We start from the raw sequence: 57671 nt of genomic DNA, 5'->3' as shown, positions 1-57671 counted from the left end.
GGAGCGCCGGATCAACGACCGCAACGGAAACGGGGGCGACCTGGCCCCGATGCAGGAAGCTGCCGAGTAATGCCAAAGGTCAAAGTCGACGGAGTCGAGATCGAGGTGCCGCAGGGTGCCACCGTGCTGCAGGCGTGCGAGCTGGCCGGCAAGGAGATCCCGCGCTTCTGTTACCACGAGCGGCTGTCGATCGCGGGCAACTGCCGGATGTGCCTCGTCGAGGTGAAGCCGGGGCCGCCCAAGCCGCAGGCCTCGTGCGCGCTGCCCGCCGCGGAGAACCAGGAGATCTTCACCACCACGCCGATGGTGAAGCATGCCCGCGAGGGCATCATGGAATTCCTGCTGATCAACCACCCGCTCGACTGCCCGATCTGCGATCAGGGCGGCGAGTGCGACCTGCAGGACCAGTCGGTCGCCTACGGCCGCGGCCACTCGCGCTACGCCGAGAACAAGCGCGCGGTGACCGAGAAGTACATGGGCCCGATCGTCAAGACGATCATGACCCGCTGCATCCAGTGCACGCGCTGCGTCCGCTTCGCCGAGGAGGTCGCCGGGGTCGAGGAGATCGGCGCGATCTACCGCGGCGAGAACATGCAGATCACCTCCTATCTCGAGGAGGCGGTGTCGAGCGAGCTGTCGGGCAATGTCGTCGATTTGTGCCCGGTCGGCGCGCTGACCAGCAAGCCCTACGCCTTCGAGGCGCGCCCGTGGGAGCTGCGCAAGACGCTGACGATCGACGTGATGGACGCGGTCGGCACCAACATCCGGCTCGACAGCCGCGGGCGGCAGGTGCTGCGCTGCGTCCCGCGCGTCAACGACGAGGTCAACGAGGAGTGGGCGACCGACAAGACGCGCCACGCCGTCGACGGCCTGGTGCGCAAGCGGCTCGATCGCCCCTATGTGCGGCGCGACGGCAAGCTCCATCCGGTGACCTGGGACGAGGCGTTCGCCGCGATCGCTTCGGTCGACCACGGCGGCTCGGTCGCGGCGGTAGCGGGTGACCTGGTCGACTGCGAGACGATGTTCGCGGCCAAGGCGCTGCTCAAGGAGCTCGGCTCGTCGCTGCTCGAGGGGCGGCAGACCGGCATGGACTATGACACGTCGAGCCTCGCCGCGGTGAACTTCAACACCACGATCGCGGGCACCGAGGAGGCGGACGCGATCCTGCTGATCGGCACCAACCTGCGCTGGGAGGCGCCGCTGGTGAACACGCGCATCCGCAAGGCGATCAAGAAGGGCGCCAAGGTCTTCGCGATCGGCCCCGAGACCGAGCTGACCTACAAGGTCGAGTGGCTCGGCGCGGATCTGGCGGTGCTCGGCAGCCTGCCGGAGCGCGTCACCGAGGCGTTCGCCGGCGCGGCCAAGCCGATGGTGATCGTCGGCGGCGCCGCGCTCAAGGGCGCGCACGGCGCGGCGCTCGCGCTGGTCGACAAGCTGGGCCTGGTGAAGGACGGGTGGAACGGCTTCAACGTCGTCCACATGGCCGCTAGCCGGATGGGCGGGCTGATGCTCGGCTTTGCGCAGAAGGCCGGGATCGCGGCGCTGTATGACGCCAAGCTCAGCTTCTTCCTCGGCGCCGACGAGTGCGACCACGCGCGCTTCACCGGCTTCAAGGTCTATGTCGGCCACCACGGCGATCGCGGCGCGCACCACGCCGACGTGATCCTGCCGGCGGCGAGCTATGCCGAGAAGTCGGGCACCTACGTCAACCTCGAGGGGCGCGTGCAGCGCGGCGAGCGCGCGGTGTTCCCGCCGGGCGACGCGCGCGAGGACTGGACGATCTTCCGCGCGCTCAGCGAGAAGCTCGGCTGCACTTTGGCGTTCGACACGATCGACGAGCTGCGCGCGGCGATGGCGCTCGACTGCCCCGAGCTGTCGACGCTGGGTCTGAAGACCTTCGCGTGGAACCCGCCGGCGCTCGGCGGCACCGCCGAGGGCGTGCTCGACGGCTATCCGATCAAGGACTTCTACCTCACCAACGCGATCTGCCGCGCGTCGCCGACGATGCAGCGCTGCTCGGCCGAACTGGTCCATGGTGAGAGTTTCGCGGAGGCGGCGGAGTGACCAGCTTCTTCAACACTTCGCTGGGCCTGCCTTATGGCTGGGCGTGGTTCCTGGCGACGATCGTGGGCATCCTCGCGATCGCGCTGCCGTTGATGCTGTCGGTGGCGATGATCATCTACGCCGACCGCAAGATCTGGGCGGCGATGGCGCTGCGCCGCGGCCCCAACGTGGTCGGGCCGTTCGGGCTGCTCCAGTCGTTCGCGGACGGGCTCAAGGTATTCCTGCAGGAGACGATCGTCCCCTCGGCGGCGAACCGCGGGCTGTTCCTGCTCGCGCCGATCATCACCTTCACGGTGGCGCTGATCGTCTGGGCGGTGGTCCCGTTCCAGCCGAGCGTGGTGCTCGCCGACATCAACGTCGGGCTGCTCTACGTGCTCGCGGCCTCGTCGCTCGGCGTGTACGGCATCATCCTCGCCGGCTGGTCGTCCAACTCGAAATACCCGTTCTTCTCGGCGATCCGCGCCGCGGCGCAGATGGTGAGCTACGAGGTCGCGATCGGCTTCGTGCTGATCTCGGTGGTGATGTGGGCGGGGACGTTCAACCTGACCGGCATCGTCCAGGCTCAGCGTGGGTTGTACGGTTTCATCAACGGTTTCGGGTTCAATCCCCTGCTGTTCCCGATGAGCGTCGTGTTCCTGATCTCGTCGCTGGCGGAGACGCAGCGCGCGCCGTTCGACCTCACCGAGGCGGAGAGCGAGCTCGTCGCGGGCTACCAGACCGAGTACAGCTCGATGGCGTTCGCGCTCTACTGGCTCGGCGAGTACGCGAACGTGCTGCTAATGTGCACGCTCAACGCCACGCTGTTCTGGGGTGGCTACCTGCCGCCGCTCGACTGGGCACCGCTCTACGCGGTGCCAGGGATCATCTGGCTGTTCGCCAAGATCCTGTTCTTCTTCTTCGTGTTCTCGTGGATCAAGGCGACGGTGCCGCGCTACCGCTACGACCAGCTGATGCGGCTGGGGTGGAAGGTGTTCCTGCCGCTGTCGCTGTTCTGGGTGTTCCTGGTGTCGGGCGTGCTGATGTTCATGCGCGTGGGAGTTTGAAGATGGGTATCGCGCAGACGATCAAGGCGTTCACGCTCTACGAGTTCGTGAAGGCGCACGCGCTGACGCTGAAGTATTTCTTCAAGCCGAAGGCGACGATCAACTATCCGTTCGAGAAGAATCCGATCAGCCCGCGCTTCCGCGGCGAGCACGCGCTGCGCCGCTATCCCAACGGCGAGGAGCGCTGCATCGCGTGCAAACTGTGCGAGGCGGTGTGCCCGGCGCAGGCGATCACGATCGAGGCCGAGCCGCGCGACGACGGCAGCCGCCGCACGACGCGCTACGACATCGACATGACCAAGTGCATCTACTGCGGCCTGTGCGCCGAGGCGTGCCCGGTCGACGCGGTGGTCGAGGGGCCGAACTTCGAGTTCGCCACCGAGACGCGCGAGGAGCTGATCTACGACAAGGCCAAGCTGCTCGACAACGGCGACCGCTGGGAGCGCGCGATCGCGGCCAACCTTGCCGCCGACGCGCCGTACCGGTAGGCGCTCGCGTGATTTCAGGGGTCGACATGATTCTGACGGACATCACCGCGGCCACGGCCGCGGTTTTCTCGACCGCGCGCCGCCGCGGTGCCGAATTGGGGGCAGCGTGAGATGATCCAGGCCATCGCCTTCTATCTCTTCGCGCTCGTCGTGCTGGTCTCGGGCGCGATGACGATCTCGTCGCGGAACCCGGTCCACTCGGTGCTGTGGCTGATCCTCGCCTTCTTCAACGCCGCGGGGCTGATGGTGCTGGTCGGCGCCGAGTTCATCGCGATGCTGCTGGTGATCGTCTATGTCGGGGCGGTCGCGGTGCTGTTCCTGTTCGTCGTGATGATGCTCGACATCGACTTCGCCGAGCTGCGCGCGGGCTTCGTGCGCTATTTCGGCATCGGCCTGGTGCTGGCGGTGGCGCTGGTGGCGGAGATCCTGATCGGAGTCGGCGCGTGGAGCGCGGGCGGGATCGATCTGGCGCGGCGCGCGGCGCCGACCGTCGCGGCCAAGTCGAACATCGTCCAGATCGGCGAGCTGCTGTACACGCGCTACCTCTTCATCTTCGAAGGGGCGGGGCTGGTGCTGCTGGTGGCGATGATCGGCGCGATCGTGCTGACCCACCGCGAGCGCTCGGGTTCGCGCTACCAGAATATCGCGCGGCAGAACGCGCGGCGTCCGCAGGACGCGACGCGCAACATGCGGCCGGAGATCGGCCAGGGGGTACAGCTGTGAGCGGAGCCATGTCGGGCGGGGTCGGCCTGGTCCATTACCTGGTGGTGGCGGCGCTGCTGTTCACCATGGGGGTGCTGGGCATATTCCTGAACCGCAAGAACATCATCGTCATCCTGATGGCGATCGAGCTGATCCTGCTGGCGGTGAACATCAACCTCGTCGCCTTCTCGGCGGCGCTCAACGACCTGGTCGGCCAGGTCTTCGCGATGTTCGTGCTGACCGTCGCGGCCGGCGAGGCCGCGATCGGGCTCGCCATCCTCGTGATCTTCTTCCGCGGTCGCGGCTCGATCTCGGTCGACGATCCCAGCCGGATGAAGGGGTAATCCGCCCGTGACGTCGATCCTCTTCATCGTCTTCGTGCCGCTGGTCGCGGCGATCGTCGCCGGCTTCGCCAACAAGTCGTTCGGCGCGACGCTGCCCAAGGCGATCACCACCGGCGGGCTGTTCCTCGCGAGCGCGCTCTCGTGGCCGATCTTCATCGGCTTCCTCACGGGCGCGAACGAGGCGACGGTGACTCCCGTGCTGCACTTCATCCACTCGGGCACGTTCGACGTGTCCTGGGCGCTCCGCGTCGACGCGCTGACCGCGGTGATGCTGGTGGTGATCACCAGCGTCTCGGCGCTGGTCCACCTCTATAGCTGGGGCTATATGAGCGAGGACCCGGACCAGCCGCGCTTCTTCGCCTATCTGTCGCTGTTCACCTTCGCGATGCTGATGCTGGTGACCGCGGACAATCTCATCCAAATGTTCTTCGGCTGGGAGGGCGTCGGTCTCGCGAGCTACCTGCTGATCGGCTTCTGGTTCCGCAAGCCGAGCGCCAACGCCGCGGCGATCAAGGCCTTCGTGGTCAACCGCGTCGGCGACCTCGGCTTCATGCTCGGCATCTTCGGCACCTATCTGGTCTTCAACACCGTCTCGATCCCGGCGATCCTGGCCGCGGCGCCGTCGATGGCGGGCTCGACGATCGGCTTCCTGTGGTTCCGCGCCGACACGATGACGGTGCTGTGCCTGCTGCTGTTCGTCGGCGCGATGGGCAAGTCCGCGCAGCTCGGCCTGCACACCTGGCTGCCCGACGCGATGGAGGGGCCGACCCCGGTGTCGGCGCTGATCCACGCCGCGACGATGGTGACCGCGGGCGTCTTCATGGTGTGCCGCCTGTCGCCGATGTTCCAGACCTCGCCGACCGCGATGGGCTTCGTGACCTTCATCGGCGCCGCGACCTGCCTGTTCGCCGCGACCGTCGGCACGACGCAGACCGACATCAAGCGCGTGATCGCTTACTCGACCTGCTCGCAGCTCGGCTACATGTTCTTCGCCGCGGGCGTCGGCGCCTATGGCGCGGCGATGTTCCACCTGTTCACGCACGCCTTCTTCAAGGCGCTGCTGTTCCTCGGCGCGGGCTCGGTGATCCACGCGATGCATCACGAGCAGGACATGCGCTATTACGGCGGGCTGCGGAAGGCGATCCCGATCACCTTCTGGGGCATGCTGCTGGGCACGCTGGCGATCACCGGCGTCGGTATCTACGGCATCGGCGGCTTCGCGGGCTATCACTCGAAGGACGCGATCATCGAGGTGGCCTGGGCGGCCGGCTCGCCGGTGGCCTCGATGGTGGGCGTGTTCGCCGCGCTGCTGACGAGCTTCTATTCCTGGCGCCTCATGTTCCTGACCTTCTGGGGCGAGCCGCGCTGGGCCGCCTCGGAGCACATCCAGCACGCGCTGCACGACGCGCACGGCCACGATCACGCGCATGACACGCATCACGACCATGCGCACGCAGCGGAGCACGGCAGCGCGCACGCGCACGGCCATGACGACGCGCATCATCCCGATCCCGCGGGCGAGGACTCCGGCCACGCACCCGCGGTGGAGTCGCGCGGGTTCAACGAGATCCCCAAGGGTACCGGCGGCTATCACCCGCACGAGAGCCCGCTGCCGATGCTGATCCCGCTGATCGTGCTGTCGATCGGCGCGGTCGCTGCGGGCTTCGTCTTCCATCACTGGTTCATCGATCCGGAGACGGCAGGCGGCTTCTGGAAGGGCGCGCTCTACTTCAACGAGCATCTCATGCACGCGATGCACCAGGTGCCGCTGCTGGTGCAGCTGGCCGCGACGATCGTGATGCTCAGCGGGTTCGTGATCGCCTACCTGACCTACATCCGCTCGCCCGAGCTGCCGGCCAAGTTCGCCGACACCTTCCAGCCGCTCTACCAGTTCCTGCTGCGGAAATGGTATTTCGACGAGTTGTACCACTTCCTGTTCGTCCGCCCCGCCTTCGCGATCGGTCGCCTGCTGTGGCACCGCGGCGATGAGGGGGCGATCGACCGCTTCGGGCCGAACGGCTCCGCCTGGGTGGTGCAGGTCGGCAGCCGCGTCGCCGGCCGCCTGCAGACCGGCTATGTCTATACCTACGCGTTCGTCATGCTGATCGGGCTCACCGCCGCGGTCACCTGGGCGATCGCGGGCTGAGGGGCTCCATCACGTGTCGTTCCCGATCCTCTCGCTGATGCTCGCGATCCCGGCCGCCGCGGCGGTCGCGTGCCTCTTCCTCTCGCCCTCGACCGCGCGCTGGACCGCGCTGGCCGCGACGCTGGTGAACCTCGCGCTCGGCGTCGTGCTGTGGCTGTCGTACGACATCGGCGGCGCGCAGTGGCAGTTCGTCGAATATGCGCCCTTGTTCGGCCGCTTCGGCTGGGCGCTCGGCATCGACGGCTACGCGCTGCTGCTGATCGTGCTGTCGGTCTTCCTGATGCCGATCTGCATCGGTGCCAGCTGGCAGGCGATCGAGAAGCGCGTGCCGGAATATATGAGCGCGTTCCTGTTCACCGAGGTGCTGATGATCGGCACCTTCGCGGCGCAGGACCTGTTCCTCTTCTACATCTTCTTCGAGGCCGGCCTGATCCCGATGTTCTTGATCATCGGCATCTGGGGCGGCGCGAACCGGATCTACGCCTCGTACAAGTTCTTCCTGTACACGTTGCTCGGCTCGCTGCTGATGTTCATCGCGATGCTTTACATGAGCATCACCGCCGCGACGACCAGCATCCCGGCGCTGATGAACTACGACTTCCCGCCGCAGGTGCAGACCTGGCTGTGGCTCGCCTTCTTCGCCTCGTTCGCGGTGAAGATGCCGATGTGGCCGGTCCATACCTGGCTGCCCGACGCGCACGTGCAGGCGCCGACCGCCGGCTCGGTGATCCTGGCGGGCGTGCTGCTCAAGCTAGGCGGCTACGGCTTCCTGCGCTTCAGCCTGCCGATGTTCCCCGAGGCCTCGGCGCAGCTGGTGTGGCTGGTGTTCGGGTTGAGCGCGGTGGCGGTGATCTACACCAGCCTGGTCGCGCTGGTGCAGTCGGACATGAAGAAGCTGATCGCTTATTCCTCGGTCGCGCACATGGCGATCGTCACGATCGGCCTGTTCGCGTTCAACGCGCAGGGGATCGAGGGCGCGATGATGGTGATGCTGGGCCACGGCTTGGTGTCGGGCGCGCTGTTCCTGTGCGTCGGCGTGATCTACGACCGGCTCCACACCCGCGAGATCAGCCGTTACGGCGGTCTGGCGATCAACATGCCGCGCTACGCTCTGCTGTTCCTGCTGTTCACCATGGCCTCCATCGGCCTCCCGGGGACGAGCAACTTCGTCGGCGAGATCCTGAGCCTGATGGGCACCTACCAGGTGTCGACCACGGTCGCGTTGCTGTGCACCACCGGCATCATCCTGGGCGCGGCGTACATGCTGTACCTGTATCGCCGCGTCGTGTTCGGCGAGATCAAGTCGGCGGAGGTCGCGGCCATGTCGGACCTCAGCCCGCGCGAATTGTGGCTGCTCGCGCCGATCGCCGCCGCGGTGCTGTGGATGGGTGTCTATCCGGAGAGCTTCCTCGCGCCGATGCGCAAGGACACGCAGATCCTGCTCGCGCGGATCGATCGCGCGCGGCCGGCGGGTGACTCGCTGCCGACGAGAGGCAGCGGCATCGTACCCGCCGCCCACGCCGAAACTCACGCGCAGGGGAGCGCGCACTAATGGACTATGCCGCTAATCTCGCGATGACGCTGCCCGAGGTGGTGCTCGGGCTGGGCGCGATCGCGCTGATGCTGGTCGCCGCCTGGGGCGGACCGGCCTCGACCAAGGCGGTGTCCTGGACCGCCGTGGCGGTGCTCGCCGGCGCCTGTGTCGCTTTGATCGGACCGGCCTCCTCGGGCGGGCAGGCCTTCTATGGCCTGTACCGCGCCGACAGCTTCGCCGCTTTCTCCAAGGTGCTGATCTACGTCGCCGCCGCGGTGGCGATCGTGATGGCGCCCGATTTCTTCCGCCGCACCGCGGGTGACAACCTGCGCCCGGAATATCCCGTGCTCATCCTGCTCTCCGCGGCGGGCATGGGGATGATGGTGTCCGCGGCCGACCTGCTGACGCTGTACGTCGGGCTGGAGCTGCAGAGCCTCGCCGCTTATGTGTTGGCGAGCTTCATGCGGCAGGACCAGCGCTCGGCCGAAGCGGGGCTGAAGTATTTCGTACTGGGCGCGCTGGCGAGCGGGATCCTGCTCTACGGCATCAGCCTCGTCTACGGCTTCACCGGCTCGACCTTGTTCGACGAGATCGCGGGCGCCTATGCCGCCGCGCCGCTGACCGGCGACGCCAAGTCGACCGGGCTGCTCTTCGGGCTGGTCTTCGTGTTCGCGGGCATCGCCTTCAAGATCTCGGCGGTGCCGTTCCACATGTGGACGCCCGACGTGTACGAGGGCGCGCCGACACCGGTCACCGCCTTCTTCGCCTCGGCGCCCAAGGTGGCGGCGATCGGGCTGGGCGTGCGCGTCGCGGTCGAGGCGATGGGCCCGGCCGAGGGGCAGTGGCGCCAGATCGTGATCTTCGCCGCGCTGGCCTCGATCCTGCTCGGCGCGGTCGCCGCGATCGGCCAGCAGAACATCAAGCGGCTGCTCGCTTACTCGTCGATCAACAATGTCGGCTTCGCGCTGATCGGTCTCGCGGCGGGCACGCCGGAAGGCGTCGCGGCGGTGCTGACCTATATGACGATCTACGTCGCGATGACGCTCGGCAGCTTCCTCGTCGTGTTGCAGATGCGCGACGCGGATGGCCAGCCGATCGAGACGATCGACAGCCTCGCCGGCCTGTCGCGCACGCGGCCGGGCCTCGCCGCGGCGCTGGCGATCTTCATGTTCTCGCTCGCCGGGATCCCGCCGCTGTTCGGCTTCTACGCCAAGTTCGCGGTGTTCTATGCCGCGGTGCAGGCGGGGCTGTTCCCGCTGGCGGTGGTCGGCGTCGTGTTCAGCGTCATCGGCGCTTATTATTATCTGCGCCTGGTCAAGACGATGTACTTCGACGAGCCCACGGGCGTGTTCGGCGAGGGTGACCGGCTCGAAGGCGGGCTGATCGCCGCGGCGGCGGTGATCGTCTCGCCGCTGGGCTATCTCGCCATCCCGGCGCTGTCGGCCTGGACGCTGGCGGCGGCCGCGAGTCTGTTCTGACGCGGACGCTCCACGTACCCGAGACCGGTTCGACCAACGCCGACCTGCGCTCCTTCGCGCGCGACGGCTATGGCGAGCACGGCCTCTGGCTCCGCGCCGACCGCCAGACCGCGGGGCGCGGGCGCGAGGGCAGGGCGTGGGAGTCGCCGGTCGGCAACCTCTACGCCAGCACGCTCGTCCGGCTCGCCGCGGGTGACCCGCCCGCGCCGACGCTCGCGCTGGTGGCCGCGGTGGCGCTGGAAGCGACGGTGCGCGCGGCGCTGCCCGATGCGGGGGCGCTCCGGATCAAATGGCCCAACGACCTGCTGCTGGGCGGGGCGAAGCTCTCGGGGATCCTGCTCGAGCGCATCGAGGAGTGGGTCGTCATCGGCTTCGGCGTCAATGTGACCAACCACCCGGACCTCGCCGACCGCGCCGCGACCAGCCTCCACGCCGCGGGCGCGACGATCGACGCCGCGGCGCTCCAGGGTGAACTCGCGGCGACGCTGGCGCACTGGCACGCGCGCTGGCGCGAGGAGGGGCTCGGTCCCGTCGCCGAGCGCTGGCGCGAGCGCGCGCACGCGCCCGGCAGCGAGCTGCGCGCCCGCCTGCCCGACGGCAGCGAGTGGCACGGGCGCTTCGAGACGCTCGACCGCGGCGGGGCGCTTGTCCTACGCTTGGCGGACGGGAGCCGGCGTGTCATGCACGCGGGCGATATATTCCTGCTGTGAGAGAGGGTGCGATGCTGCTCGCGGTCGACGCCGGCAACACCAATGTGGTCTTCGCTCTGGTTGAGACCGCGACCCGCACGATCCGCGCGCGCTGGCGCATCGCCACCGACCCGCGCCGCACCGCCGACGAATATGCGGTGTGGCTGAGCCAGCTGCTCGCGCTCGAGGGCTATAGCCGCGACGACGTCGCCGCGGTGATCGTCTCGACCGTCGTGCCGCGCGCGCTCCATAATCTGGAAGTGCTCGCCGCGAAGTATTTCCGCACGGACGCGCTGATCGCCGGCCGCGCCCCGCTCGACTGGGGAATCGCGATCGATGTCGACGAGCCGAAAAGCCTCGGCGCCGACCGCGCGGTCAACACGATCGCGGCGCACGCGCTCCACGCCGGCGACCTGATCGTGATCGACTTCGGCACCGCCACGACCTTCGACCATTCCGATTACACGGGTGCCTACAAAGGCGGGATCATCGCGCCGGGGATCAATCTCTCGCTCGACGCCCTCGTCATGGCGGCGGCCAAGTTGCCGCGTATCGCGATCGAGGCGCCCGCGAGCGACAGCGTGATCGGCCGCAACACGGTCGATCAGATGAACATCGGCATCTATTGGGGCTATATCGCGATGATCGAGGGGCTGGTCGCGCGCATGAAGCGCGAGATCGCGCGACCGGTCAAGGTGATCGCCACGGGCGGGCTCGCGACTTTGTTCGAGCGCGATACCGACGCATTCGACGCGATCGAGCCCGATCTCACCATCCAAGGGCTGGCGATCATGTACGAACGCGCCCATATATCAAGGTGAACGCCCGGCCGGCGCGCAGTTCGGCCCTTCTCTCTCCCTCCCGCTCCATCGGCGCATTCGGCGCCTGCGGGACGATAAAGGACTTCGATGACTCCCACTAACAAGGAACTGCTCTTCTGCGCCCTCGGCGGCTCGGGCGAGATCGGGATGAACGTCACGCTCTACGGCCATGCCGGCAAGTGGCTGATGGTCGACTGCGGCGTGACCTTCGCTGACTCGCATTATCCCGGGATCGACGTGATCCTGCCCGACCTGCGCTTCATCGAGGAGCGGCTCGACTCGCTCGTCGGCATCGTGCTGACGCACGGGCACGAGGATCATATCGGCTCGCTGCCTTATCTCGCCGAGGATCTCGGCGTGCCGATCTACGCGACCGCCTTCACCGCCGGGCTCGTGCGCGGCAAGCTGGAGGAGGAACGGATCGAGGAGCGCGTCAAGGTGCGCCTGGTCCATGCGCGCAAGCCCTTCAAGGTCGGCCCCTTCTCGGTCGAGGTCGTGCCACTGTCGCACTCCATCCCCGAGGCCAATGCGCTGCTGATCGACACGCCGGCCGGGCGCGTCTTCCACACCGGCGACTGGAAGCTCGACCCCACCCCCGTGATCGGCAAGCCCTCGACCCCCGACGAGCTCGCCGCGATCGGCGAGCAGGGCGTCGACGTGCTGGTATGTGACTCGACCAACGTCTTCAACAGCGAGGCCTCGGGCAGCGAGGCGAGCGTGCGCCAGGGTCTCACCGAGAGCGTCGCGCGCGCGCGCGGTCGCGTGGTGGTCACCACCTTCGCCTCGAACGCGGCGCGGCTGCACACGCTGGCCGAGGTCGCGAAGGAGAGCGGGCGCCGGCTGTGCGTCACCGGCCGCTCGCTCGACCGGATCATCCGCGTCGCCAAGGCCACCGGTTATCTAAAGGACTTTCCGGAGACGATCGACGTCGACGCGGCGATGCGCATGCCGCGCAACAAGGTGCTGATCATCGCCACCGGCGGTCAGGGTGAGCCGCGCGCCGCGCTGGCGCGCATCGCCGACGGGTCGCACCCCGTCCGCCTCGACATGGGCGACATGGTGATCTTCTCCGCCAAGCAGATCCCCGGCAACGAGGTGGCGGTGGGCCGCATCCAGAACCAGCTCGCCGGCAAGGGCGTCGAGATGGTGACCGAGAAGCAGGCGCACGTCCACGTCTCGGGCCACCCGGGGCGGCCCGAGCTGGCCAAGATGTACGGCTGGATCCGCCCGAACGCGCTGCTGCCGGTGCACGGTGAGATGCGCCACCTGATGGAGCATGCGCGCTACGGCCAGACGCAGGGCATCCGCGACGTGCTGGTGCAGACCAACGGTGACCTCGTCCGGCTCGCGCCCGGTGCGCCCAGAAAGATCGGCGACGTGCCGGTCGGGCGGCTCGTGCTCGACGGCGACGTGATCCTGCCCGCCGACGGCGGCACGATCAACGACCGGCGCCGCATCGCGGTCAACGGCCAGGTCTCGGTCGGCATCGCGGTGGACCGCAACGGGCGCGCCGGCGGCACCCCCGAGGTCCGCATCCAGGGCGTGCCGGTGGAGGAGGAGCGCGAGCCCTTCCTCCTTGAGGCGGCCGAGGCGGCGGCCGAGGCGATGAAGGGCCGCGTGCGCGACCGCGAGCGGCTGCGCGAGGACGTGCGGCTGGCGGTGCGCAAGGTCGCCACGCGCTGGACCGGCAAGAAGCCGGTCATCGACGTGGTGATCGTCCAGGTCTGAGCGGGGAGGGCAGGCGATGCGCTGGACGTCGCTGCTGGCGATCTACATCCTGTTCTGGGCCTTCTCGGTCTTCCTGGTGCTGCCCTGGGGCGTGCGCACCTCGGCCGAGATGGGCGCAGATCACGTGCCCGGCACCGCGGAGAGCTCGCCGCATAGCTTCTCGCTCAAGCGGGTGCTGGTGCGCACCACGATCGTCGCGACGGTGCTGTTCGGGCTGTTCGTGGCCAATTACGAGTTCGGCTGGGTGACGGCGGGAATGCTCGACTTCGCCGATCCGGCCAACGCGGTGTAGAGGACCGGAGGCGGAGGCGGAGGCGGAGGCGCGGATGCGCGCCGCTGTCGTTCCAATTGCCATCTTCTCATCCGTGGTCCCGGACTTGTTCCGGGATCCACTGTTCCGCCAACCCGGCGCTTGCTGTACCAGCGGCGCGGTGGTTCACAGGCCAAGTCCGGGATGACGGAAAAGGAAAGGTCGGGATGGCGAAAGCCTGATCCACCTTTGCCGACCCGGGCTCCCGCGCCCGCGGGAGCCCAGAGCGGCAGGTGTGACGTTGGTCGCCTTAGGCTCCGGCGTTCGCCGCAGCACGCTGACGATCCGGACCAAGCGGATCAGACGTCAGCGCAGCCGCTCGATCGCCTGTGCCAATGCCACGTACAGCTTGCCCATGTCGGACGAGAGCAGGGTCACGCCAAGCGGCGAGCCGTCGCGCTGCGCCAGGATCGTGCGCAGCATCGACTCGAAATCGTGGATGTAGCGGTTGACCTGCTCGCGGAAGGCGCCGTCCTCGTCGTACAGTCGTGCCACGTCGCGCTGCTCGCCGCCGTCGAGCAGCCGCACCGCCCGCCGCGTGAACACGCCGCGATCGCCCTTGAGATAGGCGGCCCAGGCGCTGTCCGAGATCTCGGGCGCGAAGGTGCGGGTGAGATCGATCGAGGCCGAGTTGAGCGACTCGATCAGCAGCGAGGCGCGCCGCGCGAAGCTGTCGCGCTCGTTCTCCTCGCCCGCCGCGCGCGCTTCCTCCAGCCGCTGGTCGATCAGGGCGATCGTCGCCTCGATCCCGTCCAGCTGCTGCTGCAGCCGCTCGCCCGCCTGGTTGGTCGCCGCGACCGCCGCCTCGGCGACCTGCGCGACCTGACGGATCTGGCCCTGCACACCGCTCTCCACCGCGCGGCTCAGCGCGGCCGCGCCCGCGCTCTCCAGGGCGTCGGCGGCCTCGGGGATGACTCGTGCGATCGCCTCGCGCGCGTGGTCGGCCGCGGCCGAGGCGGTCTCGCGCACGCGCAGCAGCGCCTCGACCAGCCGCGGCGCGGCCTGTTCGGTGAGATCGTCGATCTGGCGCGAGGCGTCGCCCATCGCCTCGCCGATCTCGTCGGCCTGGCTGCGGCCGCGCGCAAGCCCGTCGTGGAGCCGGCTGGTGAGCGACTCCACCGTCTGGCGCTGCTCGGCGACGACCTGTGCCACCGCCTCGATCGCGTCGTGCGTGCTCTCGGCGGCGGTGACGAGCGCGAGCAGCTCGGGCTTGGCCGCGGTGATCACCTGCTTGGTCGAGGCGACGCGGCTCTCCAGCCGCGAGATCGCCTCGGGCATGGTCTCGTCCATCTCGCGCGCGGCGGCGTCGAGCGCGACCAGCAGGTGCTCGGTGGTCGAGATCGTGTGCTGCGCCGAGGCGTGGCCCGCGTCCATCGCGCGCCCGAGCGCCTCGGCCGAGGCGTGGAGCGCGCTCACCGAGGCGGCGAGCTGCTGGGTGCGCTCGCCGCCGTCTCGGTGGAGCGCGACGAAGCGCTGGTCGACGCGCAGGATCGCGTCGTCGAGCGAGTCGAACAGCTGGCGGCCGGCGTCCTGCTGCGCGTCGAGCCGCGCCGCGATCCGCTCGATCACCACCTCAATCAGCCCAATCCGCTCGGCCAGCGCCTCGGCACTCTCGCGCGCGGCATGGTCGAGCGCGGTCTGGTTGGTGCTGACCATCGCCAGCATCGCGTCGCCCTGCGCCGCGATCGCCTTGCGCGACTCGTCGATCGCGCGCGCGGTGCGGTCGAGCAGCGCGTCGACCGCACCCGCCGCCTGCGAGGTGACCGCCTCCAGCCGCGCCCCAGCGGTGTGGCTGGTCGACTCCATCCGCTGCATGTAGGCGGCGAGCTTCTCCGCCGCGCCGCCCGCGATCGCCTCGGCATCGCGCCCGCGCGCGACCAGCGCCGCCACCTGCGCGTCGAGCCCGGCGCTGTGCTCGTAGGCGACCAGCCCGGCCTGGTCGATCGTCTCGGTCAGCGAGCGGGTCTCGTCCGCGGCGCGCGGCAGCGCGGCGAGCAGCGCATCGAGCCGCTCATGCGCCGCGCCCGCGGTCGCGAGGAGCGTGCCGGTCTGCGCGTCGACGCGCTGCACCTCGGCGGAGAGCGTGCCGGCGATATCGGCGAGCCGCGCGGTTGCGGCGTCGCCGAGCGCGGTGAGCAGGCGCACCTGCTCGGCCATCTGGGTGCGCTGGTCCTCGATCGTGGTGCCCAGCACCGCCACGGTATTCTCCAGCGCGACCGCCTCGCCGCGCATCGCGCGCGCGGTCGCGCCGAAGCGCTGCGCCTCGGCGGTGGAGGTGCGCAGCGCGGCGAGCCACACCACCCCCGCGAGCGCCGGCACGGTCGCCAGCGCGGCGCCGAACTGCGCCAGCGCGAGCGGAGTCATCGCCGCGAGCGAGTCACGCGCCAGCCACAGCAGTGCCGCGACCCACGCGGCCGCGAGCGCGGTCGCGACCCAGCCGAGCACCGGCCGCGGGCCGCCCAGCGCGGGGCGGTCGGGGGCGTCGTCGGAGAAGAACGGGTCGGTCACGGTCGGGGCAGGCTCCGGAGACGGGAGGGTGGCGGGATCGGGCCAGCTCTCCGGCCAGTGTTCGGGCCAGCGGGCGCCAGGATCGGCCGCACGCGTGTCGGATAGTGATGTCGGCCCCCCGTTCATCCGCTCCATCTAACACGTTTGCCCGCATCGGGAAGCCGTCTCGGAGGGGCACAAACGCTCGACCCGGCGCGTCGCTGCGCCGCGTCACGGATATTGCCGCGGTGCACGCCACCCCGTAACAGCCATGTGATGCTGGCCGGGCTCCTGTTCGCGATCCATGAGGCAGAGGACCGACCGGGGACGCTCGCGGCCACGCTGCCCTTCGCCGCGGCCTCGCTGATCGAGTATCAGGCACGGCTGCTAGTGGCGTGCGACGCGGCACAGATCGTCGTCGTGGTGGCGCGCGAGACGCCCGAGCTGACAGGCGCGCTGGCGCGGATCGGGCGGCGCGGCGTGGCGGTCGACGTGGTGCGCACCGCCGCGGAGGCGCTGGCCAAGCTGCACCCGCTCGCGCGCGTGGTGATGATGGCGGACGGGCTGGTCACCACCGAGGGGGTCGTGCACGCGCTGGCGGGTGAGGGCGGCGACGCGCTGCTGGTGGTCCCCGGCGCGCAGGCCTCGCCGCTGTTCGAGCGCGTCGGCGCGGGCGCGGCCTGGGCGGGCGTGGCCCGGCTCGACGCGCGGCGCATCGCCGAGGCGGCGCGGCTGCCCGACGACTACGATCTCCAGTCGACGCTGCTGCGTGCCGCCGACCAGGCGGGCGCGCGGCACCTCTCGCTGCGACTCGACGACATGGAGCTGGGACACGGCATCGAGCGTCGCGCCAGCGCGCTGGAGGAGCGCGGCCGCGCGGTGCTGTCGGCCTCGATGGCGGTGCGGCCGAGCTGGTTCGAGCGGCTGGTGCTGCGCCCGCTCGCGCGCGCGGTGATCCCGGTGATCGCGCGCCGCGCGATCGGCACCGGCACCTGCACCGCCGCGGCAGGGACGGCGGGGCTGCTCGGCTGTGCCGCGATCGCGCTGGGGGCGCCGGGGGTGGGCATGGTAATCGCGCTCGCGGCCGTGCTGCTCGCCGAGATCGCGGGGGCGCTGGCGCTGTTCCGCGACGAGCCCGGGCTGCTGCGCGCCAGCCGCGCGCTGATCATGGCGGTGCCCGCGCTCGCGGCGCTGCTGCTGGCGCATGTCGTAGACCGCGACGCCGCGACCGCGAGCGCGCGGTTGCTCGCGCTCGGCGCTCTGGTGGCGGCGGGCGTGGGCGAGCGCGCCGCCGGCGCCGCGCCGCGCCGCGCCTGGTGGGGCACCGCGCCGGGCTATCTCGCGATCCTGGCGGTGGCAACGCTGTCGGGCTGGCCGACTTTGGGGCTCGGCGTGGTCGCCCTCTATGCCGCGCTCACGCTGGTGGCAGCGGTCGAGTGGCTGCGACGAGTGACTTAGAGCGTGGTTAAGGATCGCTCGCTAAGAGGTGGAGAGATGCCCGCCCAACCCTCCCAGGCGATCGATTCGGACCTGGCCGCGCGAGTCGCGGCGCAGGCGGCGTCGGCCGACGGCCGCGCGGGGGCGCGGCTGAGCGCGGCGATCGCGGACGTCTTCGCCGACGAGCGCGACCGGCTCGACGAGCGCAGCCGGGTCGCGATCAATCGCCTCGTGGAGACGACCGTGGCAGCGATCGAGCGCGACGTCGCCGGTCACGCCGCGCGGCTGCTGGAGGCGCGGGGACTACCGGACGCCGCGGCGCTGCTCGCCGGCAATCGCGCGATGACACTGCCGCGATTGATCGAGTCGGGGCTGATGCGCGATCCCGAGCTGATGGCCGAGCTGATCGCGCAGGCGCGCGTCGACCTGATCGACGAGGCACTGGCGGCGCAGCGCGCGCCCGGTAACACCACCGCGCTGCTCACCGCGCTCGCCGACAGCGCGGACGGCGTCGTGCGCGGCCGCACGGTGACCTATCTGGTGGCGGACAGCCGGCGACGCCTGGCGCATGCCGATCGTCGCGCGGAACTGCCCCATGGGCTGAACGAGCGGCTCGTCTGGTGGGTAGCGGCGGCGTTGCGCGAGCGGCTCGGCCACGGCGTCCCGCCCGAGGTCGACCGCGCCCTGTCCGAGGCGAGCCAGCGCAGTATCGCGGCGCACGACGACGGCGAGCGGGTCGAGGCCGCCGCCGCGCAACTCGCCGCCGCGCTCGACCCGGGCTCCGGTGCGCTGCCGCAGCTGATGATCGACTCGCTCGGCGAGGCGCGCACCAGCCTGTTCGCGGCGCTGCTGTCGCACGCGCTCGGGATCGAGTTCGCCGAGGCGCGCGGGCTCACGCTCGACGCCGACAGCGACCGGCTGTGGCTGGCGCTGCGCGCGCTCGGGCTTGAGCGTCACCTCATCGCGCAGATCGGTTTCGTCCTGTGCGAGGCCGATCGCGAGCGCGACGTCGAGACCTTGCCCGACTCGCTCGACCGAGTCGCCACGCTCGCGCCCGAGACCGCCGCGCGCGCGGTGGCGCCGCTGACCTTGCACCGTGACTTCCGCGCCGCGGTGCGCGCGCTCGCCCGCAGCCCGCGCGCGTGACCGCGCTGGCCACGCTGCACGCGGCGGTCGACCGCCACGACCGGCTCGCCCGCGCCGACGACGCGTTCGCGGCGCTCAACGCGCGGGCGGGCGGCCGCCACGGCGCGCTGCTCGCCATTCCACAGGTCGCGGTGCTGGTGCGGCTGGCCCGTCGGCTACGGATCCTGGTGTCGCGCGCGGTGACGATCGCCGACGGCGATCGCGACCTCGACTGCTGGGTCAAGGCCATGCCCGACGAGAGCGGGGTAGCGCTGACCGTCTCGCTGCTGCGCGAGCGCGCCGCCGGCTTCGCCCGCGCCGGCGCCGCGACTCTGGCCGAGGTGAGCGCGCCGGAGGGCGCTGACTGGACCTGGGAGGTCGACTCGGAGTTGCGCGTGACCAGACTGTCGCCCGACGCGGCGGCACGGCTCGGGCTCGATCCCGCCGCCGCGCTCGGCCGGCCGCTGAGCCGGCTGTTCGTGCTCGAACCCGGCAGTGACGGCACGATGCCGCTGCTCGACGCGCTCACCGAGCGCCGCGACTTCGCCGACCAGCCCGCGCGGCTGCACGCCGGCGGGCCGCGCCTGACACTCGCGGGGCACGTCCGGTTCGACACGGGTGGTGGGTTCGGCGGCTTCGTCGGGGGCGCCTATGCCGCCGCGCCGCCTCCCGCCGCGCCGCAGCTCCGCCCGTTCGATCACCGGCTCGACTCCCTGCTGCGCGGCGCGCTGGCGCGGATCATCGCCAACGCCGACGGGATCAGCGCCGCGGCGGACGGGCCACTCGACAGCCACTACGCCGATTATGCCGCCGACATCGCCGGCGCCGGGCGTCACCTGCTCGGGCTGATCGACGATCTCGTCGATCTCGAGGCGATCGAGCGCGAGGATTTCACCACCGCGCGCGTGGCTGTCGACCTCGCCGACGTCGCGCGCCGCGCCGCTGCGCTGCTCGCCGCGCGCGCGACGGACGCGGGCGTGACGATCGACCGCGCGGGCTGCGGGGGCGAGCTGATCGCGCTCGGCGAGTTCCGGCGGATGCTGCAGGTGGCGGTCAACCTGATCGCCAACGCGGTCCGCTACGCGCCCCGCGACAGCGCGATCGTGCTCTCGCTGCGGCGCGAGGGCGGGCGCGCGCTGCTGACCGTCGCCGACGCCGGGCAGGGCATCGCCGCCTTCGACCAGGCGCGGATCTTCGGCAAGTTCGAGCGCGTCGATCCGGGCGAGCCGGGGGGCAGCGGGCTCGGCCTGTATATCGCGCGGCGGCTCGCCGAGGCGATGGGCGGTACGCTCACGGTCGACAGCGCGCCCGGCGAAGGCGCTCGCTTCACGCTGGCGCTGGCCGCGGGCTGAACCGCGCTCAGCGCTGGCGCGGGTCCAGCGCAGGGACCTGCCTCGCGGCACCGGCGGGTTCGATCCCGGGCCGCGCGCCAGTGGGCAGCCGCTCCTCGCCGCGGATCGCGCGACCGGCACGCTGGATCGCGGCGGTGAGCCGCGGGTAGATGCCGCAGCGGCAGACGTTGCCGATCGCCGCCGCGATCGCCTCCTCCGAGGGCATCGGGTCGCGCTTCAGCAGCACCGCCGCGGCCATGACGATGCCGGGAAGGCAGAAGCCGCACTGCGACACGTTCTCGGCGAGCAAGGCGAGCTGGACGGGATGGGTGCGGTCGCGCGACAGGCCCTCGATCGTCGTCACGAACGTCCCCTCCGCCGCGGCGAGCGTGATCTGACACGATCGCACCGCGCGCCCGTCGACGTCGACCGTGCAGGCGCCGCAGCTGCCCGTGCCGCAGCCATATTTCGTACCGGTCAGGTTGGAGGCGTCGCGCAGCGCCCAGAGCAGAGGCGTGTCGGGCGGCAGGCGGTACTCGACCGCCTCGTTATTGACCGTCAGCCGGGTCATCCGCGCTCGCGATAGGCGTCGCGGATGTGCTGCATCCAGCCGGCGCTGGGCTGGACGCTGGTGTTGCGCGCGCGCGGGCGGCGCGCCGCGGCGATGTCGACCTGCGCCTCGAAGTGCAGTCCCGCCAAGGTCGCTTTGACCCACATCACGCGCGCGACCAGCTGCTCGAGCGTGCCCATCGTGACGCGAACCTCATCGCCCTGCGTCAGTCCGGCGCTGTTGTCGACACAGGCGCCGGTGACGGAGAGGTTGCGGACGCGGCACTCGACCGCCTCGGTGCCGGTGTCGACCAGGGCGTAGAGGATCACGCTGCTGCGCGGTTCGCGGGGAGGAGTCGACATGCGGGCAGCTCTAGGTCCGGTATCCTAACGGGTTGCTACCCGATTCCATTGTCTCGCCGCCGGGGCAAGTCCTGTGTGTCGACTGTCTCGGCATCGCGCAGAAACGCCATGAAATAGTGTCCGATCAGTTGCCTGGAACGCGAATACTGCCATAAGCGCGCGATGGCAGGTCCTACCGTGCAACGCGACCCGACCGCGGAGTCGCTTAACCTGTCGGCCTGCGACCGCGAGCCGATCCACGTCCCCGGCGCCGTGATGCCGCACGGCCTGCTGCTCGTCGCCGACGCGCTCTCGCTCGAGGTGGTCGCCGGCGCGGGCGCAGTCGAGGCGCTGTTCGGCGACGATTGGCTCGGCGCGCGGCTCGGCGACCTGCTCGTGCAGGACATCGGCGCCCTCGCCGAGGCGGTGCCGATCGGCCCGGGCGGGACGATCCTGGCGGCGCCGGTGCACGGCCACGACGTCGCGCTTCACCGCACCGGACAGTGGCTGCTCGCTGAGCTCGAGCCGATCGGTGAGGCCGCCGGCGGCAGCGTCGCCGAGACGCTCGGCTGGCTCGACGCGATGGCCGCGGGGTTCGAGCGCACCACCACCTTCTCGGCCCTCTGCGAGCGTGCCGCGGTCGCGTTCCGCGCGCTGACCGGCTTCGACCGGGTGATGATCTATCGCTTCCTCGACGACGAGTCGGGCTGTGTCGTCGCCGAGGACCGTGCGCCCGAACTCGACACCTTCCTCCACCACCATTTCCCCGCGAGCGACATCCCGCGCCAGGCGCGCGCGCTGTACGTGCGCAATCGTACGCGCGTGATCCCCGACATCGACTATGTCCCCGCGCCGCTGCGTCCCGCCGGCTTCGAGCTGACCGACCTCAGCGACGTAGCGGTCCGCAGCGTCTCGCCGATCCATCTCGAGTATCTGCGCAACATGGGCGTGTCCGCCTCGGCGTCGATCTCGATCGTCAAGGACGGGCTGCTCTGGGGCTTGGTGGCCTGCCACCACGCGACGCCGCGACTGCTGCCGCGCGCCACCCGCGCCGCCGCTGCCGCGCTCGCCGGCGGGCTGGCGCGCCAGCTCCGCGCCAAGGAGGAGGCCGAGGCCTATCGCGAACGACTGGCGCTTCGCGGCGAGGAGGACTCGCTGCGCGCGCTGCTGCTCACCAGCGACTCGCCCGTCGACGTGGTGCAGGCGCGCGCCGAGGACGTTCGCCACGCCTTCGGCGCCGACGGGCTGGCGCTGGTGCGGGGCGGTCGCGCGACGACGGTCGGAGTCGCTCCCGACGAGGCGGCGGTCGTGGCGCTGGCGCGCTGGTTGGGCGCGCGCGACGACACCGCGCCGCTCGCGACCCGCGAGCTGGGCAAGGACTGGGCCGAGGCCGCCCGGGTCGCGCCCATCGCCGGCGTGCTCGGCTTCGCGCTCGGCGACGGCGACGCGCTACTGTGGCTGCGCGCCGAGCGGATCGAGGAGATCGAATGGGCCGGCAACCCGCACAAGGCGGTGCCGCACGATCCGCAGGCGACGCTGCGCCCGCGCGCCTCGTTCGAGTCGTGGAGCGAGCAGGTGCGCGGGCGCGCGCGACGCTGGACGCTGGAGCAGGTCGACGGCGCGGCGCGGCTGCGCCGGCTGCTCGCCGAGGCGCGCGCCGCCGCCGAGCTGCGGCGGCTCAACCGCGAGCTGGAGCGCGCCGGCGCGGAGAAGGACTCGCTGCTCGCGCAGAAGGACCTGCTGATGCGCGAGGTCGACCATCGCGTGCAGAACAGCCTGCAGCTGGTCTCGTCCTTCCTGGCGATCCAGGCGCGCGACGCCGGCGCGGGCGCGGTGGCCGACCAGCTGCTCGAGGCGCGCTCGCGGCTCTCGGCGGTGGCGCTGGTGCACCGGCGCCTCTACCGCGACGACCAGATCGAGGTGATCGACCTCAGCCGCTACATCGGCGAGCTGATGCAGGACCTGCGCTCCTCGCTGGGCGAGGAATGGGGCCGGCACCTCACGCTCGACCTCGCGCCGGTGCTGATCCCGACCGACCGCGCGGTCAGCGTCGGGCTGATCGCCGCCGAGCTCGTGATCAACGCGACCAAATATGCCTATCCGCGACAGAACGGCGGCGCGATCGACGTGATTTTGGAGCAGCACGGCCATCTGCTGCGGCTGATCGTGGCGGATCGTGGCGTCGGCAAGGTCGCCGGCGGCGACGGCGGCTTCGGCAGCCGGATGATGGCGGCGGTGGTGCAGCGCATCGGCGGTACGGTCGAGTTCCAGGACAATGATCCCGGCACGCGCGCGCTGCTCACCGCACCGATCGAGGGCGACTGAGCGCGCCGGCGCGCGCGTTGTGCGTCCGAACCTGCTCCCGGCTTGAGCCTGATCCACTGGCGGGGCCGTCAGCGTGCTCCGGCGAACGCCGGAGCTCAGGGCCAAGAGGATGACGCTCGTGACCCTGGGCTCCTGCGTGCGCAGGAGCCCCGTACCGCGTCGGACCATCCGGACCGGGACTAGTCGAAGCCGCGCTCCAGGAACCGCTCCGCCAGCGCGCAATGCATCGCCACGCCGGTGGCGAAGACCTGCTCGTCGATCGTCATCCGCGGGTTGTGGAGCGGCGGGTTGGTCTCGGGCGTGGAGCCCGGCGCCGCGGCGCCGATGAAGGCGATCGCGCCGGGCAGCTCGCGCAGCACATAGCTGAAGTCCTCGCCCCCCATGATCGGCGCGGGCATCGTCGCCCAACCCTGCGCGCCGCCGATCTCCTGCGCCAGCGCGCGCATCAGCCGCGTGGCGCGGGTGTCGTTCATCGTCACTGGATAGCCCTCGTCGATGCTGGACTCGACGGTGCAGCCGTGCGCTTCCGCCACGCCGCGCGCGACCTGGTGAAAGGCGGCGCGCATCGCCTCGCGCGTGCCAGGCGACAGCGTCCGCAGCGTGCCGGCGAGCTGGACCTCGTCGGGGATGATGTTGTGCGAGGCGCCGGCGTGGATCTGCGTGATCGTCAGCACCGCGGGGTCGGCGACCGGCACGCGGCGCGCGACATGCTGCTGGAGCGCGGTGACGATCGCGCAGGCGACCGGGATCGGGTCGATCGCGTCGTGCGGCATGGCGGCGTGACCGCCGCGGCCGCGGACGGTGGCGCGCACTGTGTCGGTGGAGGCGAGCAGCGCGCCCTCGCGCCCGAGGAACACGCCCGCCGGCGCGTTGGGCAGGACGTGGAGCGCGAAGGCGGCGTCCGGCCGGGCGCGATCGAGCAGGCCGTCGGCGATCATCTCGCGCGCGCCGTGATGCCCTTCCTCGCCGGGCTGGAACATGAAGACGACGGTGCCGGCGAGCTGCTCGCGTCGCGCCGCCAGCGCCTTGGCGGCGCCGACGAGCATCGCGGTGTGCGCGTCATGGCCGCAGGCGTGCATCGTGCCCGGTAGCGTCGAGGCGAAGGGCAGGCCGGTCTCCTCGACGATCGGCAGCGCGTCCATGTCGCCGCGCAGCAGCACCGTGCGCGCGTTCGAGCCCTCGCCGCCGTCACTGCGGCCACCGCGCAGGATCGCGACGAAGCCGGTCGTCCGCGTGCCGTCGTGGATCTCCAGCGGGAGACCGGCGAGCGCCGCTTTCGCCTTGGCGGTGGTGCGCGGGCAGTGCAGCCCCATCTCGGGCTCGGCGTGGATCGCGCGGCGCAGCGCGATCACGTCGGCGAGCTGCTCGGCGCCGAGCGCGCTCCAGTCGGTGGGCGAGTCGAGCGGTGGGGACATCGGGGACACTCCTTCGCGGCCCGGTGTAGACCCTCGCGCGGCGCTAGTCGACGCGCCGCGCCGCGGTGATCGTGATCACGGGCGCGAGCATCTGTCCTTTCATCACGCCCTCGCCGAGCGTCGGCGAGGTCGGCGCGGTGAGGATGCGGCGCACCACGTCCATGCCCTCGAGCACGCGGCCGAAGGCGGCGAAGCCGGGATTGTCGGCGGTGGCGTCCATCGAGCTCAGGTCGCCGACCGTGATGAAAAAGTCACCCGCGGCGGTGTCGGGCCTGGCCATCGCCATCGAGAGCGTGCCGTCGCGGTGGCTCAGCCCGGTGAGCGTGGTCGGTTCGTGCTTGATCGGCGGCAGCGTGCGCTTCGGATCGTTGCGCGTGCCGAACTGCGCGAGGCCGTAGCCCTCGGCGACCTTGACCGCGCGGTAGAAGCCGATGCCGTCGAGCCTGTGCTGGTCGACGTAGCGCAGGAAATTACCCGCGGTGATCGGCGCGGCCTTGGTGTCGACGCCGACGAGAATGTCACCCGCCGCGGTGCTGAGGCGGACAAGGGTGAGCGCGGCGGTGTCCGGGCTGGGTACGGCCGCCGGGGCAGGCGACGGGGTCGCGGGCGCGGCCACGGGCGCCTGCGGCGGAGCGCCGGCCGACGTGGCGGGCGCGGCCTGCGCGACGAGCAGCAGCGCGAGCGCGGCGATCATGCCGCCACCCGCGGCGCGCGCGCGATCATCACCGGCAAGGACGCTGCTTTGGTCCCGCTCAGTTGGAGCACGTAGCGACCCGGCTCGAGCCGGAAATCGACCATCTTGCGGATGCCCGTGCACGCGGGGCCGTGGCTGTGCGCGCTCGCCGTCAACGCGCGGCCCGCGCGCACCACGTCGATCCATGCGGCGTCGCCCAGCGCGACGCGATAGGTGCCGGGGTGGGCGACCTGGAACAGCGCCAGGCCGGCCGTCTCGCCGGTATCAGGCTCGCGCTGCGGCGTGACTGCGGGCGTGACCTGATCCGCCGGGGCGAGCCGCAGATCGGCGCCGTGGCCGACCACGATCACCGGCGCGCTGCGCGTGCTGGTCCCAGCGGCGAGCGGTGCGCGGCGGGACCAGCCGGTCAGCCCGGCGGGCAACGGGGGGCGCGACACGGCGCAGCGCTGGTCCGTCGTCGGCTCGGCTTCCGGTGCCTGCGCGATCGGCGCCGCGGCGACCAGCAGAGGAAACAGCAGCGAGAGAGTGAACATCCTGGGCTCCATGGGAACCCTCTCTCTACGCTCACGCGGCGCGCGCATCCAGCCCGCGAGTTCGGCGTTGATCCCGTCAGGCGACCCGGGACGGTGCGATCGCGCGCGTCGGAGCCCGCCGGCAAGGAGAGCGAGCATGAGCGACCACGGTGCGGACAAGGGCGGCGAGGGTGGCCTCGGCGGAGCGGGCGCGGCGGATCAGGCGCGGCACGGCGCCGAGCAGATACGCGACGCGTTCAACGAGCATGTGGTCGACCCGGCGCGGCGTGCGGGGGAGGCGATGCGCGCGTCCGGCGAGCGGATCGCGCAGAACGGGTCGGCGCTGGGCTCGACGATCATCGACCAGGCCGAGGCCAACGCACGCGAGGCCTTCGCCGCGCTGCGCTCCGCCGCGGGCGCGCGCGACCTCACCGAGGTGATGCGGATCCAGGGCGAGTATCTGCGCGAGCAGGGACAGCGCTCGATGGAGCAGGCGCGCGAGATCGGGCAGCTCATCATGCAGTTCGGTCGCGAGGCGATCCAGCCGACCGGGCGGGGCGAGGAGCCGAAGCAGGAGGAATAGCGGGTCCGCCCGCACCGGTTCCAGCGTCATCCTGAGCTTATCTCAGGATACACTGTCCCGCAGGCACCCGGCCGACTGATGGTGCGGGACGGTGGGTCCTGAAACGAGTTCAGGATGACGCATATTGCTGAAGAGGCGGTCCACCGCTCGAAGCCATGATCCTGCGGACGCAGGAGCCCTGAGCCACGGGGCGGCGCGGTCTCGGCTCCGAGGTCCTCCGTCCGCTGGAGCACGACAGCCAGATCGGCTACCGCGCCCCCGCCGGCGCGCGCACACCCGCCGCGTCCGCCTCGCCACCGGTCGCGGTCACCGGTCCCTGGGGCGTGGCCTCGAGCAGCGAGTCGCCGCCGAGGGTACGGTACAGCGTCACGAGGTTGGTCGCGCGGGTCAGCTGGGTCTGCACCAGGGTCTGCTGCGCCGAGTAGAGCTGGCGCTGCGCGTCGAGCGACGACAGGAAAGTGTCGATCCCGCCGCGGTAACGCGCGTTGGTGAGGTTGAGTGTGTCCGACGCCGCCTCGTAGAAGCGGCGGTTGGCGGCGAGCTGCTCGGTGATCGTGCCGCGCCGCGCCAGCGCGTCCGACACCTCCTGGAACGCGGTCTGGATCGTCTGCTCGTAGCTCGCCAGCGCGGCGTCGCGCTGCGCCACGCTATAGGCGACCCCGGCGCGCCCCGCCCCGGCGCGGAAGATCGGGTAGCTCGCGTTGGGCGCGATCGAGTAATTGAAAGAGCCACTGTTGAAGAGCGTGCGCAGCGCGGTGCTGGCAAAGCCGACCAGCCCGGTGAGCGAGATGCGCGGGAACAGCTCGGCGCGGGCGGCGCCGATCTCGGCGTTGTAGGCGCGCAGCGCATATTCCGCCTGCACCACATCGGGGCGGCGCAACAGCACGCCCGAGTCGATCCCGGCGGGCAGCTCGCCGATCGTCGCCGCGGCCTGCTCGATCGAGCCGGGCAGCAGCGCCGGGTCGACCGGCGCGCCGACGAGCAGCTGGAGCGCGTTGACGTCCTGCGCCAGCAGCGTGGTCTGCTGCGCCAGGTCGGCCTCGGCGGTGGCGAGGATCTGCTGGGCCTGGCGCAGGTCGGTGCGCGGCGCCACGCCGCCGCGGAGGCGCGCGTCGGTGAGCTTCACGCTCGCGCGTGCTGCCTCGGCGGTCTGCTGCGCGACGGTGAGCAGGCTGCGGTCGGCGGCGTAGGTGAGCCAGGCGTTGGCGATGTCGCCCACCAGCGTCAGCCGCGTGGCGCGCGCCGCCGCCTCCTGCGCGAAATAGCGCGACAGCGCCGCGCTGGTGAGCGAGCGGACGCGGCCGAACAGATCGATCTCGAAGGCAGTGACGCCCAGCTGCGCCTGGAAGGTGCTCCGCGCCGAGGAGACGGTCGTGACGCCGGTGCCGGTCCCGGTTCCGCCGGTGCCCGTGCCCACGGCGCCATTACCGGTTCCGGTGCCGCCCGCCCCCGTGCCGGTGCCGGTCGTTCCGCCGCTGTTGGTGCCGGTGACCACCCCGCTGTTGCCGCTGTCACGGTAGCTATAGGCGCCGGTGGCGCTGACCTGGGGGAAGAGATCGGCGCGCTGGATGCGATATTGCGCGCGAGTCGCCTCGATGTTCGCCACCGCGACGCGCAGGTCGCGGTTGTTGGCGAGCGCCTGGTCGATGATCGCCTGCAACCGCGGGTCGCGGAAGATGTCGCGGTAGGTGACGCTGGGCAGTCGCGCCTCGGACTGGCGCAGATAGGCGTCGCCGGCGGGCCAGGAGGTCGGCACCGGCGCGGCGGGGCGCACATAGGTCGGCGCGAGTGAGCAGCCCGCCAGCGCGGTGCCGGCGGCGAGCGCGACGAGCGCGGGGAGGCGGGTCATCGGGCAGGCTCCGGCGCGGGCAGCGCGGGGTGGTCGATCGGACGCGGCAGCTGCGGCGGGCGCTCGCCGCCGGGCGCGCCGCCCTTCGGGCCGCCGTGGTCATCGCTTCCCCCGCCTTCGTCCTCGTCCGGGCTCGGGTCGGCGCCGCGGCGCAGGCCCTTGAGGCCGTCGCGGAAGCCGCGCCGCACCAGCACGAAGAACAGCGGGATGTAGAAGATCGCCAGCACCGTCGCGGTCAGCATGCCGCCGATCACCGAGGTGCCGATCGCGATCCGGCTGTTGGCACCCGCGCCGGTCGAGATCGCCAGTGGCAACACGCCGAAGATGAAGGCGAGGCTGGTCATGATGATCGGTCGGAGCCGGATACGCGCGGCGGAGAGCGCGGCGTCGATCACGCGCTTGCCCTTCTTCTCCTCCTGCTCGGCGAACTCGATCATCAGGATCGCGTTCTTCGCCGCCAGCCCCATGGTCGTCAGCAGGCCGATCTGGAGGTAGACGTCGTTGATCAGCCCGCGCAGCGTGGTGAAGAGGATCGCGCCGATCAGCCCCAAGGGGATGATCAACAGCACCGCGAAGGGGATCGACCAGCTCTCGTACAGCGCGGCGAGGCACAGGAAGACGACGAGGATCGACAGGCCGTAGAGCAGCGGCGCCTGACCGGACGACAGTCGCTCCTGGTACGACAGACCGGCCCAGGACACGCTCGTCCCCTGTATCTGACCGGCGAGCTCCTGTATCCGCGTCATCGCGTCGCCCGAGCTCTTGCCCGCCGCCGCCGAGCCCTGGAATTCGAACGACGGCACGCCGTTGAAGCGCGACAGGATCACCGGCGCCTGGCTCCAGCCGATCCGCGCGAAGGCGGAGAAAGGTACCATCTGCCCGCTGCTGCCGCGCACGAACCATTGATTGAGGTCGGTCGGCGCGGCGCGGTACGGCGCGTCACCCTGGACGAACACGCGCTTGACCCGGCCGCGGTCGACGAAGTCGTTGACGTAGCGGCCGCCCCAGGCGGTCGATAGCGTCGTGTTGACGTCGGCCTGGCTCAGCCCGAAGGCGGCGAGCTTCTGCTGGTCGACCTCTACCTTGAGCGTGCCGACGTCGGGCAGCTCGGTCAGGCGCACCGCGGTCAGGGCCGGGTCGGCGTTGGCGAGCGCGAGCAAGCGGTCCTTGGCGTCGTTGAACTTCTCCGCGGTCATGCCGCTGGTGTTCTGCAGCTCCATGGTGAAGCCGTTCGACTGGCCGAGACCGCGGATCGCGGGCGGCACGAGCGCGAAGACGCGCGCGTCGCGCAGGCCCCGGAACGCCGCCGAGGCACGTGCCACGATCGCGTCGGCGGTATTCTCCTTGCCCTTGCGGTCGGCCCAGTCGGTCAGATTGACGAACCCCTGGCCGGTGTTCTGCCCGCTGACTCCGCCGCCCCCGCCGCCGCTGACGGTGAACATGGTGGTGACGTTCTTGCCCTCGCTGCCGGCGAGATAGTCCTCGACGCGGTGCTGCACCTCCTCGGTGCGCGAGCGCGTGGCGCCGGCGGGGAGCTGGAACTGCACCAGCGCACTGCCCTGGTCCTCGGTCGGCAGGAAGCCGGTCGGCAGCCGCAGGAACAGGATCGCGAGCAGCGCCACGGTGGCGACATAGACCAGCAGGAAGATCCACTTGCGGTCGATCACGCGGCGCACTCCGGCGACGTAGCGCGCGACCCCCTTGTCGAACGTGTCGTTGAATTTGTCTCGCGCGCGCTCGAGGAAGTGCGCCGCCTTGGGGAATTTGCGGCCGAGCCAGCTCTGCTCGATCGGATCGCCGTTCTCGTCGTGGCTCTGCTTGAGCAGCGTCGCGGTGAGCGCGGGCGAGAGGATCAGCGCGACCAACACCGACAGCACCATCGCCGACACGATCGTCAGCGAGAACTGACGGTAGATCACGCCGGTCGACCCGCCGAAGAAGGCCATCGGCATGAACACGGCGGAGAGGACCAGCGCGATCGCGACCAGCGCGACCGTGATCTCCTTCATCGACTCGATCGTCGCCTCGCGCGGCGTCATGCCGGGGTTCTCGTCCATCAGCCGCTCGACGTTCTCGACCACGACGATCGCGTCGTCGACCAGCAGGCCGATCGCGAGGACGAGGCCAAACAGGGTCAGCGTGTTGATCGAGAAGCCGGCGACGTAGAAGACCGCGAAGGTCCCCAGCAGCACCACCGGCACGGCGATCGCCGGCACCAACGTGGCGCGCCAGCTCTGGAGGAAGACGAACATGACGATGACGACGAGGATGATCGCCTCGATCAGCGTCTTCACCACCTCCTCGATCGACAGCTTGATGAAGTTGGTCGTGTCGTTGGCGAAGGCATATTCGAGGCCGGGCGGGAAGCCCTTGGCGGCGGCGGCGACCTGCGCCTTGACCAGCTCGGCGGTCTTGAGCGCGTCGGCGCCGGGCGCGAGCAGTACCGCGATGCCGGCGCCGGGGTGGCGGTTGACCCGGCTGAACGCGTTGTAGCTCTCCGCGCCCAGCTCGATCCGCGCCACGTCGGAGAGCCGCACCGTGGCGCCGCTGCTCTGCGTCTTGAGGATGATGTTGGCGAACTCGGCCGGCGTCTGCAGCCGCGACTGGGCGGTGACGATCGCGTTGAGCATCTGCGTGGACGGCATCGGCTGGCCGCCGATCTCGCCCGCCGCGACCTCGGTGTTCTGGTTGGTGATGGCGGTGACGACGTCGCCAGGCATCAGCTGGTAGCTGTTGAGCTTCTCCGGATCGAGCCACACCCGCATCGCATATTGCGAGCCGAACACGTTGGTGTCGCCCACGCCCTGGATGCGGCCGAGCGGGTCCTGGAGGTTGGAGACGAGATAGTCCGAGACGTCCTGGTTGGTCAGCTTATCGGTGACGTCATAGACGCCGACGATCAGCAGGAAATCCGGGTTGGACTTGCGCACCACCAGGCCCTGCTGCTGCACCTGCTGCGGCAGCCGGCTGAGCGACTGCTGCACCTGGTTCTGCACCTGGACCTGCGCGATGTCCGGATCGGTGCCCTTGTTGAACGTCGCGGTGATCGTCACCGAGCCGCGGCTCGACGAGCTCGACTGGAAGTAGAGCAATCCGTCGATGCCGGTGAGCTGCTGCTCGATCACCTGGGTGACGCTGTTCTGCAGCGTCTGCGCGTTGGCACCGGGGAAGGTCGCGCGGATCGAGACCTGCGGCGGCGCGACGTCGGGATATTGCGCGATCGGCAGCGACAGGATCGCGCCGACGCCCGCCAGCATCACGATGATGGCGAGCACCCAGGCGAAGATCGGCCGATCGATGAAGATGCGGGACATGAGCGGTTAGCCGGCCTTGCCTTTGGCCGACGACATCTTGTCCATCTGCTCGGGGGAGGGCGCCTGCACCTTCTGCGGCGTGTCGGCCGGCACAGGCTGGAGCGGGGTCTTGGGCTTCACGTTGGCGAGGCCCTGGGTGATGACCCTGTCGCCCGCCTTGAGCCCGTCGATCACGACCCAATAGGCGCCCTGCGTCCGCTCGGCGGTGACGGTGCGCTGCTCGGCCCGGTTGTTCGCGCCGACCACGTAGAGCGTCGCATTGCCCTTGGCATCGCGCGTGATCGCGGTCTGCGGCACGAGGAAGGCGTTCTGCTGGATCGACTGCGAGAACACCGCGCGGACGAACATGCCCGGCAGCAGCAGCCCGTCGGGGTTGGGGAAGCGCGCGCGCAGCGTCACCGTGCCGGTGCTGGGATCGACCACGACCTCGGCGAACTCGACATTGCCCTTGATGCCGTAGTCGCTGCCGTCCTCGAGCTTGAGCGTCACCTCGGCACGCGCCGGGACGGCGCCGCCGGAGGCGAGGCTGCGGCGCAGCGCGAGCAGGTTGGCGCTCGACTGCTGGATGTCGACGAACATCGGGTCGAGCTGCTGGATCGTCGCGAGCGGGTCGGTCTGGGTCGAGCTGACCAGCGCGCCGACGGTGAAGAGCGAGCGGCCGATCCGTCCGGTGATCGGCGCGGGAACGGTGGTGAAGCGCAGGTTGACCCGCGCCGTATCGAGCTGCGCGCGGTTGACCGCGATCGTCGCCGCGGCCTGGCGCTGCGTCGCGACGGCGTCGGTATAGTCCTGCGCGCTGATCGCCTCCATCTGCGCGAGCGGCTTGTAGCGGTCGGCGCGGATCTTGGCGGCCTCAAAGGTTGCCTGGGCGTTGGCGACGTTGGCGCTCGCCTGGTTGGCGCTGGCGCGATAGAGCGAGGGATCGATCTGGTAGAGCGGCTGGCCGCGCTTGACGATCGCGCCCTCGGTGAAGAAGCGGCGCTGGATCACGCCCGAGACCTGCGGGCGCACTTCCGAGCTCTGATAGGCGACGGTGCGGCCGGGCAGCTCGCTGGTGGTCGGCACCGACGTCGGTTGGACGACGACATAGCCGACCGTGACTGGGCCCGACTGGCCCGGCGCGCCGCCCTTCTCCTTGGCCTTGGCCGCGTCACCCCCGCCACCGCCGCAGGCGGCGAGCGCGAGCAGCGCCGACGCCGCCACACCGCCGATGACCTGGCGGCCCGGCCGAACCTCGATACGCATTCTCAGTCTTATCCCCGCGAGAGACTTCGGGCTGCCCCGGCGCCTAACCGCAATTTGTCGCAAATGTTTCGCAAGGGTGCCAGAAATTTCCAGTTCATCGACCCTGATCGGCGGGCGGCAGGGCTGACGCTGCGGCAATGCTAGGAAACCGATCCCGCCGTGGTACGTTAACGAATATCGGGGGCTAAGCGGAATGCCGCATGCCTTACCTAAAGGGGCGTATTTTCTTGTCTTTTCCTGTTCGTCGTTCGCGCCTGCTGCTCGCTTCCGCGGGTCTGGCGTTGGGCTGTGCGGCCGCTTCGGCGCAGATGCAGAAGCCCGGCACGGCGCCCGCGCGGGGGCCTGACTCACCTAAGCCAGCCGACGCGGCGCCCGCTCCCGACAGCGCGCCGATCGTACCCGAGGCCGAGTTCGACGCCGCGCTGCCCGCCTTGTCGGGCGATCTCAACGCTCCGCTCGAGCCGATGCCGGCCGATGCCGCGCCGCCCGCGCCGACTCCGGCCGACGCGGCGCAGGCTCCGGCGCAGGCGGCGGCGCAGCAGCCGATCACGCCCGGCGCGCTGCCGGCCGCGCCGCCCGAGGACCCGCAGCTCGCGCGACCGCTCGAGCCGCTCTCCAGCTTCAACACCGAGCCGCTGCGGGCCGTCGCCGACCCAGCGCGCGGCGACCAGCCCGACGTGCGCTATGCCAGCGAAGTGCAGGGGCTCGACCCACTCGGTCTCACCGACGAGTTCGACTCGCTCTCCGCGCTCAAGAAGGGCGGCGGCAAGGCGGACAACGCCACCCAGGTCTCGGCGCGGGCGCGCGAGGACGAGCAGCTCGCGCTGCGGCTGATGAAGTCGCTCGGCTATTACGACGGCACCGCGGTGGCGACGGTGGAGACCGTGGCGGGCACGCCGGCGAGATTGCGCGCGCTAGTCACTGCCTCCCCGGGTCAGCAGTACAAGCTCGGCAGTGTGACGGTGAAGGCGGGCGAGACCCAGCCGTCCGAGCTCGTGCGCCGTGAGCTGCCGCTCCGGGTCGGCGACCCGATCGAGGCGGCACGGATCCAGGGCGCCGAGGCCAACGTAAGCCTGCGCCTGCCCCAGCAGGGGTATCCTTTCGTCAAGCTGAGCGAGCGCGACGTGCTGCTCGACGAGCAGACCGGCAAGGGCGACTATACGCTGCCCGTCGACACCGGCCCGCGTTCCTCCTTCGGCATGCTGCGCACCGAGGGCGATCCGGTGTTCGACCTCAAGCACCTCAACGTCTTCCCGCGTTTCGACCAGGGGCAGCTCTACGACGCGCGACTCACCGACGACCTGCGCGAGGCGCTGGTCGCGACGGGGCTGTTCAACGGCGTCGGGGTCGAGCCGGTGCGCACCGGCGTCACCGCGGCAGACGGGACCGAGCAGGTCGACCTGCTGGTGCGGCAGACGCGCGGGCCGGCGAAGAGCCTGTCGGGCTCGGTCGGCTTCAACACCGGCGAGGGCGTCAAGGCCGAGGCCAATTTCACCAACCGCAACCGCTTCTCGCCCGAGGGTGCGCTGATCCTCGGCGTGATCGCGGGCACGCAGCAGCAGGGCCTCTCGGTCGGATTGCGGCGCCAGAACGCGGGCAAGCGCGATCGTACCGTCAGCCTGCTCGCGAGCGCCAACCACTCCAGCTACGACGCGTTCGACGCCTTCACCGGCACGCTGTCGGGCCGGGTGAGCTACGACTCGACGCCGATCTGGCAGAAGAAATTCACCTACGCTTATGGTTTCGAGCTGGTTGGCACCAACGAGAGCGTGTTCGACTTCGACAAGTTCGACCGCGACCGCCGGACCTACGGCGTCGTCGCGCTGCCGGGACAGGTGCTGTTCGACACGTCGGACGACCTGCTCAACCCGACCCGCGGTTATCGCCTGAAGCTCAATCTCAGCCCCGAGGTGTCCGTGTCGGGCCAGACCAAGCCCTATGCGCGCACTTTGATTGAGGGCACGGCCTATTATCCCGTGAGCGACAGCCTGGTGATCGCGGGCCGCGCCCGCGCGGGCGGCATCTTCGGCATCGCGCGCGACGATATCGCGCCGTCGCGGCGCTATTACGGCGGCGGCGGCGGCTCGGTGCGCGGCTACGGCTTCCAGCGGCTCGGGCCGCTCGAGCCGGTCGCCTCGCTCACCCCGGACTCGAGCGGCAACGTCGACCGTGCCGACCTGCGCCCGCTCGGCGGCCGCAGCATCAACGAGTTCGCGCTCGAGGCGCGCTACCGCTTCGGCAATTTCGGGATCGTGCCTTTCGTCGACGCGGGCAACGCCTATGAGAGCAGCCTGCCCAAGGGCAGCGACCTGCGCATCGGCGCCGGCATCGGCGGTCGCTTCTACACCAATTTCGGGCCGCTGCGCGTCGACGTCGCGACCCCGCTCAACCCGCGCGAAGGGGACGGCAAGATCGCGCTCTACATCTCGATCGGACAGGCATTCTGATGGCCGAGGACACGCTCCCGACCGCCGGCGAGACCGTCGTCGTCCGCCGCCCTCTGTGGCAGCGCGTGCTCAAGTGGGTCGGCATCGCGATCGCGGCGCTGGTGCTGCTCGTCGTCGCGATCGTGCTGGGGATCAACACCGATCCCGGCCGCCGCTTCGTCGCCGATAAGATCGGCGGCTACACCACCGCCTCGGGTCTCAACATCAAAGTCGGCCGGATCGACGGATCGCTGTACGGCCAGCTCCGGCTCAGCGACGTGCGCGTCAGCGATCCCAAGGGCGTGTTCCTGACCTCGCCGCGGCTCGACCTCGACTGGCGGCCGTTCGCCTTCGCCCGCAACCACGTCGACGTGCGCAGCGTCTCGGCCGAGCTGATCACGCTGCGGCGCAATCCCGAGCTCAAGCCGACGCCGACCACGCCCGAGGACGAGAACGCGCCGCTGCTGCCCGATCTCGACATCGACATCGACCGGCTCCACGTCGCGCGCTTCGTGATGGAGCCGCCAGTCGCCGGAGCGCGCCACGTCGCGCGCTTCGACGGGCAGGCGCATATCGCCGATCGCCGCGCGCAGCTCGTCGTCGACGCGGCGACGCTGCGCGCCCCCGGCGTCGCCGGTGGCGACGTCGCGCGGGTGCGGCTCGACGCGGTGCCCGACGACGACAAGCTCGACCTCGACGTGCGGCTCACCGCGCCTGCCAACGGCGCGGTGGCGCAGCTCGCCGGGCTCAAGGCGCCGCTCACGGCCACACTCGGGGGCAAAGGCAGCTGGACGTCGTGGCAGGGGCGCCTGCTCGCCAGCCTGGGCGGCGGCGAGCTCGCCAACCTCGCCATCACCGCGCGCGACGGCCATATTGAGGTACGCGGGCCGACGCGGCCTGGCCTTTACATCGAGGGACCGGTGGAGCGGCTGACTGCGCCGGCGCTGAACGTCGCCGCCGACGTGACGCTCGCCGAGCGGCGCGCCGACACGCGGGTCAAGCTGGCCTCGCAGGCGCTCGCGGTCGACGCGGGCGGGCTCATCGATCTTGCGAACAGCCGCTTCGGCAATTTCGCGGTCGATGCCAAGCTGCTGACGCCGGGCGCGATCATGCCGGGTGTGAGTGGGCGCGACGTGCTCGCGCGCGTGGTGCTCAACGGCGCCTTCGCGACTCCCACGGTGGACTATAAGATCCGCGCCGCCGCGCTCGGCTTCCAGCAGACCTCGGTGCAGGGCCTGTACGCCGAGGGGCTGGCGCGGGTGAACAGCGATCGCATCCTGGTGCCGGTGCACGCGCGCGCGCGCCGCATCGCCGGGCTCAACGCCGCGCTCGGCGGGCTCACGACCAACGCGCGGATCGACGGCGATCTCGCCATCGCCATGCCCAACATCCTGTCCGACAACCTCCGGATCCGCTCGGACACGATCGACGCCACCGCGATCATCGCTGCCAACACCGCCACCGGCCGCTACACCGGCGGGCTGCAGGGCCGCGTCAACAATTTCCGCGTCGACAGCGTCGGCGTGGTCAACGTCCAGACCGACGCCAAGCTCGTGCCTGGGCCGAACGGCGGGTTCGGCATCACCGGCCGCGTCGCGCTCCAGACCAAGCAGCTGTTCAACGCGGGTGTCCGCGACTTCCTCGGCGGCAACGCGGTGATGAGCACGCGGTTCGGCTACTCGCCGACCGGCGTGGTGACGTTCCAGAGCCTGTCGCTCAACGCGCCGCAGTTCCGCGTCACGCGCGGGCAGGGTCGCTTCGATCCCGCCAACGGCGCGCTGCTGGTCGATGCCGACGCTTACTCGAACCAGTACGGCCCGCTGTACGCGCGCGTGACCGGCTCCTCCACCGCGCCGATCGTGCGGCTGCGCGCGCCGCGGCCGGGCGTCGGGATCGGCCTCGCCAACCTCGACGCGCGCGTCGTGGGCCGCGGCGGCGCCTATCAGGTCAACGCCAGCGGCGGCACGAACTACGGCGCCTTCACCGCCGACGTGCTGGTCACGCCGGGCAACCAACTCGCGGTCGACATCCGCCGCGTGCTGTTCGCCGGCATCGACTTCGCCGGCCGCGTCGTCCAGACCGCCGCGGGTCCCTTCGCGGGGCAGGTGCGCTTCGCCGGCAACGGGCTGAACGGCAACGTCGCGCTCGGCGCGCAGGGCAAATATCAGCGCGCGAGCGTCAACGCGCGGGCGGCGGGCGCGACGATCCCGGGCATGGCCGGCTTCAGCATCGGCCGAGCGATCGTCACCGCCGACGCGGTGCTCTACGACAAGCCGCAGATCGTCGCGGACGCGCAGGTCGCCAACCTGCGCTACGGCGCGACCCTGCTCCAGACCGGTCGAGTCAAGGTGAACTATCGCGACGGCGCGGGCACCGCGCAGGCGCTGTTCAACGGCTCCAACGGCGTGCCCTTCCGCCTCGCGGTCAACTCGCGCCTGTCGCCCAGCCTCTACCTGGTCGCGCTGAGCGGTGCGGCGAACAACGTGGGCTTCCGCACCGCGCAGCCGGCACGGATCGTGCCCGCGAACGGTGGCTATCAGCTGGAGCCGGCGCGACTCGACTTCGACAAGGGTTCGGTGCGGCTCGCCGGCCGCTTCGGCGGCGGCGCGACCCAGGCGCAGATGCGGCTCGACCGCCTCGACCTGTCGCTGATCAGCGCGCTCGTGCCCAACCTCGGCGTCAACGGCCAGGCGACCGGCAGCCTCGACTATGTCCAGGACAAGGGCGAGGCCGTCCCGCGCGCGGATGCCCGGCTCAACGTCACCAACTTCACGCGATCGAGCCTGGTCGCGGTGTCGGAGCCGGTGGACGTCGTCTTCCAGGGGCGGCTGTCGAGCGCGGCGGGTGAGGGACGCGCGCTGATCAAGCGCGCCGGCACGCCGGTCGGGCGGCTGGTGGCGACACTCACGCCCTCGGGCAGCGGCAGCTGGTCGACGCGGCTGATGCAGGGGCCGCTCGGCGGCGGGATCCGCTACAACGGGCCCGCGGGCGTGCTGTTCAGCTTCGCCGGCCTGGCGCAGCAGCAGCTGACCGGGCCGATGGCCATCGCGGCCGATTTCGGCGGCACCGTCTCGGCGCCGCGCGTGATCGGCCTGATCCGTGCCGACAACCTCACCTATGACAACGAGGCCTATGGCACGCGCCTGACCAACATGAAGATCGCCGCGCGGTTCAACAACGACCGGCTCGAGCTGCAGCAGCTGCAGGCGCGCGCCGGGCAGGGAACGGTGCAGGCACAGGGCAATGTCGGGCTCGCCGCGGCGCAGGGCTTCCCGCTCGACCTCCGCGTGGCGATGCGCGACGCGCAGCTGGCGCGCTCCGACGCGCTCGGCGCCACCGCCAGCGGTGATCTTCGCATCCAGAACAGCGCAAGTGGCGGGCTGATCAGCGGTCAGATCAACGTGCCCAACGCGCGCTACGAGATCATCCGCCAGGGCGCCGCCGAGGTGCCCGAGCTCACCGGCGTGCGCAAGAAGAGCGAGGTCCTCGCCCAGCAGGCCGCCGCGGCCGCGGCCAAGGCGGCGGGCCAGGCGCCCGCGCCCGCGTCGCCGCCGGGCCTGTTCAAGCTCGACCTGCGCGTGCGCGCCGACAACCAGCTCTACGTCTCGGGCATGGGCCTGGAGAGCGAGTGGCAGATGGACATGCGCATCGGCGGCACCTCGGCGGCACCCGTGATCAACGGCGGACTCGACCTGGTACGCGGTACGTACTCGTTCGCCGGCAAGCGCTTCGAGGTGGAGCGCGGGCAGGTGCGCTTCCGCGGCGGCGCGCTGACCGATCCGGACATCAACATCCTGGCGACCACCACCAACGACAATGTCACCTTCAACATCGCGATCACCGGCACCGGCCAGCGCCCTCAGATCGCCTTCACCTCGACGCCCTCGCTGCCGCAGGACGAGGTGCTGAGCCGGTTGCTGTTCGGGACCAACCCGGAGAATCTCTCGGCGACCGAGGCGATCCAGCTGGCCAGCGCGCTCAACTCGCTGCGCGGCTCGGGCGGCGGGCTCAACCCGCTCGGCAAGCTGCGCTCGGCCACCGGCTTCGACCGGCTGCGCATCCTCGGCGCGGACGAGGCGAGCGGCCGCGGCTCGGCGCTGGCGGCGGGCAAGTATCTGACCGACGACATCTACGTCGAGATCGTCACCGACGCGCGCGGCTTCACCGCGACCCAGCTGACGATCGCGCTGACCAAAGCGATCAGCGTGCTGTCGCAGGCGGGGTCGTTCGGCGGATCGAACGTGCAGCTGCGCTACTCGCGCGACTTCTAGCGCCGGGGGGTGGGGCGGCGTGGGCGCGCGCTCTTTCGCCATCCCACCCACCGGCGTCATCCTCGTCTTGTTTCGGGATCCACCGTGCCGCACCCTCAGGCGTCGGGGCGCCTGCCGTACCGTGGATCCTGAAACGAGCTCAGGATGACTCCAGAGAGCGGGAGAGGCGCGGTGGATCGATACGACGTCATCATCATCGGCGCCGGCCTGTCGGGTATCGGTGCGGCCTGCCAGCTGCGGCGGCGGCTACCCGACCGGCGTTTCCTGATCCTCGAGGCGCGGGACGCGATCGGTGGCACCTGGGACCTGTTCCGCTACCCCGGCGTCCGCTCGGACTCGGACATGCATACGCTCGGCTACGCCTTCCGTCCCTGGCGCGCCGCCGAGGCGATCGCAGACGGGCCCGCGATCCGCACCTATATCGAGGAGACCGCGCGCGAGGAGGGCGTCACCGAGCACATCCGCTTCGGTCATCGCGTCATCGCGGCCGATTGGTCGAGCGGCGAGTCGCGTTGGACGCTCACGGTCGAGCGCGAGGGCGCAGGACCGCTCTCGCTCGCCTGCGACTGGCTCCACGCCTGCACCGGCTATTACGCCTACGACCGTGCGCACCGGCCCGCCCTCGCCGGGGAGAGCGAGTTCACGGGCACGATCGTCCACCCGCAATTCTGGCCCGAGCGGCTCGACTATAAAGGCCGTCGCGTCGCGGTGATCGGCAGCGGCGCCACCGCGGTCACGCTGGTACCCGCACTCGCGCGCACAGCGGCGCATGTCACGATGGTGCAGCGCTCGCCGAGCTACGTCGTGTCGAGACCGGCGCGCGACCGCGTCGCCGACCGCCTGCGCGACGTGCTTCCGGAACGCGCCGCTTATGCCGCCACGCGCTGGAAGAACGTGCTGCTCGGCCAGTTCTTCTACCGCTTGGCGAGGAGGCGGCCGCGTGGGGTCGCGCGGCGACTGATCGCGATGGTGCGGCACGAGCTCGGCGCCGATTATGACGTCGCGACCCATTTCACCCCGCGCTACGATCCCTGGGACCAGCGACTCTGCCTTGTCCCGGACGGTGATCTCTTCGCCGCGCTGCGCGAGGGGCGCGCCAGCGTCGCCACCGGAACCATCGACCGTCTCACCCGCGACGGCCTGCTGCTCGCGGACGGCACCCTTGTCCGGGCTGACATCGTCGTGACCGCCACCGGCCTCGAGATTCTACTGCTCGGCGGCGTCACTCTGTCCCGGGACGGGACGATCATCGATCCCGCCGCGTCGCTGCAATATAGGGGGATGATGCTGTCGGACGTACCGAACTTCAGCTTCGCGTTCGGCTACACCAACGCCTCCTGGACGCTCAAGGCGGACCTGGTGGCTGCCTACCTGTGTCGGCTGCTCGGCGCGATGCGACGGCGCGGCGCGGCGAGTGCGACGCCGCGGGTGGGATCCGACAGCGTCAGGGACGTGCCGTTCGCGGAACTGAGTTCGGGCTATATCCAGCGCGCCTTATCGGCGCTGCCGCGGCAAGGGCACCGGCGGCCGTGGCGGCTCAACCAGAGTTACGCGCTCGACGTGCTCGCGCTGCGCTTGGGGTCGGTCGCTCAGGAAATTGACTTTACCGCAGCCGATCACCGGCCGACGGCAAAGAAGTGAGTCCACGCATTACTAAGGCCCGGCGGCGGAGCGGTAGTCGCGCCGCGCGCCGGGCGTATGAACTGCTTACCAGGGCTTGATGGTGGTGCCGACGAGGCCGACCAGCGCGAGAACGAAAGCGAGCATCGTGCTTCTCCGATTACCAGGGCTTGATGGTGGTGCCGACGAAGCCGACCAGCGCGAGAATGAAAGCGAACATCGGGCTCTCCGATTACCAGGGCTTGATGGTGGTGCCGACGAAGCCGACCAGCGCGAGAACGAATGCGAGCATCGATCTACTCCCGATTACCAGGGCTTGATGGTGGTGCCGACGAAACCGATCAGCGCGAGAACGAATGCGAACATGGGTCTTCTCCCTATTTATTGCTCAACCCCCCCGAAGGGTAACGCGCAGGTAACGCTTTTTTCACCACGTCTCAACGCCATTAACCTGCAGTTAACCCAAAGTGGGACGTATCTAAGTCATTCATTAAGCTGCGAGGCCTAGGGTGGCTCCGGAATGGACATGCCTTGCTCCCCTGTGACGTCCGGGCCGGACGACGCGACGCGCGACCGTCAGCCCGTCGCCTTTGCTCGTCGCGGCGAACTGCTCGCGCGAGTTCGCGACTTCGCCGCGGTGCGACGGTCGCTCGGCGCCAGTTCGGCGGGGGAGCTTGCCGTACTGACGGCGGCACGCCTGGCGGATACGCTGCCGCTGGCGTGCGTCGCCGCAGTAGGGCAGGATGTCATACGGGTTAGGTGCGGTGGCGCGCTCGACGAGGTGGAGCATGTTTCGACGGCAGTGCGGGCCTTCTTCGATCCGGCGGACGAGCGGTGCGACGATGCCGCGCGTCTCGGTTGGGCGGTGGGCAGCGCTGTCGCGGCGCCGGAGGTCGACGACGTGACACTGGCGGAGACCAGCGAGGCTGCCCTGGCACAGGCGCTGACGTCGGGCGGCGGCGAGACCGTCGGTGCCGCGCTGGTAGCCGGCGAGGATCTGGCGAGCGAACTCGACCGCGCGCTCGCCGAGGATGAGATGGAGCTGTTCTACCAGCCCAAGCTCCACGTCCGCCAGCAGGTGATCAAGAGCGCGGAGGCGCTGATCCGCTGGCGTCATCCGAGCCGGGGACTGATCCCGCCCGCCGACTTCATCCCGCTGGCGGAGGAGCGCCGCCGTGTCGGACCGCTCACGCTATGGACGGTGCGCCGCGCCATCCAGGATCAACGGCGGCTGCGCAGGCTCGGTCACGACGTGCGCATCTTCATCAACATATCGGGTCAGGTGCTGGCCGACGCCGCCTTCGCCGAGGCCGTGTGCCACTATATTGCAGCTGCCCCGGACGCTCGGCTGGGCTTCGAGATAACCGAGACCGCGGTGATCCGCGATCCAGAGGGCGCGATCGCGAACCTGCAGCGCTTCGCCGCGATCGGCATCACCGTCTCGATCGACGACTACGGCGCCGGCCTGTCGAGCCTCGCCTATCTGAAGCAGCTGCCCGCGCGCGAGCTGAAGATCGATAAATTGTTCATCACCGGCATCACCAGCTCGCATCGGGACCCGCTGATCGTCCGCTCCACCATCGACCTCGCGCATGCGCTCGACATGGAGGTGGTCGCCGAGGGGGTGGAGACGCACGCCGCGCTGGCGCTGCTCTCGGTGATGGGGTGCGACATGGTGCAGGGCTACGTGCTCAGTCGGCCCGTAGAGCTGGAGACGCTCGCGAGTTTCCTCGCGGAGGAGCGACACCATCGCGCCTCCGCCGACACGCGCGCGTCCTTCACGCGACTCAGCGCGACGTGGAAGCGCGCCTGATCCGCCGGCTCGCGGGCGCCGTCCTCGCGGTCACGCTCGTGGCGTCGCCGCTGCGCGCGGCGCCGCCGTCGACCGATGCGACCGTCGAGCAGATGCGGCAGCAGATGCTCGTGGATCCGCGTGGCGCCATCGCGCTGGCGGAGCGATCGCGAGCGCGACCCGATGCCGCCACCGTGCCGGCCGAGTGGACCCGCGCCGCGACTCTGACGTGGCTGGAGGCTGAGGCGTTCACCCGGATCGGCGAGCCGGAGCGCGCGCTCCAACTGCTCACTCAGGCGCAGCGCCAGGCCGGGGTGGCGGACGCACGCTCCCACCTCACAGCCGACATCCTGCTCTCGCAGGGCAGTGCACTGACCGACGCGGGCCGCATCACTGAGGCATTACCCGTGCTTCAGCGCGCGCATGAGCGCTTCGTCGCGTTGCACGACCCACGCAGCCAGGCCAAGGCGCTGACGCTGATCGCGCTGCTCTATCGAAGTGCCAGCGACTATCCCACGGCGCTGCGGTATTTCTCCCAGGCATCGGAGCGATATGGCGCGGATCCTGGGCTTACCGTCGCGATCGAGAACGGCCGCGGGCAGGCACTGTCGGCACTCGGCCGCTTCGACGAGGCCGAGGGGTCGTTCCGCCGTGCGATGCAGGCCGCCGCGACGCTGCGCAGTCAGTTCGCGCTGGCGCAGGCGCTCAGCAGTATCGCCGAGGCGCAGCTCCGACTGAGGCAGCCGGCGCGGGCCGAGGCCAACATTCGTCGCGGGTTGGCGCTCACGCGAGAGGAGTCGGCCGCGGTGCAGCGCCCGCAACTGCTCGCCCTCTCGGCCGACGCCGCGCTGCAGCTGGGTGATCTACCCCGCGCGCGCGCCCTGATCGCGCAGCGTTTCGCCGGCGTCGATCCCGAGAGCACGCTGATCGCCGACCGTGACGTGCACGATATCGCGTATCGCATCTATGTCGCGAGCGGCGACTCCGCCGCGGCGCTGACGCAGTTGCGCGCGGTCAAGCGGCTCGACGACCAGGCGACCGAGATCGCGCGCTCGAACAGCGTCGCGCTCGCCGCGGCGCGTTTCGATTACGCCAATCAGGAGCTGCGGATCGCGCGGCTCAAAGCGGCCGACCTCGCCAAGTCGGTGGCGTTCGAGCGTCAGACCGCGCGCACGCAGCGGGTGCTGCTCTACGGCACCGTCGCCGGCACGCTGCTGATCATCGCGCTGCTCGCGATCGGCCTGTTCACGATCCGGCGCAGCCGCAACGAGGTCCGCGCCGCCAACGCCGATCTCGCCGCGAGCAACAGCGAGCTCGCCAAGGCACTGCGCGCCAAGACCGAGTTCCTCGCCACCACCAGCCACGAGATCCGCACCCCGCTCAACGGTATCCTCGGCATGACGCAGGTCATGATCGCCGACGCGAAGCTCGATCCGATGACCCGCGACCGGCTCGGCATCGTCCATGGCGCGGGCGTGACGATGCGCGCGCTGGTCGACGACATCCTCGACGTCGCGAAGATCGAGACCGGGCGTATGACGATTGAGACCGTGCCGCTAGACCTGCGCGCGGTGCTCGCCGAATCGACCCGGCTGTGGCGCGACCCGGCGCGCGCCAAGGGGCTGGCGTTCGACGTGGACGCCGATGCGGCACCGCACTGGATCATGGGAGACCCCGCGCGGCTGCGGCAGATCGTCTTCAACCTGCTGTCGAACGCAGTGAAGTTCACGCCTGCGGGGCATGTGACGCTGCACGTCGCGGTCGCGGGCGAGCGGCTGCGCGTCACGGTGGCGGATAGTGGTATCGGCATCGCCGCCGAGGCGCAGGAACTGATCTTCGAGTCGTTCCGCCAGGCCGACGCGGGAACGACCCGCCAGTTCGGCGGCACGGGTCTGGGACTGGCGATCTGCCGCAACCTGGCGCGCGCGATGGGCGGGGACGTCTCCGTGACGAGCCGGCTCGAGGAGGGCGCCACGTTCGTGCTCGACCTGCCCTACATCGCCGCGCAGGGCGTGGAAGAGCCGGTCGAGGCGATCGCGCTGGTAGTGATCGAGCGCAACCCAATCACGCGAGCGATGTACAAGACCTTATTCGACGGACAGGGTCCGATCCTCTTCGCCGACGGCGACGAGGCGCCGGCGGCCGTCGCGCGCGCGCGGCCCGCTCGGGTGTTGGTCGATGCCGCGTCGCTCTCGACCACTGACTTATCCGCGCAGCTGGCAGCGATCGGTGCGGCGGCGGAGGGCGCCCCCGTGGCGCTGCTCGCCACCGCCGAGGTAACCGCGCGACGTGGCGAATGGGCCTCGTCAATCACCCAGGTTATCGAGAAACCGATAGCCAAGAAAGCCTTGGTCGCGGCAGTGCTGAGCATGCCTCGCGTGACGGTGCGCGACGCCGCATGATGTGCTAGGACGATTGTGAAAGAAGAAGCCGGGTCGCGTTGCCGACGGGGGAGGGGGTCTCGGAAGTGACGGCGTTGACGGCTCTGTTCATCGAGGACGACCGGATGAACCGGCGCGTCGTTCGCGACATGCTCGACGTCGCCGGCGTCGCCATGGTCGAGGCGGAGAGCGCGGAGCTCGGCCTCGAGCTGATCGATCGCGACGATTTCGACGTGATCCTGGTCGACCTCCGCATGCCCGGCATGGACGGGATCACCGCGATCCGCCACATCCGCGCACGGGGCGATGTCAAGGCGCGGCTGCCCATCATCGTCGTCACCGCCGATACCGCGGTGGACCTGCGACAGCGTTGTCTCGAGGCGGGCGCGGACGACGTTATCTTCAAGCCGGTGGCGATGGACGCTCTGTTCGACTCGATGGGCCGGCTGCTCGCTGAGGACGACGACGACGAGCTGATCTGAGCCGGCCTGTTGGGCGAGACGGTCACGGGGCTCGACTGCTACCGACCCTTCGTCCTCCTGAACTCGTTTCAGGATTGGCCCGCCCGCTAGCGCCTCGATGTCAGAGCGCGCGGACGCATGGATCCTGAAGCAAATGCAGGAGGACGCTCAACGAAGATCTGCGCGATCGTTGTGGAGTTCCTGTTAGCAGGAGAGCACGTCACTCCCCCGACGCGCGCTCGCCGCCCCCGCGCAGAGCCGCCGCCAGCGACGCGCTCGCGCTGCCGCGCCGCGCGGGCTGGGGCTGGTCGGGGGACGGCGCCCAGCCAGTGAGGAAGACCAGGTCGAAGCGCTCGCGCACGCGATCGTCCGCGTCGGCGCGCGCGGCGAAGGCGCCGGCGGCACGCGCCAGCGTGTCGCGGCGCAGCGGGTGGCGGTCGGCGAGCACGTTGTTCGAGGCCATGCCGCGCAGGTCGTCGAGCAGCCGGCCGAGACCGCCATAGCCGACACTGAGCGTCTCGACGTCTGCGACGGGCAGCGCGAACCCCGCCCGCACCAGGAGGTCGCCCGCCGAGCGCACGTCGACCAGGGGATGGAGCCGCGCCACGGCGGGTCCCTCCGCGCCGCGCAGCGCCGCGCGCAGCTGTGCCAGACTGCCACCGCCGACGAAGGCGCCGAGGAACAGCCCGTCGGGGCGGAGGCAGCGACGCGCCAGGGCGAGCGCACCCGGCAGGTCGTTGACGGTGTCGAGCGTGCCGGCGGTGACGACCAGGTCGAACGACTCGTCGGCGAAGGGAAGCCTGTCCTCGTCACCTTGCACGCCGCCCGCGACGCGCGCGAAGGCGAAGCCGGGATCGAGCCGCGCCACGCGAGCGCCCGGCGGGGGCACGAAGTCGCCGCGAAAGCAGCCGAGATCGAGCACGTCGGCGAAGTCGCGCTTCACCGCGTCGAGTCGATCGGCGATACCGTCGAGCATCGCCGCGCGCAGGAAATCGTGCGCACCGAAGTCGGCGGCAGCGCGGTCGCGGTGCCGGCGGCGCGCGGCGCGGTCGAAGATCTCGGGAGGCTGCATGGGTCGCCCGGCGGCTTGTGCCCGCTCGCGGCGTCGCCCACAAGCGCGACGTGCTCATGCGGCTGATCGATCAGGTGCTGCCGCCGCGCTGCCCCGGTTGCGGCGCGATCGTCTCGGCGCAGGGTCGGTTCTGTCCGGACTGCTGGGCGTCGCTCCATCTGCTCGGGCCGCCCTGGTGCGACTCGTGTCACCTGCCGCTCGCCGCTGCGGAAGGCGCGGGTGCGCGCTGCGACGACTGTCGCGCCGCGCCGCCGCGGCACGCCGGGGTCTGCGCCGCGGTCGCTTATGGCGAGGTGGCGCGCACGCTCGCGCTGCGGCTCAAACACGGCGGCCGTGCCGCTTACGCTGTGACGGCGGCGAAGCTGATGGCGCGCTGGGTGCCGGTAGGGGCGACGCTGCTGGTGCCGGTGCCGCTGCATCGCTGGCGCATGTGGTCGCGCGGTTACAACCAGGCCGCGCTGATCGCGGCGGCCGTCTCGCGGCTCAGCGGCGTGGCATGGCACGCTCGGCTGCTCGAGCGTCACCGCGCCACGCCGATGCTGCGCCAGCGAGGCGCCGGCGAGCGGCATCGCGCGGTGGCAGGCGCCTTCCGCGTGACCGAGCGCGGGCGCGCCCGACTCCTCGGGGCGCATGTGGTGCTGGTCGACGACGTCTACACCAGCGGTGCGACCGCCGACGCCTGTACCGTGACCCTGCTCGCTGCCGGTGCGGCTAGCGTATCGATCTTGGTCTGGGCGCGCGTGCTGCCGCGTACGGATTGACAGCGCGGGGACGCGACCACAACTAGGTGGCATGGCACGGGTCGAGATCTACACCAAGGCGTTCTGCCCTTATTGTTCGCGCGCGATGAACCTACTCGCGAAGAAGGGCGTGTCGGTCGAGGAGACCGACATCGGGGTCCAGCGCGACAAGCGCGCCGAGATGATCGCGCGCGCCTCGGGGCGCTCGACGGTGCCGCAGATTTTCATCGACGGCGTCCATGTCGGCGGCTCCGACGATCTCGCCGCGCTGGAGCGCGCGGGCAAGCTCGACGTGATGCTCGCCGCCTGAGCGGCGCGTGATCGTCTTCGATCTTCGCTGCGCCCGGGCACATGTGTTCGAGGCGTGGTTTTCCTCCTCCTCGGCGTTCGAGGAACAGCGCGAGCGTCGCCTCGTCAGCTGCCCTCTGTGCGGTGGGACCGACGTCGAGAAAGCGGTGATGGCGCCCAACGTCAGCGCCAAGAGCAATCGCGCTCTCGCGACGGCGCCGTCCGAGACGTCGACCGAGGCGCTCCTGAAGCTGGCGGCATTCCAGGCGGAGCTGCTCCGACGGTCACGCTGGGTCGGCAGCGACTTCGCCACCGAGGCGCGCGCGATGCACGAGGGCGAGCGGCCCGAGGGGCCGATCCACGGTCAGGCGAGCGCGGCCGAGGTCAGCGAGCTGGTAGAGGAGGGTGTGCCGATCGCGCCGCTGCTCTTCCCCGTGGCACCGCCCGATCAGATCAATTAAAGCGCGGCAGCGCCGAGATAATCCAAGTCAGTCGCCTGTTGTTGAACGCTTTTCGGTCCGCGACGTTGATCCGCTTACGTGCCTCAGGGCGCTTATGGCAGGGGGCTAGGTCATGCCGCTCGAGACGATCAAGCGTGAGCCGCGCGGGGCGGCGATGCTCTTCGTCATCGGCGTGCTGGTCGCGCTGATCGTGTACGCCGTGAAGTGGCGGATCGCGCCGGCGAGCGGGCCCGACAACGTGCTGGTCTTCGCTCTGGTCGGCGGCGCGATCGGCTGCGCCGCCGCGGTGGTGCGTGACTGTCGGGAGCGCGGGTGATGGGCGGCGATGGCCCCCGGCTGTACGGCACCGTCGACCCCGAGAACAACCAGATGCCGCCGGCGGGCGGGATGCGCGGCGACGGCAATGCCACGCCCGCGGGCACCGACGAGTCGCTGAGCCTTGAGATGACGTCGAGCGACGGGCGCAGGCTCACGCTAAATGAGCAGTCCGGCGTCAGCTTCGTCGAGGCGAGCCGCCGCGCGGGCGAACGCCGGGTCCCGGCGCCGGCCGCGGCGGTCGTCGGACCCGTCGCGTGCACGCTCCTGCTCGCGGGTTCGCTCGGCTTCCTGTTGGGCCGGCGCGCGGCACGACCGCGGGTCGTGGCGCCGCCCCCGCGCTCCCCGGCGCCGCCGGTACGCGACGCAGGGCCAGAGAGCATGGTCGATCGCGAGTCACGCGGCTGGGACAAGGTCGACGAGGGATCGGACGAATCCTTCCCCGCGAGCGATCCGCCGACCTACGCCACGCCGGGGCGCTGAACGCGGGCGCCCTTAGCGCGCGCCCAGCACCATCCGATCCTGCTCCAGCACGGCGGTAAGTGCCGCATAGCCGTCGACCTGGCGCCAACGCGTCTCGAGCGGCTCGTGGTGCGTCGCCGAGATCACCATCACGTCGGCGCCCGCCGCCTCGGCCGCGGCGATGCCGGCGGGGGCATCCTCCCAGACGAGACAGTCGCGGGCGTCGACCCCGAGCCGCTCGGCCGCCATCAGGAAGCAGTCCGGCGCCGGCTTGCCGCGCTCGACGTCGTCGGCGGTGACCATCACCTCGGGCGGGGTGACGCCCGCGGCGCGGAGCCGGACCTCGGCGAGCGAGCGCGGCGCGGAGGTGACGATCGCCCAGCGCTCCGGCGGCAGCGCCGCGGTGAAGGCGCCGGCGCCGGCGATCTCGACCACGTCGGCGACGTCGTCGATCTCGGCCTGGAGCAGCAGTTCGAACTCGCGCTGCGGGTCGACACCGGGCGGGGCGAAGCGGCGGATCGTCTCGATCGCCTTGACCCCGTGCATCACGCGCATCAGCTCGTCGACGTCGATGCGGTGGCGCCCGGCCCAGGCGGTCCAGGCGCGCACCGCCGAGGGGATCGAGTTGATCAGCGTTCCGTCCATGTCGAACAGGAAGGCGGCGTATCGGCGGGTCACGCGCGGTTCGCCGCGGAGAGCACGGCGCGGACGCTCGCGGTGGCGATGTCGCTGTCGATACCGACGCCCCAGACGATGCGTCCGTCGGGCGTGCGGCACTCGAGATAGGCGGCCGCCTGCGCGCCCGCGCCGTGGCCGATCGCGTGCTCGGCATAGTCGACCACGTCGAGCGTCGGCCCCGTGCTATCGGCCAGCGCGGCGATCACGCCCGAGATCAGGCCGTTGCCGCGGCCCGACAACGATCGCTCCTCGCCGTCGATGGCGATGCGGCCGACGAAGACGCGCTCGCCCGCCGCGCCGCGCTCGTCATAATCGCGCAGCACGAAGCGGTCGCCCGCGCCCGGCAGATAGGCGCGCTCGAAGGCGCCCCAGATGTCGGCGGCGTTGAGCTCACGGCTGGTCTCGTCCGCCAGCGCCTGGACGTGGCGGCTGAAGTCGGCCTGGAGCCGCTTGGGCAGCCGCAGCCCCTTGTCCTGCTCGATCACCCAGGCGACTCCGCCCTTGCCCGACTGCGAGTTGACGCGGATCACCGCCTCGTAGCTGCGGCCGAGGTCGGCCGGGTCGATCGGCAGATAGGGGACTTCCCACAGCCCGTCGTTGCGCGCCGACTGGGCCGCGAAGCCCTTCTTGATCGCGTCCTGGTGTGATCCCGAGAAAGCGGTGAAGACGAGGTCGCCGGCATAGGGTGTGCGCGGGTGGACCGGGATGTTGGTGGCATATTCCACCGTCTTCACGATCGCGTCGATGTCCGAGAGGTCGAGCGCGGGATCGACGCCCTGGGTGTACATGTTGAGCGCGACCGTCACGAGATCGCAGTTGCCGGTGCGCTCGCCGTTGCCGAGCAGGCAGCCCTCGACTCGGTCGGCGCCGGCCATGATGCCGAGCTCGGCCGCGGCGACGCCGGTGCCGCGGTCATTGTGCGTGTGGAGTGAGATCACCGCGGCGTCGCGCTGGCGCAGGTGGCGCGCGAACCACTCGATCTGGTCGGCGTAGACGTTGGGGGTCGCGCACTCGACCGTGGCGGGCAGGTTGAAGATGATCGGCGCCTCGGGCGTCGGCCGCAGCACCTCGGCGACCGCCTCGCAGACCTCCAGCGAGAAATCGAGCTCGGCGGTGGAGAAGGTCTCGGGCGAATATTCGAACTGCCAGCGCGTGTTCGGGCGCTTGGCGGCCTCGTCGCGGAGCACCTTGGCACCCTCGACGGCGATCCGTTTCACCTCGTCGCGCGACATGCCGAAGACGATCTTGCGCCACGCCGGGCTGACCGCGTTGTAGAGGTGGACGATCGCACTGTGCGCGCCCTCCAGGCTGGCGAAACTACGCTCGATCAGGTCGCGGCGCGACTGGGTGAGCACCTGGACCTGGACGTCCTCGGGCACGCGATCGTCGCGGATCAGCCCCGAGATGAAGTCGAACTCGGTCGCGCCGGCCGAGGGAAAGCCGACCTCGATCTCCTTGAGCCCGACCTTCACCAGCAGGTCGAAGAAGCGCGTCTTCTTCTCGGCGTCCATCGGATCGATCAGCGCCTGATTGCCGTCGCGCAGGTCGGTGGAGAGCCAGCGCGGCGCGCGCGCGATCGTCGCGGACGGCCAGCGCCGGTCGGGCAGGTCGACGGGAGGGAAGGGGCGGTATTTGGTCGCGGGGTCGCGCAGCATGGCGGTGGCTCTCTCGACAGGAGCGGAAGGGATATGGTCCAGCCCTTAGGCGCGGCGCGACGGGCGCGCGAGCGGTGACGCGCCTAAGGGCGCGTAAGTCGAAGCAGCAGGGCGAGGCCGCGGGCCATGGTCATCGCGGCCCTGAGTAGCGCGCGCTACCGCAGCTTGTCCAGCGCGCCGATGCGCGCGCGAGATCTTGAGTAAAACGAAACCTTTGTCGGCGAGAAAGGGATGGTACGAGGGAGTTCACCATGTTGCAGCTGGTCTATATCAGCACCGCGGTCGGGCAGATCGCCACCGCCACGATCCTGGCGGAGTCGCGCGCCAACAACACGCGTGACCGAATCACCGGACTTCTCTTCAGCGACGGCCGGCGCTTCCTCCAGGCACTGGAGGGCGAGCCGGCGATGGTGGAGCGCGCCTTCGCGCGGATCGGCGCGGATCCGCGCCACCGCGCGCTGGTGGTGCTGTCGCGACGCGAGGTGGCGCAACGCGAGTTCGGCGACTGGGCGATGGCCGAGCGCGTCCCCGGCTCTGACGGGGAGGCGTTCACGCGCCGAGTGGCCGCACTGGTGGCCAACGCCTCGCCCGTGGTGCGCGCGACCTTCGACAGTTTCGCGCGGCTGCAGCGCGCGGCGTGAGTTCATCCTCACTGGTCATGGCGTCATCCTGAGCTCGTCTCAGGATCCACCGTGCCGCATACTCAGCCGCCCGAGCGCTCGCGGAAAGGTAGATCCTGAAACAAGTTCAGGATGACGCCGATAGGAGGAGAGTAGGTCGCGCCCGCTTACGCGGTGAAGGCGGCGTTGACGTTGAGCTTCACCGTGTCCGACACGACCGGCGCGGCATAGCCCAGGCCGAAGTCGCTGCGCTTGATCGTGCCGGTGCCGACGAAGCCGAAGTTCGCCTTCTTGCTCATCGGATTGTCGCCCGCGCCCACGAAGGTGACGTCGAGCGTGACCGGCTTGGTGATGCCCTTGATCGTCAGCTCGCCGTTGACCACCGCCTTGTTGGCGCCGCGCGGCGTCACCGTCGTCGACACGAAGCGCGCCGTGGGATTGCTGGCCACGTCGAAGAAATCCTTCGACTTGAGGTGGTTGGCGAACTGTGGGGTGGTCACCGAGAGCTGGTCGACCGCGAACGTGACCTCGACCTTGGTGGCGGCGGGCTTCTTCGGATCGATCGTGATCGACCCGCCCGAAGCGCCGAACTGGCCCTGCAGCATCGAGAAGCCGAGGTGGTTGACCTCCCAGGTGACCTGCGTGTGCGCGGGATCGACCTGATAGGTGCCGGCGGCGACGCGCGCGGCGCTCGGCTGGCCGGGCTGACCCGGCGCGGTGGCGAGCTGCGCGGCGGCGGGCACGGCGAGCGCGGCGACCAGGCCGGCGGCGAGAAGATGACGCATGGTGGTTCCTCCTGTTGTTCGCCTCTTGCACCATAGTATCGCCCGGGCGGCTAGGGGCCGCGACGAAACGGAGGTTTTCGGCGCTTATTCGCCGCCCGGCGAGTCGCGCGGCGGCTCGCCGGGGCGCGGCTCGACGGTGATGTCGAAGCGGATGCGGACCCAGGCGCCGATCAGCGGCTGGCCGCCGCGCCGCGGCGGCCGCACCAGGAACTGCCACGCGGCGCGGCGCAGCCCGCGCGCGATGCCCGAGCCGGGTGACTCGCCCAGCTCGCGACAGTCCTCGACATGGTAGCGCGGCGCGGTGCGGCAGGCGACGATGCCCCAGCCGGCCTGGCCGCGCGGGAAGAAGGGCGACGTCTCGGCGCGGGTCGGCTCGCGATACCATTCGGCGGCGTAGAGCGGCTCGCCGCCCGGGCCGGCGCCGACCGTGGGCGTGTCGTCGCCCGCGCCGGCGCTGGCGCTCTGCTGCCCGTCCGCTCCCGCGTCGGGCGCTGGCGCGGTGCCCTTGATCTTGCCGATGTCGGAGGCGGCATAGTCGCTGCGGCTGAGGATCATCACGCCGGGGAGCTTGAGCTCGGCGAGGGGCGGCGGCGTCTCGGCGGTGCGCTCGACCGGACGCTCGCGCGCGGCCGGGGCGGTGCGCTGGCGGCCCGACTGGCGCGCGCGTTCGGTTCGCTTGGTGGCCGCGGTCTCGGCGCGCTGGCCCTGCGAGCTGACGTCGAAGGTGTTGAGCGGGCGGTGGTCGCCGAAGTCGCCGCGCACCACGCCGCCCATGCGCAGCAGCGCCAGCAGGAGCGCCGCGGCGATCGCGAGCGCGAGCAGCCAGGAGGCGACGCGGCTGCCGGTGTCGGCGCGCGTGCGATACGACGAGTCTCGGTACGTCGCCGTCCGCATCGCGCGCGCCTACAGGAGCGCGCGCGCGGCTTCAATCCGCCGCGCGCGCGCCGAGCGTCAGTTGCGCTCCTTGTCGACCAGCTTGTTGGCGCCGATCCACGGCATCATCGCCCGCAGCTCGCTGCCGACCTGCTCGATCTGGTGGCGCTTGGCGGCGATCCGGCTGGCCTTGAGCTCGGGCTGGCCGGCGCGGTTGTCGAGCACGAAGTCGCGCACGAAGCGACCCGACTGAATGTCGGCGAGCACCCGCTTCATCTCCTTCTTGGTCTCGTCGGTGATGATGCGCGGGCCGGTCTTGATGTCGCCGTACTCGGCGGTGTTCGAGATCGAGTAGCGCATGTTGGCGATGCCGCCCTCGTACATCAGGTCGACGATCAGCTTCAGTTCGTGGAGGCACTCGAAATAGGCCATCTCGGGGGCGTACCCGGCCTCGACCAACGTCTCGAACCCGGCCTGGACCAGCGCGGTCGCGCCGCCGCACAGCACCGCCTGCTCGCCGAACAGATCGGTCTCGCACTCCTCGCGGAAATTCGTCTCGATGATCCCCGAGCGGCCGCCGCCCACGCCCGAGGCATAAGCGAGCGCGACGTCATGCGCGTTGCCGCTGGCGTCCTGGTGGATCGCGATGAGGCAGGGGACGCCGCCGCCGCGGACATATTCGGAGCGGACGGTGTGGCCCGGGCCCTTGGGCGCGATCATGATCACGTCGATGTCGGCGGGCGGCTCGATCAGGCCGAAATGCACGTTGAGCCCGTGCGCGAAGGCGAGCGCGCTGCCGGGCTTCATGTTGCCCTTCAGGTCATTCTCCCAGATCGCGGCCTGATGCTCGTCCGGGGCGAGGATCATCAGCACGTCGGCCCAGGCGGCGGCCTCCGCGTTCGCCAGCACCTTGAAGCCGGCGTCCTCGGCCTTCTTCGCCGAGGCGCTGCCGGGGCGGAGCGCGATCGCGATCTCCTTCACGCCCGAGTCGCGCAGGTTCTGCGCGTGCGCGTGGCCCTGCGAGCCATAGCCGAGGATCGCGATCTTCTTGCCCGTGATCAGGTTCAGATCGGCGTCGCGATCGTAATAGACCTTCATGTCAAAGCCCCTTGTCATTCCCGCGTAGGCGGGGATCCAGACCCGCAGACGCTCATGGTGATGTATCCCCGACTTCGCAGGGACGACGAAAGATGTGTTGGTCGCTACGCCGCCTCGGCGCCGCGCGCGATCGCGACGATGCCGGTGCGCGCCACCTCGACCAAACCGACCTCGCCCATCAGTTCGACGAACTTGTCGATCTTCTCGATCGTGCCGGTGACCTCGAACACGAAGGAGGCGATGGTCGCGTCGACGACGCGCGCGCGATAGACCTCGGCGAGGCGCAGCGCCTCGATGCGATGGTCGCCGCTGCCCGCCACCTTCACCAGCGCCAGCTCGCGCTCGACGTGCGCGCCGCGCGCGGTGAGGTCGGTGACCTGGTGGACCGGCACCAGCCGCTCGAGCTGCGCGACGATCTGCTCGAGCGTCGCCGGGCTGGCGGTGGTGACGATGGTGATCCGGCTCACCGCCTTGTCGAGCGTGATCTCGCTGACGGTGAGGCTCTCGATATTGTAGCCGCGCGCGGTGAACAGGCCCGCGATCCGCGCGAGGATGCCGGGTTCGTTGTCGACGATCACCGCCAGCGTGTGCCGCTCGGCCTTTTCTTCTCGAATCTGCATGTCGTCATCTCACTCCCCTCCCAGGGCGGGAGGGGTCGGGGAAAGGTTAAGACGGAAGGCGGGGGCGGAGGCAAGCGCACGTGACGACGTCGCGCAGTCGCTGCCTGCCGTCCGCTCGTCCCCGTGCCGGGGAGGAGCTAAGGGTTCACACCAGCGCCTTGGCCTCGTCGTCCATCGTCCCCGAGACCTCGTTGGCCTGGAGGATCATGTCGGTGTGCGCCGCGCCCGACGGGATCATCGGGAAGCAGTTGGCCAGCTTGGCCACCATGCAGTCGACCATCACCGGCCCGTCGTACGCGAGCATGTCGGCGATGCCCTGCTCGAGCTGGTCGGGATGCTCGATGCGAATGCCCTTCCAGCCATAGGCCTCGGCCAGCTTGACGAAGTCGGGCAGCGAGTCGGAATAGCTTTCCGAGTAGCGGCTCTCATAGGTCAGCTCCTGCCACTGGCGCACCATCCCCATATATTCGTTGTTGAGGATGAAGACCTTGACCGGCAGTCGGTATTGCGAGGCGGTGGCGAGCTCCTGAATGTTCATCTGGATCGACGCCTCGCCGGCGATGTCGATCACCAACGCCTCGGGGTTGCCGAGCTGCGCGCCGATCGCGGCAGGCAGGCCGTAGCCCATCGTGCCGAGCCCGCCCGAGGTGAGCCACTTGTTGGGCGCCTCGAAGCCGAAATGCTGCGCCGCCCACATCTGGTGCTGGCCGACCTCGGTGGTGATGATCGGAGCGCGTTCGTGCGTCGCTTCCCACAGCGCGCGGACGGCGCGCTGCGGCATGATCTCGGTGCGGCTCTCCGGAAAGCTGAGCGACTTCTTGGCGCGCCACTCCTCGAGCCGCTGCCACCAGTCGGTGAGGTCGGGGCGCGGGTGCTCGCGCTCGCGCCACAGGCGCACCATGTCGGCGAGCGCGTGACCGGCGTCGGCGACAATGGCGAGGTCGATGCGCACCGTCTTGTTGATGCTCGACCGGTCGATGTCGATGTGGACCTTGCGGCTGTTGGGCGAGAAGGCGTCGAGCCGGCCGGTGACGCGATCGTCGAAGCGCGCGCCGACGTTCACCACCAGGTCGGCCTGGTTCATCGCCATATTGGCCTCGTAGGTGCCGTGCATGCCGAGCATCCCGAGCCATTGCGGCCCGGTTGCGGGATAGGCGCCGAGCCCCATCAGCGTCGAGGTCACCGGCGCGCCGGTGAGATGCGCCAGCTCGACCAGCAGCTCGGACGCGCGCGGGCCGGCGTTGATGACGCCGCCCCCGGTGTAGAACACCGGGCGCTCGGCGGCGGCGAGCATGTCGACCACCTGCTCGATCAGCGCCGGGTCGGCCTCCAGCGCGGGACGATATGTTTTGTGCTGGATCGGGCCGGGGGCGCCGTAGGCCGCGGTCGCGACCTGAACGTTCTTGGGGATGTCGACCACGACCGGGCCGGGGCGGCCCGAGGTGGCGATGTGGAACGCCTCGTGGATCACCGGGCCGAGCCGCGCCGGGTCCTTCACCAGGTAATTGTGCTTGGTACAGTGTCGCGTGATGCCGACCGTGTCCGCTTCCTGGAAGGCGTCGCTGCCGATCAGGTTGGTCGGCACCTGGCCGGTGATCACCACCATCGGGATCGAGTCGAGCAGCGCGTCGGTGATCCCGGTCACCGCATTGGTCGCGCCCGGGCCGGAGGTGACCAGCACCACGCCGGGCCTGCCGGTGGAGCGCGCATAGCCCTCGGCGGCATGCGTCGCGGCCTGCTCGTGGCGGACCAGGATGTGCTTGATCCGCTGCGAACGAAACAGCGCGTCGTAGATCGGCAGGACGGCGCCGCCCGGATAGCCGAACACGACCTCCACGCCGAGATCGCACAGCGCCTCGACCAGGATATCGGCTCCGCTCTTCTCGGTGGTCACGACACGTCTCCTCGCTTGAAGTCGGGGCGCGCTACGGCATCGAAAGTTGCCCGTCAACACGCTTTTGAGAAATAAAATTCCAAAGTGGCGACATCGCTGCGGCGCCAGTCGGCCGGCGGCTGATGCCGGAACCAAGTGTATTGACGCTTGGCGTAGCGCCTGGTTGCGCGCTGCGCGCGGGCAAGGGCGGCGTCCTGCGTGATCGCCCCGGCAAGATAGGCCGCGATCTCGGGCACGCCGATGGCGCGGCGCACCGGTGCGTCGTCGGGCACGTCGTCGCGGGCCAGCAGCGCGGCCACCTCGTCGATCGCTCCCCCGGCGAACATCGCCTCCAGCCGCGTGTCGCAGCGCGCCATCAACGTCTCTCGCTCGGGCAGCAGCACCAGCGCGCTGAGACCGACTGTCGCGCCGATGCCGCCGATCAACTCCCCCTGCCAATCGGTGAGCGGGCGACCGGTCGAGCGCACTACCTCGAGCGCGCGGGCCACCCGCGCGGTGTCGCCTGGCGCGAGCCGAGCGGCGGCGGCCGCATCCTCTCGGGCGAGCGCGGCGTGCGCGTCGGTCACCGGAAGCGAGCGCACCGCGGCGCGCACCGCTGGATCGA

General features: G+C 70.4%; 48 protein-coding genes (2 of these 48 only partly in view). 30 read left to right on the top strand and 18 right to left on the bottom strand.

The window, feature by feature from the left end; all coding sequences use genetic code 11:
* From nuoF to K7957_RS04790, 13 genes are all read left to right on the top strand, one after another.
* Positions 1-70 carry the 3' end of an NADH-quinone oxidoreductase subunit NuoF gene (gene nuoF / locus K7957_RS04850; RefSeq protein ID WP_223010794.1) on the top strand. It extends 1241 nt beyond the left edge of the window, so 70 of the gene's 1311 nt are visible here — the last part of the coding sequence; its start codon lies beyond the left edge, outside the window; it ends in the stop codon at positions 68-70.
* Positions 70-2064 (top strand): NADH-quinone oxidoreductase subunit NuoG, encoded by a 1995-nt coding sequence (gene nuoG / locus K7957_RS04845; RefSeq protein WP_223010793.1) that lies wholly within the window; start codon positions 70-72, stop codon positions 2062-2064. Before nuoF ends, nuoG begins: the two co-directional genes overlap by 1 nt.
* On the top strand, positions 2061-3107 hold the full coding sequence (gene nuoH / locus K7957_RS04840; protein WP_223010792.1) for an NADH-quinone oxidoreductase subunit NuoH: 1047 nt from the start codon (positions 2061-2063) through the stop codon (positions 3105-3107). Before nuoG ends, nuoH begins: the two co-directional genes overlap by 4 nt.
* Positions 3108-3109: 2 nt before the next feature.
* Positions 3110-3595 carry an NADH-quinone oxidoreductase subunit NuoI gene (gene nuoI / locus K7957_RS04835; protein WP_223010791.1) on the top strand — a complete coding sequence of 162 codons (486 nt, stop codon included), beginning with the start codon at positions 3110-3112 and terminating at the stop codon, positions 3593-3595.
* Positions 3596-3706: 111 nt separating this feature from the next.
* Complete coding sequence (locus K7957_RS04830; RefSeq protein WP_183931501.1) at positions 3707-4318, top strand: NADH-quinone oxidoreductase subunit J; 612 nt, start codon at positions 3707-3709, stop codon at positions 4316-4318.
* 8 nt (positions 4319-4326) lie between these two features.
* Positions 4327-4641 (top strand): NADH-quinone oxidoreductase subunit NuoK, encoded by a 315-nt coding sequence (nuoK, locus tag K7957_RS04825; protein WP_223010790.1) that lies wholly within the window; start codon positions 4327-4329, stop codon positions 4639-4641.
* Positions 4642-4648: 7 nt separating this feature from the next.
* Positions 4649-6787, top strand: a complete 2139-nt coding sequence (nuoL, locus tag K7957_RS04820) for an NADH-quinone oxidoreductase subunit L (protein ID WP_223010789.1) — start codon at positions 4649-4651, stop codon at positions 6785-6787.
* Between the two features lie 13 nt (positions 6788-6800).
* Positions 6801-8339: an NADH-quinone oxidoreductase subunit M gene (locus K7957_RS04815; RefSeq protein WP_343228301.1), complete on the top strand. Its 1539-nt coding sequence runs from the start codon at positions 6801-6803 to the stop codon at positions 8337-8339.
* On the top strand, positions 8339-9799 hold the full coding sequence (gene nuoN / locus K7957_RS04810) for an NADH-quinone oxidoreductase subunit NuoN (RefSeq protein ID WP_223010788.1): 1461 nt from the start codon (positions 8339-8341) through the stop codon (positions 9797-9799). Before K7957_RS04815 ends, nuoN begins: the two co-directional genes overlap by 1 nt.
* On the top strand, positions 9766-10509 hold the full coding sequence (locus tag K7957_RS04805; RefSeq protein ID WP_343228321.1) for a biotin--[acetyl-CoA-carboxylase] ligase: 744 nt from the start codon (positions 9766-9768) through the stop codon (positions 10507-10509). The genes nuoN and K7957_RS04805 overlap by 34 nt, the downstream gene beginning before the upstream one ends.
* Before the next feature lie 11 nt (positions 10510-10520).
* Entirely contained in the window at positions 10521-11309 is a 789-nt protein-coding gene (locus K7957_RS04800; protein WP_223010787.1) for a type III pantothenate kinase, read from the top strand.
* A gap of 87 nt (positions 11310-11396) precedes the next feature.
* A complete protein-coding gene (locus K7957_RS04795; RefSeq protein ID WP_223010786.1) occupies positions 11397-13037 on the top strand; it encodes a ribonuclease J in 1641 nt (546 codons plus the stop codon).
* A 16-nt stretch (positions 13038-13053) separates the two neighbouring features.
* Complete coding sequence (locus K7957_RS04790; protein ID WP_223010785.1) at positions 13054-13329, top strand: DUF1467 family protein; 276 nt, start codon at positions 13054-13056, stop codon at positions 13327-13329.
* A gap of 324 nt (positions 13330-13653) precedes the next feature.
* On the opposite strand, the gene K7957_RS04785 is transcribed toward K7957_RS04790, so the two are convergent.
* Complete coding sequence (locus K7957_RS04785; RefSeq protein WP_343228300.1) at positions 13654-15855, bottom strand: hypothetical protein; 2202 nt, start codon at positions 15853-15855, stop codon at positions 13654-13656.
* A gap of 255 nt (positions 15856-16110) precedes the next feature.
* On the opposite strand from K7957_RS04785, the gene K7957_RS04780 reads away from it, so the two are divergent.
* From K7957_RS04780 to K7957_RS04770, 3 genes are read left to right on the top strand one after another with little or no spacing between them, the layout of a single operon-like run.
* The gene (locus K7957_RS04780; RefSeq protein ID WP_223010783.1) at positions 16111-17292 is read left to right on the top strand and encodes a hypothetical protein; all 1182 of its coding nucleotides are present in this window, start codon (positions 16111-16113) and stop codon (positions 17290-17292) included.
* A 36-nt stretch (positions 17293-17328) separates the two neighbouring features.
* A complete protein-coding gene (locus K7957_RS04775) occupies positions 17329-18417 on the top strand; it encodes a DUF2336 domain-containing protein (protein WP_223010782.1) in 1089 nt (362 codons plus the stop codon).
* On the top strand, positions 18414-19748 hold the full coding sequence (locus K7957_RS04770) for a sensor histidine kinase (RefSeq protein WP_223010781.1): 1335 nt from the start codon (positions 18414-18416) through the stop codon (positions 19746-19748). The genes K7957_RS04775 and K7957_RS04770 overlap by 4 nt, the downstream gene beginning before the upstream one ends.
* A gap of 7 nt (positions 19749-19755) precedes the next feature.
* Here K7957_RS04770 and K7957_RS04765 read toward each other — a convergent pair whose 3' ends face one another.
* Both K7957_RS04765 and K7957_RS04760 read right to left on the bottom strand, forming a co-directional pair.
* Positions 19756-20298, bottom strand: a complete 543-nt coding sequence (locus tag K7957_RS04765; protein ID WP_223010780.1) for a (2Fe-2S)-binding protein — start codon at positions 20296-20298, stop codon at positions 19756-19758.
* Positions 20295-20639: a PilZ domain-containing protein gene (locus K7957_RS04760; protein WP_223010779.1), complete on the bottom strand. Its 345-nt coding sequence runs from the start codon at positions 20637-20639 to the stop codon at positions 20295-20297. Before K7957_RS04760 ends, K7957_RS04765 begins: the two co-directional genes overlap by 4 nt.
* A 162-nt stretch (positions 20640-20801) precedes the next feature.
* On the opposite strand from K7957_RS04760, the gene K7957_RS04755 reads away from it, so the two are divergent.
* The gene (locus tag K7957_RS04755) at positions 20802-22943 is read left to right on the top strand and encodes a histidine kinase dimerization/phosphoacceptor domain -containing protein (RefSeq protein ID WP_223010778.1); all 2142 of its coding nucleotides are present in this window, start codon (positions 20802-20804) and stop codon (positions 22941-22943) included.
* 179 nt (positions 22944-23122) lie between these two features.
* Here K7957_RS04755 and K7957_RS04750 read toward each other — a convergent pair whose 3' ends face one another.
* From K7957_RS04750 to K7957_RS04740, 3 genes are read right to left on the bottom strand one after another with little or no spacing between them, the layout of a single operon-like run.
* Positions 23123-24358 carry a M20 metallopeptidase family protein gene (locus tag K7957_RS04750; protein ID WP_223010777.1) on the bottom strand — a complete coding sequence of 412 codons (1236 nt, stop codon included), beginning with the start codon at positions 24356-24358 and terminating at the stop codon, positions 23123-23125.
* 43 nt (positions 24359-24401) lie between these two features.
* A complete protein-coding gene (locus tag K7957_RS04745) occupies positions 24402-25052 on the bottom strand; it encodes a peptidylprolyl isomerase (protein ID WP_223010776.1) in 651 nt (216 codons plus the stop codon).
* The gene (locus K7957_RS04740; protein ID WP_246616645.1) at positions 25049-25585 is read right to left on the bottom strand and encodes a hypothetical protein; all 537 of its coding nucleotides are present in this window, start codon (positions 25583-25585) and stop codon (positions 25049-25051) included. The genes K7957_RS04745 and K7957_RS04740 overlap by 4 nt, the downstream gene beginning before the upstream one ends.
* A 136-nt stretch (positions 25586-25721) precedes the next feature.
* Between K7957_RS04740 and K7957_RS04735 the strand changes: the two genes are divergently transcribed.
* Entirely contained in the window at positions 25722-26147 is a 426-nt protein-coding gene (locus tag K7957_RS04735) for a phasin family protein (protein WP_223010774.1), read from the top strand.
* Between the two features lie 247 nt (positions 26148-26394).
* Here the strand turns inward: K7957_RS04735 and K7957_RS04730 are convergent, their stop codons facing one another.
* From K7957_RS04730 to K7957_RS04720, 3 genes are read right to left on the bottom strand one after another with little or no spacing between them, the layout of a single operon-like run.
* Positions 26395-27996 (bottom strand): efflux transporter outer membrane subunit, encoded by a 1602-nt coding sequence (locus tag K7957_RS04730; protein WP_223010773.1) that lies wholly within the window; start codon positions 27994-27996, stop codon positions 26395-26397.
* A complete protein-coding gene (locus K7957_RS04725; protein ID WP_223010772.1) occupies positions 27993-31310 on the bottom strand; it encodes an efflux RND transporter permease subunit in 3318 nt (1105 codons plus the stop codon). The genes K7957_RS04730 and K7957_RS04725 overlap by 4 nt, the downstream gene beginning before the upstream one ends.
* A 6-nt stretch (positions 31311-31316) precedes the next feature.
* Positions 31317-32555, bottom strand: a complete 1239-nt coding sequence (locus tag K7957_RS04720; RefSeq protein WP_223010771.1) for an efflux RND transporter periplasmic adaptor subunit — start codon at positions 32553-32555, stop codon at positions 31317-31319.
* A gap of 308 nt (positions 32556-32863) precedes the next feature.
* Here K7957_RS04720 and K7957_RS04715 point away from each other — a divergent pair, with 308 nt between their 5' ends.
* The 6 genes from K7957_RS04715 to K7957_RS04690 all read left to right on the top strand — a co-directional run bounded on the left by K7957_RS04715 (position 32864) and on the right by K7957_RS04690 (position 45527).
* A complete protein-coding gene (locus tag K7957_RS04715; RefSeq protein WP_223010770.1) occupies positions 32864-35002 on the top strand; it encodes an autotransporter assembly complex protein TamA in 2139 nt (712 codons plus the stop codon).
* Complete coding sequence (locus tag K7957_RS04710; protein ID WP_223010769.1) at positions 35002-39252, top strand: translocation/assembly module TamB domain-containing protein; 4251 nt, start codon at positions 35002-35004, stop codon at positions 39250-39252. Before K7957_RS04715 ends, K7957_RS04710 begins: the two co-directional genes overlap by 1 nt.
* A gap of 144 nt (positions 39253-39396) precedes the next feature.
* The gene (locus tag K7957_RS04705) at positions 39397-40893 is read left to right on the top strand and encodes a flavin-containing monooxygenase (protein WP_223010768.1); all 1497 of its coding nucleotides are present in this window, start codon (positions 39397-39399) and stop codon (positions 40891-40893) included.
* Between the two features lie 505 nt (positions 40894-41398).
* Positions 41399-42685, top strand: a complete 1287-nt coding sequence (locus K7957_RS04700; RefSeq protein WP_223010767.1) for an EAL domain-containing protein — start codon at positions 41399-41401, stop codon at positions 42683-42685.
* Positions 42670-45066: an ATP-binding protein gene (locus K7957_RS04695; protein ID WP_223010766.1), complete on the top strand. Its 2397-nt coding sequence runs from the start codon at positions 42670-42672 to the stop codon at positions 45064-45066. Before K7957_RS04700 ends, K7957_RS04695 begins: the two co-directional genes overlap by 16 nt.
* 74 nt (positions 45067-45140) lie before the next feature.
* Positions 45141-45527, top strand: a complete 387-nt coding sequence (locus K7957_RS04690) for a response regulator (protein ID WP_223010765.1) — start codon at positions 45141-45143, stop codon at positions 45525-45527.
* Positions 45528-45726: 199 nt separating this feature from the next.
* Here the strand turns inward: K7957_RS04690 and K7957_RS04685 are convergent, their stop codons facing one another.
* Positions 45727-46578, bottom strand: a complete 852-nt coding sequence (locus K7957_RS04685) for a class I SAM-dependent methyltransferase (RefSeq protein WP_223010764.1) — start codon at positions 46576-46578, stop codon at positions 45727-45729.
* A gap of 56 nt (positions 46579-46634) precedes the next feature.
* Between K7957_RS04685 and K7957_RS04680 the strand changes: the two genes are divergently transcribed.
* The 5 genes from K7957_RS04680 (at position 46635) to K7957_RS20640 (ending at position 48865) form a co-directional block, all read left to right on the top strand.
* Positions 46635-47339 (top strand): ComF family protein, encoded by a 705-nt coding sequence (locus tag K7957_RS04680; RefSeq protein ID WP_223010763.1) that lies wholly within the window; start codon positions 46635-46637, stop codon positions 47337-47339.
* Between the two features lie 31 nt (positions 47340-47370).
* Positions 47371-47628 (top strand): glutaredoxin 3, encoded by a 258-nt coding sequence (gene grxC, locus K7957_RS04675; RefSeq protein ID WP_223010762.1) that lies wholly within the window; start codon positions 47371-47373, stop codon positions 47626-47628.
* Positions 47629-47635: 7 nt separating this feature from the next.
* Entirely contained in the window at positions 47636-48067 is a 432-nt protein-coding gene (locus K7957_RS04670) for a DUF1178 family protein (RefSeq protein ID WP_223010761.1), read from the top strand.
* A 112-nt stretch (positions 48068-48179) separates the two neighbouring features.
* Positions 48180-48383, top strand: coding sequence for a hypothetical protein (locus K7957_RS04665; RefSeq protein WP_223010760.1), 204 nt, complete (start codon positions 48180-48182; stop codon positions 48381-48383).
* 293 nt (positions 48384-48676) lie between these two features.
* Positions 48677-48865 carry a hypothetical protein gene (locus K7957_RS20640; protein ID WP_425517168.1) on the top strand — a complete coding sequence of 63 codons (189 nt, stop codon included), beginning with the start codon at positions 48677-48679 and terminating at the stop codon, positions 48863-48865.
* Between the two features lie 12 nt (positions 48866-48877).
* Here the strand turns inward: K7957_RS20640 and K7957_RS04655 are convergent, their stop codons facing one another.
* Both K7957_RS04655 and leuA read right to left on the bottom strand, forming a co-directional pair.
* A complete protein-coding gene (locus K7957_RS04655; protein ID WP_343228298.1) occupies positions 48878-49522 on the bottom strand; it encodes an HAD-IA family hydrolase in 645 nt (214 codons plus the stop codon).
* Positions 49519-51177 carry a 2-isopropylmalate synthase gene (gene leuA, locus K7957_RS04650; protein ID WP_223010759.1) on the bottom strand — a complete coding sequence of 553 codons (1659 nt, stop codon included), beginning with the start codon at positions 51175-51177 and terminating at the stop codon, positions 49519-49521. Before leuA ends, K7957_RS04655 begins: the two co-directional genes overlap by 4 nt.
* Before the next feature lie 251 nt (positions 51178-51428).
* On the opposite strand from leuA, the gene K7957_RS04645 reads away from it, so the two are divergent.
* The gene (locus K7957_RS04645) at positions 51429-51818 is read left to right on the top strand and encodes a BLUF domain-containing protein (RefSeq protein ID WP_223010758.1); all 390 of its coding nucleotides are present in this window, start codon (positions 51429-51431) and stop codon (positions 51816-51818) included.
* A 146-nt stretch (positions 51819-51964) separates the two neighbouring features.
* Here K7957_RS04645 and K7957_RS04640 read toward each other — a convergent pair whose 3' ends face one another.
* The 6 genes from K7957_RS04640 to miaA all read right to left on the bottom strand — a co-directional run.
* Positions 51965-52582: a YceI family protein gene (locus tag K7957_RS04640; RefSeq protein ID WP_223010757.1), complete on the bottom strand. Its 618-nt coding sequence runs from the start codon at positions 52580-52582 to the stop codon at positions 51965-51967.
* Between the two features lie 84 nt (positions 52583-52666).
* Complete coding sequence (locus K7957_RS04635; RefSeq protein WP_223010756.1) at positions 52667-53476, bottom strand: hypothetical protein; 810 nt, start codon at positions 53474-53476, stop codon at positions 52667-52669.
* 57 nt (positions 53477-53533) lie between these two features.
* Entirely contained in the window at positions 53534-54553 is a 1020-nt protein-coding gene (ilvC, locus tag K7957_RS04630; RefSeq protein ID WP_223010755.1) for a ketol-acid reductoisomerase, read from the bottom strand.
* Positions 54554-54657: 104 nt separating this feature from the next.
* Positions 54658-55173 carry an acetolactate synthase small subunit gene (gene ilvN / locus K7957_RS04625; RefSeq protein ID WP_223010754.1) on the bottom strand — a complete coding sequence of 172 codons (516 nt, stop codon included), beginning with the start codon at positions 55171-55173 and terminating at the stop codon, positions 54658-54660.
* A gap of 145 nt (positions 55174-55318) precedes the next feature.
* Positions 55319-57067 (bottom strand): acetolactate synthase 3 large subunit, encoded by a 1749-nt coding sequence (locus K7957_RS04620; RefSeq protein ID WP_223010753.1) that lies wholly within the window; start codon positions 57065-57067, stop codon positions 55319-55321.
* Positions 57068-57120: 53 nt separating this feature from the next.
* Positions 57121-57671, bottom strand: partial view of a tRNA (adenosine(37)-N6)-dimethylallyltransferase MiaA gene (gene miaA, locus K7957_RS04615; RefSeq protein ID WP_223011123.1) — the 3' portion only. 376 nt of this gene lie beyond the right edge of the window; only the last 551 of its 927 coding nucleotides appear in the window; its start codon lies beyond the right edge, outside the window; its stop codon occupies positions 57121-57123.

Source organism: Sphingomonas yunnanensis, from assembly GCF_019898765.1.
GTDB classification, from domain to species: domain Bacteria; phylum Pseudomonadota; class Alphaproteobacteria; order Sphingomonadales; family Sphingomonadaceae; genus Sphingomonas; species Sphingomonas yunnanensis.
The sequence above is the reverse complement of the archived record's forward strand: the minus strand, read 5'-3'. Positions and strand labels throughout refer to the sequence as shown.

Excerpts from the sequence above, each read along its gene's own strand:
- K7957_RS04745 (WP_223010776.1), bottom strand. The coding sequence starts at position 25,052 with ATGATCGCCGCGCTCGCGCTGCTGCTCGTCGCGCAGGCCGCGCCCGCC.
- K7957_RS04830 (WP_183931501.1), top strand. The coding sequence starts at position 3,707 with ATGATCCAGGCCATCGCCTTCTATCTCTTCGCGCTCGTCGTGCTGGTC.
- K7957_RS04755 (WP_223010778.1), top strand. The coding sequence starts at position 20,802 with ATGGCAGGTCCTACCGTGCAACGCGACCCGACCGCGGAGTCGCTTAAC.
- nuoG (WP_223010793.1), top strand. The coding sequence starts at position 70 with ATGCCAAAGGTCAAAGTCGACGGAGTCGAGATCGAGGTGCCGCAGGGT.
- K7957_RS04645 (WP_223010758.1), top strand. The coding sequence starts at position 51,429 with ATGTTGCAGCTGGTCTATATCAGCACCGCGGTCGGGCAGATCGCCACC.
- K7957_RS04715 (WP_223010770.1), top strand. The coding sequence starts at position 32,864 with ATGCAGAAGCCCGGCACGGCGCCCGCGCGGGGGCCTGACTCACCTAAG.
- K7957_RS04685 (WP_223010764.1), bottom strand. The coding sequence starts at position 46,578 with ATGCAGCCTCCCGAGATCTTCGACCGCGCCGCGCGCCGCCGGCACCGC.
- leuA (WP_223010759.1), bottom strand. The coding sequence starts at position 51,177 with ATGCTGCGCGACCCCGCGACCAAATACCGCCCCTTCCCTCCCGTCGAC.
- K7957_RS04730 (WP_223010773.1), bottom strand. The coding sequence starts at position 27,996 with ATGACCCGCCTCCCCGCGCTCGTCGCGCTCGCCGCCGGCACCGCGCTG.
- nuoK (WP_223010790.1), top strand. The coding sequence starts at position 4,327 with ATGTCGGGCGGGGTCGGCCTGGTCCATTACCTGGTGGTGGCGGCGCTG.
- K7957_RS04725 (WP_223010772.1), bottom strand. The coding sequence starts at position 31,310 with ATGTCCCGCATCTTCATCGATCGGCCGATCTTCGCCTGGGTGCTCGCC.
- K7957_RS04740 (WP_246616645.1), bottom strand. The coding sequence starts at position 25,585 with ATGTTCACTCTCTCGCTGCTGTTTCCTCTGCTGGTCGCCGCGGCGCCG.
- nuoN (WP_223010788.1), top strand. The coding sequence starts at position 8,339 with ATGGACTATGCCGCTAATCTCGCGATGACGCTGCCCGAGGTGGTGCTC.
- K7957_RS04680 (WP_223010763.1), top strand. The coding sequence starts at position 46,635 with ATGCGGCTGATCGATCAGGTGCTGCCGCCGCGCTGCCCCGGTTGCGGC.
- K7957_RS04710 (WP_223010769.1), top strand. The coding sequence starts at position 35,002 with ATGGCCGAGGACACGCTCCCGACCGCCGGCGAGACCGTCGTCGTCCGC.
- K7957_RS04720 (WP_223010771.1), bottom strand. The coding sequence starts at position 32,555 with ATGCGTATCGAGGTTCGGCCGGGCCGCCAGGTCATCGGCGGTGTGGCG.
- K7957_RS04765 (WP_223010780.1), bottom strand. The coding sequence starts at position 20,298 with ATGACCCGGCTGACGGTCAATAACGAGGCGGTCGAGTACCGCCTGCCG.
- K7957_RS04705 (WP_223010768.1), top strand. The coding sequence starts at position 39,397 with ATGACTCCAGAGAGCGGGAGAGGCGCGGTGGATCGATACGACGTCATC.
- K7957_RS04780 (WP_223010783.1), top strand. The coding sequence starts at position 16,111 with ATGCTGGCCGGGCTCCTGTTCGCGATCCATGAGGCAGAGGACCGACCG.
- K7957_RS04750 (WP_223010777.1), bottom strand. The coding sequence starts at position 24,358 with ATGTCCCCACCGCTCGACTCGCCCACCGACTGGAGCGCGCTCGGCGCC.
- ilvN (WP_223010754.1), bottom strand. The coding sequence starts at position 55,173 with ATGCAGATTCGAGAAGAAAAGGCCGAGCGGCACACGCTGGCGGTGATC.
- K7957_RS04700 (WP_223010767.1), top strand. The coding sequence starts at position 41,399 with ATGCCTTGCTCCCCTGTGACGTCCGGGCCGGACGACGCGACGCGCGAC.
- K7957_RS04635 (WP_223010756.1), bottom strand. The coding sequence starts at position 53,476 with ATGCGGACGGCGACGTACCGAGACTCGTCGTATCGCACGCGCGCCGAC.
- K7957_RS04775 (WP_223010782.1), top strand. The coding sequence starts at position 17,329 with ATGCCCGCCCAACCCTCCCAGGCGATCGATTCGGACCTGGCCGCGCGA.
- K7957_RS04665 (WP_223010760.1), top strand. The coding sequence starts at position 48,180 with ATGCCGCTCGAGACGATCAAGCGTGAGCCGCGCGGGGCGGCGATGCTC.
- K7957_RS04640 (WP_223010757.1), bottom strand. The coding sequence starts at position 52,582 with ATGCGTCATCTTCTCGCCGCCGGCCTGGTCGCCGCGCTCGCCGTGCCC.
- K7957_RS04790 (WP_223010785.1), top strand. The coding sequence starts at position 13,054 with ATGCGCTGGACGTCGCTGCTGGCGATCTACATCCTGTTCTGGGCCTTC.
- K7957_RS04795 (WP_223010786.1), top strand. The coding sequence starts at position 11,397 with ATGACTCCCACTAACAAGGAACTGCTCTTCTGCGCCCTCGGCGGCTCG.
- K7957_RS04735 (WP_223010774.1), top strand. The coding sequence starts at position 25,722 with ATGAGCGACCACGGTGCGGACAAGGGCGGCGAGGGTGGCCTCGGCGGA.
- nuoI (WP_223010791.1), top strand. The coding sequence starts at position 3,110 with ATGGGTATCGCGCAGACGATCAAGGCGTTCACGCTCTACGAGTTCGTG.
- K7957_RS04760 (WP_223010779.1), bottom strand. The coding sequence starts at position 20,639 with ATGTCGACTCCTCCCCGCGAACCGCGCAGCAGCGTGATCCTCTACGCC.
- ilvC (WP_223010755.1), bottom strand. The coding sequence starts at position 54,553 with ATGAAGGTCTATTACGATCGCGACGCCGATCTGAACCTGATCACGGGC.
- grxC (WP_223010762.1), top strand. The coding sequence starts at position 47,371 with ATGGCACGGGTCGAGATCTACACCAAGGCGTTCTGCCCTTATTGTTCG.
- K7957_RS04800 (WP_223010787.1), top strand. The coding sequence starts at position 10,521 with ATGCTGCTCGCGGTCGACGCCGGCAACACCAATGTGGTCTTCGCTCTG.